Consider the following 56,045-nt stretch of genomic DNA (forward strand, 5'->3'; position numbering starts at 1 on the left):
CTGCGCGGCGTTCGGCAGCTTGCTCACCAGCGTTTTATCGTTCAGCGCACCGGTTTGCGGGTCGACGGTAAAGCGGTACAGCCCTTCGCCGTTGGGGTTGTAGGTGCCCACCCAGGCGTACTGGTTTTGAGCAATAGCAGAGGTAGCAAGTAAAGAGAGTGAAGCAACAAGCAGGGTACGGGTGTGCATGGTGGCTCCTTCGGGTGTGTGCGGTTTGTTTCCCCTCACCCTAACCCTCTCCCCAAAGGGGAGAGGGGACGATTACACCCTCTCCCCTTTGGGGAGAGGGCTGGGGTGAGGGGCAGGTTTTACTTCACCAGCTTCTTCGTTATCTCCAGCAGCGTGCGCACATCTTCTGGGCGCGTATCACCGCTGGCTTTATCGATAATCGAGCTGTAGATATGCGGGATGATTTTGCTCACGCCCGCGTCGAGGGCGATCTGCAAGATCGCCTCGAAGTTCTCCAGATCGATTCCCCCGGTCGGCTCCAGCCAGAAGTCGTGACGGGCGCAGGCTTCCGCCACCGCCTGGTATTCGTCACGGCATTTCAGGCCGCCCATCGGAAAGTACTTGATGGAGCTCCCGCCGAAATCTTTCAGCAGGGCGATGGCGGTTTCAACCGGCACAATGCCTTCCGGCGCGTTACTGCTTAGCGGGCCGGTGGAGATTTTCACCATCCCGACGGTACCGGTCGGAGAGACCAGACCGTTGACCACGGAGTCATTTTGCCCCAGCAGCGCGCGGCTGGTGGCCACGCCGGTAAAGACCTGGTTAACGTGCTGCGGCTGCACCTGGCGGGATATTTCACTCACCATCGCCGACTGGTTCGGATCGCCCGCGCCCAGGCCAACGGAGAGCGCGTTATCAATCAGCTTCGCGTACTCACGCATATCCGCGACCGCGCTCGCCACGTCCGGGTAATTTTTGGAGAGCACGCCCACCAGCACGTGGCCTTCCGCCGCCTCATAGATGGCGCTGGCGTTGGCCTTTGAGCCTGCCAGCACGTTCAGGCAGACGCGGTCACGGTAAAAGTTGGGGGTCAGTTTCATGCGTTTTTCTCCTGTCCTAATACTTCACTAATGCGGCGGTACACAATGTTCAGCTGGTCAGCGTTTACGCTGCGCACGTCCGCTTCGATAATCCCTTCGTTGGCTTTATAGCCACGGAAGTAAATGGCGTATTCGCCCTGCTTCAGCTTCGCCACCAGGTCACCCGTGCCGACGCCGGTGGTGGCTTCGTCGAACTTAATTTCGGTGCGGGCGATGTCGCGTCCGGCGCTGTCCCAGACCACGCGCGCAGTCACACCGTTAAGGGTGTTGAGCGCCTCGATAAACGGCGTCATTTTCGCCACCATCTCGGCGCCGCTCTCCTTGGTGGCCGTCAGGTAGTGTTCGATGGCGCAGGTCAGGCCAAGAATGCCCTCTTTGCCCACCTTCATCGCGCGGCCAATGCCCGCCGTCTGGCGCTTCACCCACTCAACGTACTGGGTTTTGCCAATCACCAGGCCGCTGGTTGGGCCTTCGATCGCCTTCGCGCCGCTGTAGATCACCAGATCGGCGCCGGATCGGTAATAGGTATGCAGATCTTCTTCCGCCGCGGCATCAACGATCAGCGGCAAGTCGTGTTTACGCGCGACAACCGCCGCCTGCTCGACGCTGAGCATGCTTTTCTGCACGCAGTGGTGCGATTTAATGTAGAGGATAGCCGCCGTGCGCGGGGTGATCGCCGCCGCCAGCTGATCGGCGGAACATTCGTTGGCGTAGCCCGCTTCCACCAGCTTGCCGCCGCCAAGCGCCACCATGGTGCCCACCGGCGCGCCAAAATTCACGTTGTGGCCTTTCGGCAGGACGATCTCGTTATTTTCAATCGGTGTGACGTGCAGGTTTTCCAGCAGCCAGTCGCTGTCTTTCACCAGCACAGCCGCCACGGACTGGGCAATGCCCGCCGACGCGCAGGAGACCACCGTCGCCCCTTCCACCTCCAGCAGCTTCGCGATGTATTCCCCGGTTTTATTGACCAGATCCTTCATCTCGAAATAGTGATTCATGCCGTCCATCGCCGCCTGCACCACTTCCGGGCGCGGCGTGGAGACACCCAGCGCCGTCATGCGGCCAGAGGTGTTGATAACCTGCTTTAAGTTGTACTTCTCATAAATCGAAGGCATGTTCCGTGCTCCCTTGTTCGGTCATGTAGCCCTTGCCCGCGCGGATCGCGGCAAGCGGCACCAGAATGTGTTCAGCCTGTAGGCTGTCGTTTTCGGCATCCGTCAGCACCGTCGGCTGGCGCTTGAGGGTAAACAGCGTCAGATCGGCGTCGAGGCCAGGCTGAATGCGACCCTTGCGCGTCAGGCGCAGGCCGTCGGCGGCGTTGGCGGTGACGCAGTCAATCACCTGCGGCAATGACATGCCGATGGCGAGGAATTTCGACATCACGCTTGCCAGCGAGCCGACCGGACCGTTGATGCGGTTGCGGCAGTAAATATCCGAGCTGATGGTGTGCGGCAGAATGCCCATCGCAATAGCGCGCTTCGCCACTTCAAAGCTGAAGCTCGCCGTACCGTGGCCAACGTCCAGACGCACGCCGCGCTTCAGGGCGGAGGTAATGGAGGCACGCAGCTCGCCGGAGGGCGTCAGGATGCGGTTTGGCTTGCCGTTGTAGCAGTGGGTCATGATGTCGCCGGAGCTCAGCAGCTCGGCGATTTCGTCGAGGTTCGGCGGGTTGTTGCCAATGTGCACCATCAGCGGCAGGTCGCCGTTCTCTTTCTGGATCGCTTTCGCGCGCGCCAGCGGGGTGATGCCGTTTTCACCGACCACGCTGCTGCTCATGCGCGCCTTCAGGCCGACGATAAAATCAGGATGCCGTTTCACCGCCTCTTTCACCGCGTCGGCGTCAATATTGGCCATATTGGCCAGCTCGTTCTGGGCGATCAGCCCCACGCGGGAGATGTTCAGCAGGGCAAACACCTCGGTGGAGGCTTTGCGGGTGATGGCGTAGAAATCGTCCACGTCGTCGGCCCCGGTGCTGCCCGCGTCCACCACGGTGGTGACGCCAGTGGCAATGCCCACGCTGTCCGGCTCGTCGTGGTAAATCGGGGAGTTCGGGTAGCAGTGGACGTGGGAGTCAATCCAGCCCGCGCTGACGAACACATCACCGTTAAGCTCAACCGTTTTGCGGGCGGGAGCGTTAATGTCGCCTGTCGCGGCGATCTTCCCGTCCTGAATGGCGATATCGGTCAGGGTATCGTCGGCGAGGCGCGCACGGCGCAGGAGTAGATCAAACATGGGGTTCTCCTGATAGGGCGGGCGCCGGAGCGCCCGCGGGTATTAAAGGGCGACCGGGAACAGCCAGCCCAAAATCATTGCGCCGAGGATGGCGCCACCGGTTATCGGCTTCTGCCAGATGTAGAACAGCAACGCGCCTACCAGGGAACCGACGCCGATTGGAATGGAGGCGGTCATGGCGCTGAGGATAATCAACGGCCCGAGGAAGCGGCCGGAGGCGTTACCCGCGCCCATCATCACGTCTGCGCCGTAGGTGGAGTTGCTCTGGTTGATGGTGAACTTACGCGCCAGGATGATGACGTAGCCAATCGCCAGACCAATCACCAGGCCGGTAATCAGCGAGGCAATGAAGTTGGTCACCGGGAACATGATCCCCGCGCCCAGCAGCAGCGCCGGTACGCCGAGGCCTACGCCGGTCTGGATCGCCCCGCCGATATCAAGAATACCTACCAGCGACCCTTCGATAATTCGGGCGAACAGGAAGCTCGCGCCAAATGCCGCCACTGCGCCGTAAACGCCGGTATCAATGCCCGCTTTCAGCATCGCCACGAAGGCCACTTCGTTAAACGCGCCGATGCCGTAGAGGTAGTACATGTGCGTCCCGGCAAAGACGCCGGAGGAGAGCAGGCCAACGAAGATCGGGAACGACCAGTCGGCATACCAAAAACCTTTATTCTGTTCCATTTAGAGGCTCCTGTTATTTACCGCTGAGCGAGTTGTGGATCATGTCGAGCCAGTTCGGCACGGTCAGATGGAAGGATTCGATCATCTTCATGTCGAAGCCGCGGAAGAAGCCGCTCAGCACGAAGAGCAGAACGATCGCCGCCATCATCACTTTGGTGACGTGGTTCCAGCCGCTCTCCTCCACGCCTTTACCGATCAGAATACCCAGTACCAGACCCGGTACGGCGTTGCCCATAATCAGCTGCGCCGCGCCGCCAAAGATGGTGGCCCAGAAGCCCGATTTTTTACCCGCGTCGATGGCCGCCAGCCAGAAGATCACCGGCATGACGGTGTTGACCAGCAGGTTAGCCGCCGGTACAAGCACCTTCACGGCGGTGACCTGAAGCGCAGCCGGAACGGAGGAGGCGGTCAGGTTCAGGAAGGTGACGACGAGCATGCCAATCACGCCGCAGGCAATCGCCATTTTGCGCGGGTCATGCAGCGTTTCACCGACGTTACGGTTTTTGATCATCAGTGCAGCAGCACCCCAGTTCGGGATGATGCGGTGGTCAACGTCCTGTGTGAAGGCACCTGCGGCCACGGAAGAGGCCCAGGCGTTAAAGAAGAAACCTAACCCAAAGGAGAAGTGGGACGCCGGATCCCCTTCGCAGGAGTTCAGTTCCCCCAACGTACGAAACGCGCCCATACCCTGAGTGGTAGGCGCATGAAACATGCGTGCAGCCCCGGCCCCGACACCGACGCCTACCAGGCCGCCGATGATGAGCGATTTTATTAATATAATTAAGAACATCAGTCTGCCCTTTTATGAATAATCAGCGTTGCGTGACGAAATCCACCTGGTCGAGATTGATGGCTGTCACGTTGACGGTCACATCCAGCTCCACGCTGTAGGTGCGTCTTTCCCGGCGCAGAAAGAAGAACAGAAACGCTTCTTTTCGCACCGCTTCTTGCGCCTGAACGACCTGCACATCCTGTGGCTCAATACGCAGTAAGATATGCGGTGAGGCTTTCATCACCGCGGCCTGAACGTGGTTGAGCGCGTCGGCAAAGGCGCGCGCTTTGGCGTCGCCCTTCCCCTTCACTCTCACCGTGGTTGTGAACTGTTCTTTCATGCTTACGCGCCGTATTTCTTCTGCCACGCCTGTACCAGACGCTCGCCCAGCTCTTCTTTATCCATAAAGCCAAAGCCCAGCACGTTGCAGCCTTCGTTGATGGCGGTCACACCCTCATCCACGGAGCGCATTCCGTATTTGGCCTTGTAGCCATATTTGGTCTGAGCGGTGATGGCGCCCGCGCCGCCGCTGCCGCAGAAGGAGATGCCGAAGGTGGCGTTTTCCGCTTTCATCACGTCACCGAGCTTCATATCCGCTGCCATGCCCGGTACGACAACCGCGCGTCCGCCGGCTTTTTCCACACCCGCAGCCACTTTCTGACCTTTACCCAGGCGATCGCCAATCACGACTGTAATCTGTTCCATGTGTTGCTCCTTAAAGGTTGTCTTTCGCGACTTCGAAGTGAACGGAGAGCAGCCAGGCCTCTTCATCAGGAAGGTTGCCGAACTGCGCTACCACTTCACGGGCAAGTTGCATTGAATCTGGTGAAATTTCGTCGAACAGCTCTGCTTCAACCTCCGGCAGCGGCTCGCCGGTCACGGACCGGTGCGCCATTGCGCGAACGTGGGAGGTCAGCATCTGCTCCTGTACCGCGTTGGGGATGATGTTGTGCCGGGCCAGCAGGGCGTAGACCTGCTGAAGCATGGTGTTCGCGAGCTGTTCTGTTTGCACCGCCTGTTCCCCAACGTCGTTCATTACCGCTCCGTTAATCACTCGTCTTACCCCGTTAATGGCTCTGGAATAAAACTAACGTTGGGGGGGAATTGTTTGTAGCGAGTTGTTTTCCACTTCGAAGTGGAAAGGCGAGCAGCGGCAGTGATCTGTGCCACATAAATGCGGTGAATCTGTATAAATCGCTGGATTTACGTGATGAATATCACGCTATTACGCGGTATTAGACTGAAAAGCGGAGTGGAAAAGATTACGAGCAGGCTCGTAGAAATGTGACGTGGATAAGGTTTTCTTATGGAGATTCGCTAGAGTGGCGGCGGGTGCTTGAGACTGACCGTCTCAGGCATGGGACGGAAAGTGGAAAGCCCCGCCTGATAAAAAATCAGGGCGGGGGCTCGAAACGACACGTCACACCGTGGAGTTCGCTACCTCGCCCGCTTTAAAGCAAGGAGGCATCCATGAAACGCAGAAACCCAAGTATCGGGGTTTTGATGATTATTTCTTTGACAATAATCATCTTAACGCTGGTGACGAGGAAAACACTGTGCGAGATCCGTTTTCGTAATGGCTCGCTTGAAGTGACAGCGCGGATGGATTGTCGCTCCGGCAAGTAGGGAGCAACGATGCGGGGGCGCATCATGCGCCTCCGCATACGGAGAGAGGACGTACAGCTCAGGCACCCAATTAACGATACTTTTTGTGATACGCGTTGCGGGTCGCCGCAAACTGATCGGCTGCCGCCTGGGCTTCCTTCACTTTGCCTTCGTTCGCCAGCTTCAGCGCGCCGTCGATCTGGCCGACCAGCACGTCAAAGCCGTGGCGGTAGTCTTTCATCTCGGCGCTGTCTGCCGCTTTGCTTTCCAGCTTCGGCGGCGTCGCTTTTTGCGCATCCAGCGCAGCTTCACGCATCTTCGTCAGTGCGTCTTTCATTTCCGCCGCATTGTCGGTTTTCTGCACCACCTTCAGATTTTGACTGAGGATGTCCATGTTGTCTTCGAGATCGGCAGCAAACGCAGATGAGCCAAGAACCAGCGTTGAAGCCGCGACGATCGCTAACAGGTGTTTACGCATTGCTCACTTCCTTTTTTATTATTAATCACGCTTTTACGGGGATTATTGCCCGGCGATTTTCATCTCAGGCAGTAATACAGAACCACACTGAATATTGCTGCGTGTTTCAATATCGTTACCGACCGTAACAATATTGCGCCACATGTCCTTGAGGTTGCCGGCGATGGTGATTTCGCTCACCGGATACTGAATTTCACCGTTTTCGACCCAGAAGCCCGCTGCACCGCGAGAGTAATCGCCGGTGATACCGCTCACGCCCTGCCCCATCAACTCGGTGACCACCAGGCCGGTGCCCATCTCTTTCAGCATCTGTTCAAAATTCAGGCCCTGTCCGGCAATGCGCCAGTTGTGGATGCCACCCGCGTGCCCGGTGCTTTTCAGCCCCAGCTTACGCGCAGAGTAGTTGGTCAGCAGCCACTGGGTCAGAATGCCGTCTTTCACGATATCCCGGCGTTCCGTGCGTACGCCTTCGCTGTCGAACGGCGTGGAGGCCAGCCCTTTCAGCAGGTGTGGGTGCTCTTCGATGGTCAGCCATTCCGGCAGGATCTGCTTGCCCAGCGAGTCGAGCAGGAAGGTCGATTTACGGTACACCGAACCGCCCGCGATAGCGCCCACCAGATGGCCAAACAGGCCGGTCGCCACTTCGTTGGCAAAAATCACCGGGGCTTTCATGGTGGAGAGTTTACGCGGCGACAGGCGAGACAGCGTGCGTTCGGCGCACGCTTTACCCACCCACTCCGGAGACTGCAAATCCCCCAGCGCGCGGCCAATGGTATACGCGTAGTCGCGCTCCATGTCGCCGTTTTCTTCGGCGATGACGCAACTGGAAAGCGAGTGGCGGGTTGAGCAGTACCCTTGCAACATGCCATGGGAGTTACCAAACACTTTGATGCCGTAGTGGCTGTTAAAGCTGCCGCCTTCGGTATTGGTGATGCGTTTGTCAGCCTGCAAAGAAGCCTGCTCGGCTCGCGCGGCCAGCTCAATGGCTTCGTCCGGCGTCACTTCCGCGGGATGGAACAGATCGAGATCCGGCGCGTCAAACGCCAGCAGCTCTTTATCGGCCACGCCAGCGTAAGGATCCGGGGAGGTGTAACGCGCGATATCCAGCGCCGCCTGCACCGTACGGGCGATGGCATCCGGGCTGAGATCGGTAGACGACGCGCTGCCTTTGCGATTCTGGTGATACACGGTGATCCCCAGCGCGCCATCGCTATTAAATTCTACATTCTCCACTTCGCCATAGCGGGTGCTCACGCTAATGCCGGTGGTTTTGCTGACCGCCACTTCGGCGCCATCTGATTTACCTGAAGCGAGCGTCAGCGCGGTGGAGACGGCTTCTTCCAGAATCTTACGCTGCGCTTCAACTTGTGAGGTTACTTTCATCGCAAATGCCATACTGTAAGAGAGAGTTAAGTGAAGTCTAACAGAGAACCGTTTTTCAGTGCGCGTCTTAACTGGTAACATTAGCCTCTTTTTTTAAGGAGCCTGACATGACTAAGCAGCCCGAAGACTGGCTCGACGACGTTCCCGGTGATGACATCGAAGACGAAGATGATGAGATCATCTGGGTCAGTAAAAGTGAAATTAAACGTGACGCCGAAGAGTTAAAACAGCTTGGCGCAGAAATGGTAGAACTGGGTAAAAACGCGCTGGATAAGATCCCGCTCGACCAGGATCTGCGTGATGCCATTGAACTGGCACAGAAAATCAAGAAAGAAGGGCGTCGCCGCCAGCTTCAGCTTATCGGGAAACTGCTGCGTCAGCGCGACGTGGAGCCGATCCGTCAGGCGCTGGATAAACTGAAGAACCGCCACAACCAGCAGGTTGCGCTGTTCCATAAGCTGGAGCAGATTCGCGATCGTTTGATCGAGCAAGGTGATGACGCGGTACCTGAAGTGCTGAACCTGTGGCCGAATGCCGACCGCCAGCAGCTGCGTTCTTTGATCCGTAACGCGAAGAAAGAGAAAGAAGGGAATAAGCCGCCGAAGTCAGCGCGTCTGATTTTCCAGTATCTGCGCGAGCTGTCTGAGAACGAAGAGTAAACCCCTCACCCCAGCCCTCTCTCCAAAGGGGAGAGGGAGAAGAGATAATGTAGGCCCGGTAAGCGCTAGCGCCACCGGGTCTTTTTTTACTCTGCGGCCGCGGCTTTCTTCGCCAGACCGTCCAGCAGCTTCTGATGGATCCCGCCAAACCCGCCGTTGCTCATCACCAGAATGTGATCGCCAGGCTGTGCGGCTTTCACCACCATATCCGCTAAGACATCCACGTCCGCACTCCAGTGCGCTGGCTGAATGCAGGCGTCGGCCACTTCGGCCACCTGCCACGGAATATGCTGCGGTTGCAGCAGGAAGACTTCGTCGGCACGCCCTAAGGACGGCGCGAGATCGTCTTTGCAGATGCCCATTTTCATGGTGTTCGAACGCGGTTCCAGTACGGCCAGAATGCGCGCGGTGCCGCCAACTTTGCCACGCAATGCGGCAAGCGTCGCCAGAATGGCCGTTGGGTGGTGCGCGAAATCGTCATACACCGTCACACCGTGGGCTTCGCCACGTAGCTCCAGACGGCGACGGGCGTTGATAAACGTGCCCAGCGCATTGGCGGCATCCGCAGGCAGTACGCCAACGTGACGCGCCGCGGCGATCGCCATCAGGCCGTTGTGCATGTTGTGCTCGCCCACCAGGCCCCACTTCACCTCGCCCACTTTCTCACCGTCGAGCAGCACTTCCCATTCGGAGGCATCCGCGTTGAGCTTTTTCGCCTGCCAGTGCCCCTGCTCGCCCACCAGCTCCTGCTCGCTCCAGCACCCCATTGCCAGGGTCTGCTTCAGGTTGATGTCGTTCTCCGGCAGGATAATGCGGCCCTGACCCGGAACAATGCGCACCAGATGGTGGAACTGTTTCTGAATCGCTTTCAGGTCGTCAAAGATATCCGCGTGATCGAACTCAAGGTTGTTGAGGATCAGCGTGCGTGGGCAGTAATGCACGAACTTGGAGCGCTTGTCGAAGAACGCGCAGTCGTATTCATCCGCTTCAATCACAAAGAACGGGCTGTCGCCCAGACGCGCGGAGACGTCGAAATTCCCCGGTACGCCGCCGATCACGAAGCCCGGCTTGTAGCCGCAGGCTTCGAGGATCCAGGTCGCCATACCGGCGGTGGTGGTTTTGCCGTGCGTCCCGGCAACGGCGACAACCCAGCGGTCGCGCAGGACAAAATCATGCAGCCACTGCGGGCCAGACATGTACGGGATATTGCGTTCCAGCACCGCTTCAACGCATGGATTCCCACGGGTCATGGCGTTACCCACGATCACCAGATCCGGCTGCGGCTCCAGCTGGCTGGCGTCGTATCCCTGAATCAGAGAAATTCCCTGCTTCTCGAGCAGCGTGCTCATCGGCGGATACACATTGGCGTCCGAACCTGTCACTTCATGGCCCAGCGAGCGCGCCAGCATTGCCAGTCCGCCCATGAAAGTGCCACAAATCCCCAATATATGAATGCGCATACGTCACTATCCTTCTTCAATGTGGCGCACATTTTACTCACATGTCAGCGGCTGTGAAACGCATTTCAGGTAAATCCGTATTTTGCTGGCGCGATTCACCTCTGCGCTAATATTTGAATGTTTGTTAAGATTGTTGGACATCAACCGCTTTACTCAACATAAGATGCAGGGAAAGTGTTATGAAAACGTTAGGTGAATTTATTGTCGAGAAGCAGCACGAGTTCTCTCATGCTACGGGTGAGCTCACTGCTTTGCTGTCGGCAATAAAGCTGGGCGCTAAGATCATCCACCGCGATATCAACAAGGCCGGTCTGGTCGATATCCTGGGTGCCAGCGGTGCCGAGAACGTTCAGGGTGAGGTTCAGCAGAAACTCGACCTGTTCGCCAATGAAAAACTGAAAGCAGCACTGCGCGCGCGCGACATCGTTGCGGGTATCGCCTCTGAAGAAGAAGATGAGATCGTCGTATTCGAAGGGTGTGAACACGCGAAATACGTTGTTCTGATGGATCCGCTGGACGGCTCCTCCAACATCGACGTTAACGTTTCTGTCGGTACCATTTTCTCCATCTACCGTCGCGTCACGCCGGTTGGCACGCCGGTGACGGAAGAAGACTTCCTGCAACCGGGCAGTAAACAGGTTGCTGCCGGTTATGTGGTGTATGGCTCGTCCACCATGCTGGTGTACACCACCGGCTGCGGCGTACACGCCTTTACCTACGATCCGTCCCTGGGCGTGTTCTGCCTGTGCCAGGAGCGTATGCGCTTCCCGGAGAAGGGCAACACCTACTCCATCAACGAAGGCAACTACATCAAATTCCCGAACGGCGTGAAGAAGTACATCAAATTCTGCCAGGAAGAGGATAAAGCCACCCAGCGCCCGTACACCTCACGCTATATCGGCTCGCTGGTGGCGGATTTCCACCGTAACCTGCTGAAGGGCGGTATTTACCTCTACCCAAGCACCGCCAGCCACCCGGACGGAAAACTGCGTCTGCTGTACGAGTGCAACCCAATGGCATTCCTGGCCGAACAGGCAGGCGGCAAGGCGAGCGACGGTAAAGAGCGTATTCTGGATATCGTGCCAGAAAGCCTGCACCAGCGCCGTTCGTTCTTCGTCGGCAACCGCCATATGGTGGATGACGTTGAACGCATGATCCGCGAATACCCGGACGCGTAACGCACGAAAAGGGGAGCCCGTCAGGCTCCCCTTTTTTTCGTCATGCCGTTTGCGTGGTCAATTTGAAGGAGGCCATCGCTTCCATCAGCTCGCGAGACTGCTCCTCCAGGGAACGTGTTGCCGCAGATGATTGCTGGACCAGCGCCGCATTTTGCTGCGCCGTTTCATCCATCTGATTGACGGCGATATTCACCTGCTCAATACCGCGGCTTTGCTCCTGAGAGGCCGTCGCAATTTCACGCATCAGTTTGGTCATACGCAGTACTTCGGTGGCGATCTCGTCCATCGTCTCACCGGCCTGCTGCGCCAGCTCGCTGCCCTCGTTCACGTGGGTTTGCGAATCACTGATAAGCGAGCGGATCTCTTTCGCCGCATCAGCACTGCGGCTGGCGAGATTACGCACCTCACCCGCCACGACCGCAAAACCTCGCCCCTGCTCACCCGCACGCGCCGCTTCAACGGAGGCATTCAGCGCCAGAATATTGGTCTGGAAGGCAATGCCGTCGATGACGCTCAGGATATCGGCGATGCGTGCCGAGCTGCCGGAGATGTCGCGCATCTTCTCAATGACATAGCAGACCATTTCGCTGCCGTGATCGGCGGTATCGGAGACCGACTTCGCCAGTTGGTGCGCCTGCTCGGCGTTATCGGCGTTAAGTTTCACCGTGGCGGTGATCTCTTCCATGCTGGCGGCCGTCTGCTCCAGCGAGGTGGCGGTGGATTCCGTGCGCTGAGCCAGGTTCATATTCCCGGCCGTCAGCTCGCGGCTGCCGGTATCAATCTGCGAGCTGGCGTCACGCACCCGCAGAACGGAGTCCATCAGCGACTGGCGCATCCCTTCGATCGCCGCGTTAAGGCGATTAAATTCCTGGCTCGCCGGCGCGTTCAGGGTATGGGTTAAATCCCCGGCCGCCACATGTTCCAGCTGGGCAATCGAGGCTGAAAGCGGCTCGAGCAGCATATGGCGCAGAACCAGCCAGGCCAGCACGATAATGCCAGCCGTCAGCAGCGCCGCGACGATAATCAGGATCAGCACGCGGGTTTTACTCGCCTGCACGGCGCTCACCTCCGCTTTGCCGCGCGCCTCGCTCCATGCCTGGAACGCCTGCATATCGTTATCAAACTGCTTCGCCACCGGGACCAGCTTGTTTTCCAGCAGATCGTAATAGCTGTCCGCGCTTTGCTCGTTCAGGGCTTTCAGCATCGGGCTGATACCCTGCTGGTTGTACACCGCCAGGCTCGCGGCGACGTTATCCAGCAGCTTTTGCCCCTGCTCATCCGCCACGCCGCTGCCGATCACGTCCTTCAGCGTTTTCTGTGCCAGCGCCACTTCCTGGTTAATGGTTTTGACCGCCCTGGCCGCATCGTCCAGCAGGCCGACCTCCATCATGCGGACGGCCTGCCCCGCTTCGTTACGCGCGCGCAGGATCAGCGTATAGCCGGCATTCAGCTGCACCATCTGTTCACCCTGAAGATGATTGATGCGCTGGAGAGAAGCGGAACTTTGTGTAAGGGCATAAATGCCGATGCCGCTGACAATCAGCAGCAGAAGGGTCATAACGGCCAGTAAAGAGAGCAAGCCGGTACGAATCGATAGCGTTTTAAGCATGATGTTATTTCCGGTAGCGAGATATTTCTGGGCATAAAAAAAGAGTATCGGCCGCTACCGGAAAATGTTTAGACTTTAAGCAATTTCAGCATGTTATCGCTCTGTTAAAGATGTATTCACCCGGGTAACAGGCGAGCTCTGGCGGTTCTCCCACAGCACCGTCAGGCCGCGCTGGAGCGCGATGAAAATAAACAACAGAATGCCGATGGCAATTTTGGTCCACCAGGAGCTGAGCGTGCCGTCGAAGTTGATATATGTCTGAATCAACCCCTGGATCGCCACGCCAAACAGCGTGCCGAGCACCGTCCCCACCCCGCCGCTGAGCAGCGTACCGCCAATCACCACCGAGGCAATGGCGTCCAGCTCAACGCCCACCCCCGCCAGGGCATAGCCTGCCTGGGTATAAACCGAGAATACAATCCCCGCGAGCGTGGCCAGCCCGGTCGAAAGCATGTAGATGCGGATAGTCGTGCTGCGCGTGGAAATTCCCATCAGGTTCGCGGACGTGGCGCTGCCGCCAATGGCATAAACCTGGTTACCAAACCGGGTACGGTGGGCGAGGAAGATCCCGATCACCACCACGCCCAGCATCAGCAGCCCCATTGCGCTCAGGCGCCCCCCGCCGGGGATTTTCCACGCCAGGCTGGAGAGCGTGTCGTAGATCGGGTGGTTTATCGGAATTGACTCCTCCGACACCAGATAGCTCACGCCGCGCAGGAAGAACATCCCGGCGAGGGTGATAATAAAGGCCGGGATTTTCAGCGCATCGATCAAAAGCCCCATAAAGGCGCCGAACGCGCAGCCCATGACCAGCACCAGCGGAAAAGCCAGCAGCGGCGAAATGCCCCAAAAGCCAATCGCCTTGGCAAGGAACACGCCGGTAAAGGCGATCACCGACCCAACGGAGAGATCGATCCCGCCGGAGAGGATCACAAACGTCATGCCGACGGCGATAATGCCTAAAAAGGCATTGTCGGTCAGGATGTTGCAAATCACCCGCGTGGAGGCGAAGCCCGGGAACTGGGTCAGGCAATAGAGGTACCCCAGCACGAACACGCCCAGCGTGATCATTAACGGCAAATTACGTTTTATCATGACCGCGGTTCCCCTTAATGAGAGTGATAAAGCGCGGCGACTGCACGATAAGCACGATAAGCACCACGACCGCTTTGACGACCTGATTCAGCTCCGGCTGGAACCCGGAGAGCAAAATACCGGTATTCATACCCTGAATAATCAACGCCCCCACCACCGAGAGCAGCAGATTAAAACGTCCGCCCATCAGCGATCCACCGCCGATAACCACCGCAAGGATCGCATCCAGCTCGAGCCAGAGTCCGGCGTTATTGGCATCCGCTCCGCGAATATCGGCGGCCACGATCACCCCGGCAATCGCAGCACAGACGCCACTCAGCACGTAAGTCAGCATCACCATCAGCCGCGTATTTACCCCGGCGTTTTTCGCGGCCCGAATGTTAATCCCCACCGCTTCGATGAACATCCCGAGCGCCGTTTTGCGGGTGAAAAGCCAGAACACCACCAGCGTCACCAACGCGACGATCACCGGCGTCGGGAAGAACAGAAAATTACCGCTGCCGATCCACGCCAGGCTCGGGGAGTTAAAGGTGACGATTTGACCGGAGGTGATAAGCTGCGCCACACCGCGCCCGGCCACCATCAAAATCAACGTCGCGACAAACGGCTGGATCTTGAGCACCGCGACCAGAATGCCGTTCCATAGCCCGGCTAGCACGCCGGAGCCCAGCGCGGCCAGCAGAACCACCGGCAGGCTGTGCCCGGCGACGGTCATCGAGGCGGCGGTGGCGCCCGCAATCGCCATTACCGCACCGACGGAGAGGTCGATCCCGCCAGTGGCAATGACCAGCGTCATACCAATCGCCAGCAGCGCCACGGGCGCGGCACGATTTAAGATGTCGATCGGGCTACCAAACAGCCGGCCATCCTGCACGACGATCTGGAAAAAATGCGGAGCCACCAGGCTATCCACTAGCAGCACCAGCAGCAGCGCCACGATTTGCGGCGTGCCGGTCGGCCAGCTGAAGCGGCGCTTCGCTTCGCCAGTTTGCGAAAGAGAACGGGACATCACATTTGACTCCTTACGCCGCGATGGCATTCATGATCGCCGGAACCGACAGTTTATCCAGCGGGATCTCTGCCACCTGCCTGCGATCGCGCATGATGATGACGCGATCGGCATAGCCGACCAGCTCCTCCAGCTCAGACGAGATCACCAGCAGCGCCAGACCGTCGGCGCAGAGCGTTTCGATAAGCCGGATGATTTCGGCGTGCGCGCCCACGTCGATACCGCGCGTGGGCTCGTCGAGGATCAGGAATTGCGGCTTGGTGAGCAGCCAGCGCGAGAGCAACACCTTCTGCTGATTACCGCCCGAGAGGAACTCGATGGGCTGTTCCGCGCTCGGGGTACGTATACCGAGCTGGCGGATGAAGCGCTCGGCAATCGCGTTCTGCTCGCGCTTAGGGATCGGACGCAGCCAGCCGCGCTGGGCCTGTAGCGCCAGAATGATGTTTTCCCGCACCGAGGCGGCGGCAATAATACCGTCCGTTTTCCTGTCCTCCGGGCAGAAGCCCACGCCGAGGCACGACGCCTGATGCGGTGAACGTAGCGTTTGTGGTTTGCCTTTGATCAGCGCCGTTCCGCTGTCGGCAGGTTTGATCCCGAAGATGACTTCGGCGGTTTCGGTGCGCCCGGAGCCTAACAGACCCGCCAGTCCCACAATTTCACCGGGGCGTACCTCGAGGTTAAACGGCGCGATGGTCCCTTTTCTGCCGTAATCGTGAAACGCGGCGATCGGTTTTTCGCTCAGCAGCGTACGGCCCGCGCGCTGAAGCGCGTTGGTCTCCAGCTCGCGGCCCAGCATCATTTTGACCAATTCTATCTGCGGCAGCTCGCGGGTTTCCCGGCAGCCGACAAAGCTGCCGTTGCGCAGCACCGTAATACGGTCGCTCACCTCGTAAACCTGATCGAGGAAATGCGTCACGAAAATCAGGCTAACGCCCTGATTACGCAGCTGGCGCATCAGGGTAAAAAGCATCTCCACTTCCTGGGTATCGAGGCTGGCGGTGGGTTCATCGAGGATCAGCACTTTCGCCGAGAGATCGATAGCGCGACAGATCGCCACGATCTGCTGCATCGCCACGGAGAAACGGTTCAGCGGTTCGCGCACGTCGAGAGAGAAGCCATACGATTCCATCAGCTTCGCGGCGCGCGCTTCCATCTCTTTGCGGCGCAGCAGGCCAAAACGTCTGGGCTCGCGGCCAATAAACAGGTTGTCCGCTACCGACATGTTTGGCAGCAGGTTCACTTCCTGGTAGACCGTGCCGATCCCCAGTTGCTGCGCATGCGCGGTGTTTTTGGGCGAAATGGCGTTACCTTCCAGCCAGATAGCGCCGCGATCGGCGTGATAGACCCCGGTCAGGGTTTTAATCAGCGTCGACTTCCCCGCCCCGTTTTCGCCGAGCAACGCCATGATCTCCCCCCGCCGCAGGCTGAAATCAACGTTATCCAGCGCCTTAACGCCAGGGAAAAATTTACTCAGGCCCTCTGTGCGAAGGATTTCCTGGTGTTGTTCGGTGGTCATGGTTTTCCCCTCACCCTGACCCTCTCCCCGGAGGGGAGAGGGGACTATGTCGTGCCCATCTTTAATTTTCTGCCCAACCCGCCCTTTTCCCTCTCCCCTCCGGGGAGAGGGCTAGGGTGAGGGGGCGAGGGCTTAGTAGCCCATATTTTTCTTCTTCTCTAACTCTTCTTTCGCCGTGTCCGGCAGGTAGAGCGTGGATTTGGTGATGGTCAACTTCTCAGGCTGGGTGCCGTCTTTCTTGAATTTCTCCAGCGCATCGAATGCCGGGCCCGCCATATTTGGCGTCAGCTCCACGCTGGCGTTCGCTTCGCCGTCAATCATTGCTTTGTAGATGTCCGGTACGCCGTCGATCGAGCCGGTGAGGATATCTTTGCCCGGCTTCAGGCCCGCTTCTTTGATGGCCTGGATGGCGCCGATCACCATGTCGTCGTTGTGGGCGTAAACCATGCAAATATTTTTGCCGTTATTTTCTGCCTTGATGAAGCTTTCCATGACCTCTTTACCCTTGCTGCGGGTGAAGTCGCCGGACTGAGAACGGATGATTTTGATGTTTGGTGCTTTGGCGATGGCCTCCGCGAAACCTTTCTTACGGTCGATAGCCACGCTCGCTCCGACGGTGCCCTGCAACTCAACCACGTTACACGGCTTGCCATCCACCTGCTTCACCAGCCAGTCACCAATCAGTTTGCCTTCCAGCACGTTATCGGCGGTGACGGTGGTCATATAGAGAGATTTGTCTTTTACGTCGATGGAACGGTCGAGCAGGAAGACCGGAATTTCAGCATCTTTGGCTTCCTTCAGCACCGGCTCCCAGCCCGTGGCGACAACCGGGGCAATAAAGATGGCATCCACGCCCTGAGCGATAAACGAGCGCACCGCTTTAATCTGGTTCTCTTGCTTTTGCTGACCATCGGCGATTTTCAGCGTAATACCGCGCTTTTCGGCCTCACTTTTCGCCACATTCGTTTCAGCGGCGCGCCAGCCGGATTCAGATCCGACCTGCGAAAATCCCACGGTTAAAGGTGCGGCCATCGCCATAGACGACATGGCTGCCGAAACTGCTGTAACAAGAAGTAAGCGCTTCCACATATGAACGTCCTCGTAGGGTAGGTTATTGTTGGTTAAAAGATGTTCCGCGGATGAACTATAGCCAATGGAATATGTTACGGATTGCGTTACATCACACTTCAGAAAAGTGAATAAAACATTAATCACAAGTTTGTAATCGCTTTCATTTCAACATTTAAAATGCGGCTGAGTTTATGGATTATCCTGTCATGGAAACGGTCTGAAAAGTGAAGGCGCGAGGGAGAGAAGTCGAAAACAGGCGGAGACTTTCAGCGCCAGTTGGCTATAATACCTGCCACTTGTTTACCATCCATTTTAAAGGACACCGACATGAGCTTACTCAACGTCCCTGCGGGTAAAGAACTGCCAGAAGACATCTACGTTGTGATCGAAATCCCGGCCAACGCAGATCCAATCAAATACGAAATCGACAAAGACACCGGTGCGCTGTTCGTTGACCGTTTCATGTCTACCGCCATGTTCTATCCGTGCAACTACGGCTACATCAACCACACTCTGTCTCTGGACGGTGACCCGGTTGACGTACTGGTCCCGACGCCGTACCCATTGCAGCCAGGCTCCGTCATTCGCTGCCGTCCTGTTGGCGTGCTGAAAATGACTGACGAAGCGGGTGAAGATGCGAAACTGGTTGCCGTACCGCACACCAAGCTGAGCAAAGAGTACGATCACATTAAAGATGTGAACGACCTGCCAGAGCTGCTGAAAGCGCAGATCGCCCACTTCTTCGAGCACTACAAAGATCTCGAAAAAGGCAAATGGGTTAAAGTTGAAGGCTGGGATAACGCAGAAGCGGCGAAAGCAGAAATCATCGCCTCTTTCGAGCGTGCTGCTAAGAAGTAATTCTTACTGCTGATACTAAGCCCCGCGCGTCGGGGCTTTTTTGTGCCTTTCGATCCCGGTAACCCGTGCGAATGGGCGCAAAAAAACAACGCCACCTTACGGTGGCGTTGTCGTTTTTCAGAACTGGTCTCTGTCTAACCAGTTACCGCTTTCAATCAGCGTTAACCCGTCGACCGAACGTTGGTACACGTACATCCATGCACTGCCGTAAGGTGTCTGGATCAACTGGCGAGCGTATTCACCGCCCCTGGTGCGCAAGGCATCAAGTTCGGCCAGCGTGGCATTATCAATACGATAAACCTCACCCTGTACCGTTCCGTTCCCCGGAACTGCGCCTGGATAGTGGCCCAGACTGTACAACTGGTAGTTTTCGATTGTGTAATTTCCCAGCAACTGGGCGTTGGTCATCCAGTGGCTGTTGCCTTGCCTGGTTCGTAAACTGCCGTAAACAAATATTCGCATTGCTAAAACTCAAACTGATAGAGCAGATCAAGTGCCTGGTCTACGCCGGACACTGCTTCCAGATATAGCTTAGGCATCAGGCGATAACGTAACGTGAGTGTAGCCAGTGAGTCAAAGATCCCCACGCCATATTTTACCTGTAGACCCGGCAGTACATAGCCGCTGACCACTACCTGCGAAGAGTCACCCACGCCCTGAGTGTCCAGCGCCAGATTGCTTACGCCAAACGTCTCGCCGATTTTACCCACAACCTGACCACTTTGTGCAACCCCCAGACCGACTAACATTGATGTCATTGCCGCACCATCGCCCTGTTGGCTATCCAGACCCTGGCCGCGCAGCAGGTAAGAGAGCGCTTCCTGTTGCGACATGGCTGGGTCAGAGAAGATCTCTGCCTTAGGTTCATCGGCGGAGCCCGTCACGCGCACGCCCGCAATCACATCATCTTCGGTGGCTTCCGGGTTACGTATCGCTTCGATATTGAGTACCGGCTGATCCGGTGGACCGGAGAACAGCAGCTCGCCTTTACGCACAATCAAATCCTGACCGTAGGCATGGAAGCGCCCTTCAGGAATATTGATTTGTCCATTGAGGCCAAGCCCCTGTTGATCCTGCGCCACTTTCAGGTCACCCGTGAGTCTCGCCTTCAGCCCAAACGCGTCCAAACGCACGTTATTCCCCACGTGCACGATAAGATTACTATTGATCGGTATGCCAGCGCTCTTCTGTTCAACAGGTTTCAGATTTTCATTGAGCATAACTTCATCACTGGAGACGCCAACCGCGCTTTCCGGCACTTCGTGAACCACGATGCGCGCCCACGGTACGTCAACACGGCCGTCCAGGGTGAAGAGACTCGGCGTTGCCTCAAAGACCACGTCTGGCGACACGTCCAGGCGCACCATCGGCGGTACCGTGATACGCACCCTGCTGCCCTTGGCCGCAATACGGGCGCGCCAGTTGTCGAGCTGGCTCCAGTCTGCGTCACCGCTCAGGTTGATTTGTCCCTGCTGCGTCAGCACTGAGCCACTGAGGGTTGAGCTTTGGCCGTTAAAGTTCATCGTCAGCTGGCTTGGCTGCATATCGAACGGCATAAAGTTACCGTCAATGTCCACGCCGTTTAACCGCATCTGGCCAAACAGCTGCGGGCTTTGCGCATCCCCCGCCAGACGCAGGTTGGCGCTGAGCATCCCCGCCGCCTTTTCTCCCCGCGAGAAGATCGGATTCACCATCGCCAGGTTGAAGTTGCGAATATTGACGTTGCCGCCGAGATTGCGCCGCCCTTGCGGATCGGTAATTTGCACCTGTCCATCAAACTGACCGTTGTTGGTCAGGCGGATCAGCCATCCCAGTTCAGCACGATTGTTACGCAGGTCAGCGTTCACATTCAGGGTGTCGAACGCTACCGGCAGCGGCGCGTCATTGACCTCCTGCGTCACCTTCACGTTACGCCCGGAGAGCGTAACGCTGCCCTGCGGCAGCCCCTCTTTGGTGGTGTCCCACGCGACGTCCGCTTTACCGCTGAAGACCCCGCTGGCCTGGGTGGTTTCCGGCATAAACGGTTTCAGCATCGCCAGGTCGAAACGGTTGAGGTTGATCTGCGCGCGTCCTTCCGCGCCCGCATCAATGGTCTGCGGCACGCACAGCTCAGCATTCGGGTTGGTCCAGCAGTGTGGCCCAATGCTTAACTTTTGCTCCGCATTGCGGTAGTCCAGCGCGATGGATCGGGACAGCATCAGCGGGCCGACCGGCGTGCTGAAGCGGGTGTTATCCAGTACGCCCTTCCAGCGCGTTGCCTGGCGATCAAAACTGCCCGTCAGGTGCAGCTGCCCGGAGACCGGCTCGCCCTGCACGCGCAGCTGGAGATCGTGCTGCTTTTCGTTACCTTTTGCCGCCAGCGTGACCAGACTGATGTTCACGTCCGGCTGGGAGATACGCTCCACGCGCAGGTCCAGGTTTCCGCCGATCTGATCGGTGGATTTCACGTCCCCTTCGACGCGCACGCGGGCAATGGAAAGTTCCTGCCAGCGCAGGTTATTAGCGGTGATGTCCGCCAGCAGCTGCGGCGCCTCCACCGTACCGCGAACCTTCACTAACCCCTTCGCCGTGCCGCCAAGACCCGGCAGGGCGTTATCGAGATTTGGCGCGTCGATGGTGGCATCCAGATCGAGATCTTTCACCCCCAGCTCGCCTTTGATATCTGCCGTGTTGCGGCCCAGCGCCACGTGCAGGCCCGGGATCACCCACTGGAGATAGCTGTTGCCCTTAAGCGAGCCCTCTACGTTGACTTTGTTCTGCTTCACGTTGCCGGTGAGCTTGAGTTCCGGCACGTCCATCTGCCAGGTGCCACCGTACAGGCTACCGCGGGTTTTGATCAGGCCATCCAGTTTTGACGGCCAGTCCGGGACCTCTTTAGCGGTGTTGATCCCGGTCAGCTTCAGCTCGCCGCGCCAGCTGATCGCCTGCTGCCAGTCGAGCAGCGCGGTCAGCTCTGTTTTTCCTTCCAGCGCCGCCACGGTCAGCTTGTCGAGGTTAACCTGCAACTCGTTACCCTTCGCATCCAGGGTGATATCGGCGGGCGGTACCCCCTGCCCCTTCACTGCCGTGCGGAACGACAGCGTGTAGTCGGTCATTTTGCCACTCAGCTTCAGCTTCAGATCGTCAGCCTGGAACTGTTTTTCGCCGGTGAACGGCCAGTAAAGCTGCTTGCTGACAACCTCAAGGTTGAGCGGTAAACCGGCCTCTGCCAGCTGGGTTTGCCCGCGCAGCACCATATCCACCGGTCCGGAAAGGTTCACGCCGAACTCCAGCTTCTCACGCAGCGCGCCGCCGACCTTCACCTTCACCTTTTCGCCCTTCAGCGGATCGATGTTCAGGGCGCTGTTCAGCGTAATATCCACCGGCCAGTTGTCGCGCAGCAGCGCATTGCCTGAGGCGTTCACCGAGCCCTGACTGGAGTCGATATCCAGCGCGTCGAGCTTCATGTTGCCGTCGATGCTGCTGACTTTAAGCAGCATGTTGAAGACTGTCAGATCGGTATCACCCGTCAGACGCAGCTGCTCGCCCTTAAACTCTTCGATATTGAGGTTCAGCGGCAGATGCACGTCGGTCATCTCCGGCAGAACCGGTTTCGAGAAGAGATCTTTCAGCGTTTCGCCCAGCGGTTTTTCTTCCGGCTGCGGGTTCTGGATCTTCGGCTCGACGATCTCTTCCTGCGCCACGTCGGCCACCTTCGGCAGCGCAATCAGCAGCCCTTGCAGGGAGGTTGGGGTCAGGGTGAGGTTTTTCTCCTGCCAGCGCAGACCGGAGGTGAAATCCATCACGGATACCGTCGTATCGTCGATTTTGATATTGACGTTATCCAGCGCAACCCGGTAGAGCGCAATCGGGTACGGCGTGGAGAGATTAAGCGGGCCGCTGTCCTCTTCTTCAACAGGCTCAGACTTCGGCATTTTTTTGGAATCTATCGCCACGTTAACGTCTTTTAGCGACAGATCGTTTACGCACAGCTGGCTGTCACGCAGGCAGCCGAGCTTGACCGCCAGATGAAACTCGCCCGCGTTCACCGCCACGCCGGGCTGTTCGTAACGGATATTTTTCAGGCGCAGATCGCGCCAGCCGCCCGTCACCTGGCCGATTTCCAGCCCCGGCACCCAGCGGTTCGCGGCGTTAAACAGCAGATGCAGGCCCGTGGTGGTGCCCACCAGAAACGCCACCGTACCGAGCAGTAATACGATAAAAATCAGCACCCCGAGGCTTATCTTCTTCCATAAACTCATAATTCAGGCCCCAGACCGATGTAAAACTGTAAACCGTGTTCGTCTTTGTCGCCCACCGGAACGGCGAAATCGAGCTTGATGGGCCCGACCGGTGACTGCCAGCGCACGCCTACGCCCGCGCCGGTTTTGAAATCGCTGCGGCGGATATCGTTCACCGCTTCACCGCCGTCAACGAACATCGCCCCCCACCACTTGCCGCTGACGTTGTACTGGTACTCCAGCGAGCCGGTCGCCAGTTTTGACGCCCCGGTCAACTGGCCTTTGTCGTTTTCAGGTGAGATCGATTTGTACTTATACCCGCGAATGCTGCGGTCGCCCCCGGCGAAGAAGCGCAGATCCGGCGGGACGCGTTCGAAATCACCGGTTTCGATCCAGCCGAGATTACCGCGCATCACAAAGCGGTGTTTGTCGTACAGCGTGCGGATCCAGACGTTTTGCGCCTGAAAGACGGAGAAGTCTACGTCGGAGCCCCAGGCAGTGTTGGAGTAATCGATGGAGTAGCGCTGAGAGTCGCCCCAGGTCGGCATCAGGCCACCGCGCGAGCGGGTACGGCTGATCATCACGCCCGGATAAAGCAGCATGGTGGTGTTGGTGACGTTTGCCTGGGTAAAGTGGTCGAGGCTCCAGCGCAGGTTAATGGCGCGCTGCCAGCCGCTGGAGAGATCCCAGAAGCGTGATACCGCAAGCGTCGTCGAGTCCTGCTCGGTATCGTTCAAATCGGTACGCTTAAAGCCGCCCTGCACGAGGTAGTATTGCTCAAGCGGATTTTTCAGCAGCGGCATTTTATAGCTGAAGTCCAGCTGCTGTTCAGGCGCAGACAGGCTCACGCTGGTGGTCAGGCTGTGGCCGTAGGAGTTCATCCACGGTTTTTTCCACGAGGCTTTCACGCGCGGGCCGACGTCCGTGGAGTAGCCGACACCGGTCTCAATGGTGTTTTCGGTGCGCGGAGAGACCACGCCATGCAGCGGTAACACTTTCGTTTTACGGGATTTATCAAATTCCGGCGCCACCACCACGGAGTTAAACCAGCCCGTCGCGGACAAACGACGGTTCAGCTCGCCCAGGTCGCTGGACTGGTAGTAGTCGCCCTTTTTAAACGGCACCAGGTTTTGCAGATACTCATCACGGATTTGCGATCCTTCGAAGGTCACATCGCCAAACCGGTAGCGCTCGCCGCTGTCGTAATCGATATCCCAGAATGCCTGACGTCGCTCAAGCGCAACGCCTAGCTGGCTTTTGTTGAACTGGCTGTCGAAGTAGCCTTTGCGCAGCGAAACGCTGGTTAATGATTTTTTAAAACGATCGTAATCCCCGTGATTGAGCACAGTGCCCACTTTCGGACGGGTGCTGAGCAGATCCAGGTAGTCACGATCCGTGCGCGCGCCGCCGCGCAGCACCACGTTCGTGCCGCCAATCAGGACGGGTTCGCCCGGCGAGACGCGGGCAATCAACACCTGACGTCCTTTTGCCGGCGGCGGGCGTAAATCGAAATCGATGGTGGGTTCGTAGTACCCCAACGCCTTTAAGCCTTCGCGAATGGCGTCATCCACGCGCGCGCGAAAACGCCGATCCGGCGTGACCTCATCGCTCTGGATAGTAGAAAGCTGCGCACGCACGTTTTTTTCCAGCGCCCCGGATAACCCCTCAACCTGCAAACGGACATTCGCCGCGCTGGCAATCCCGCTGGTCAGCAGTAAGCTGACTAAACATAACTGGCGGATCTTTGTCACGTTTTCTCCTGAATATCCCTGTTTCCACCCTGGAAGCAAATGCAGTGCCGCTCCGCGGCAAAATACGGCCTGAAAGCCAAAAACCCAAATTACGGGTTGAAAAAGGGTGTAACACCCAAATATTTCTTATGATTAAATCTAGACTCATTCATCGCATTTATTGTGTTCAATTAAACGCTTCGTGACAACCTTAACCGAAACAACGCTACCCCGGAGGCCCCACCGTGAGTTTATTTGATAAAAAGCATCTGGTATCACAAGCCGATGCGTTACCGGGACGCAACACCCCTATGCCAGTGGCGACATTACACGCCGTAAACAACCATTCAATGACAAACGTTCCTGATGGAATGGAGATCGCCCTGTTTGCCATGGGCTGCTTCTGGGGCGTAGAACGCCTGTTCTGGCAACTGCCGGGCGTGTACAGCACCGCTGCGGGCTACACCGGAGGATATACGCCTAACCCAACCTACCGCGAAGTCTGTTCCGGTGAGACCGGTCATGCTGAAGCGGTGCGTGTGGTGTATGACCCGAGCGTCATTAGCTATGAACAGCTGCTCCAGGTGTTCTGGGAAAACCATGACCCGGCGCAGGGCATGCGTCAGGGTAACGATCACGGCACCCAATACCGTTCGGCCATCTACCCGCTCACCCCAGAGCAGGAGGCCGCGGCCCACGCCAGCCTGACGCGTTTCCAGGAAGCGATGCAGGCGGCCGGTGATAAACGTCAGGTCACGACGGAAATCGCTACCGCGAAACCGTTCTACTATGCCGAAGACGACCACCAGCAGTACCTGCATAAAAATCCGTACGGCTACTGCGGCATTGGCGGCATCGGCGTCTGTCTGCCTCCACAACAGGACTGATTACGGCTTCAGCGCCACGCGAGCCGCGTGGCGCACAGCCTCTCCCTCCGGCCACTTTTTGCCGAAAACGTGACCTCTGGCAGGTTTACACGTCTTTACGCTATACTACCGCTGAAATAATCGGCTCAACGCTACGAGCTGACTTCAATGTGTCTTCACACGAATGGTATCAACTCCCCTTCTGAGGATCTGGCGAGAAGCCGGATAAACTATGTTAAACAGTATTTTAGTAATACTTTGTCTTATTGCCGTCAGTGCATTTTTCTCGATATCGGAGATCTCGCTGGCTGCCTCCCGTAAAATCAAACTGAAGCTGCTTGCCGACGAGGGCAACATCAACGCATCACGCATTCTGAAAATGCAGGAAAACCCCGGCATGTTCTTTACCGTGGTGCAGATTGGCCTGAACGCGGTCGCCATTCTTGGCGGTATCGTGGGTGATGCAGCGTTTTCTCCGGCGTTTTATGGCCTCTTTGTTAAGTACATGTCCGTAGAGCTGGCCGAGCAGTTGAGCTTCATCCTCTCCTTCTCCCTGGTGACCGGCTTGTTCATTTTATTCGCGGACCTGACCCCGAAACGCATCGGTATGATTGCGCCAGAAGCTGTGGCTTTGCGTATCATCAACCCGATGCGCTTCTGCCTTTATGTCTTCCGTCCGCTGGTGTGGTTCTTTAACGGCCTGGCGAACGTCATTTTCCGCATCTTCAAGCTGCCGATGGTGCGTAAAGACGACATCACCTCCGATGATATTTATGCCGTGGTGGAAGCCGGGGCGCTGGCAGGCGTGCTGCGCAAGCAGGAGCACGAGCTGATTGAGAACGTTTTCGAACTGGAATCCCGTACCGTGCCGTCCTCCATGACCGGCCGTGAAAACATCATCTGGTTCGATCTGCATGAAGACGAGCAGAGCCTGAAGACCAAAGTGGCGCAGCATCCGCACTCCAAGTTCCTGGTCTGTAACGAAGATATCGACCATATCATCGGCTATGTGGACTCCAAAGACCTGCTGAACCGCGTGCTGGCAAACCAGAGCCTGGCGCTGAACAGCGGCGTGCAGATCCGCAACACCCTGATTGTGCCGGACACCCTGACGCTCTCCGAAGCGCTGGAAAGTTTCAAAACCGCCGGGGAAGACTTCGCGGTGATCATGAACGAATACGCGCTGGTGGTGGGCATTATCACCCTCAACGACGTTATGACGACCCTGATGGGCGACCTGGTCGGCCAGGGGCTGGAAGAGCAGATTGTTCAGCGTGACGAAAATTCATGGCTCATCGATGGCGGTACGCCGATTGAAGACGTCATGCGCGTGCTCGACATCGACGAGTTCCCGCAGTCCGGAAACTACGAGACCATCGGCGGCTTTATGATGTTTATGCTGCGTAAAATCCCGAAACGTACCGACTCAGTGAAGTTCTCCGGCTTCAAGTTTGAAGTGGTGGATATTGATAACTACCGCATCGATCAGCTGCTGGTAACGCGTATTGATAGCAAACCGACCGTGCTGGTGCCGAAACTGCCGGATGCGGAAGAGAAGGTGTCGGCGTAATTTATGAAGGGCAGCGTTGAGCTGCCCTTTTTGTTTTAAAACGGAAGCTGCCGTTTATGTAATTTAAATAATTTTTTAAGTCCTTAGAAGGGGGACGAATTGAGATAAATAAAGGCAGAGCCTACGATATTATTAAATTTAAAAATATCCCCGCTTACTTTAAGAAAAATCGTTCTGTCTTCAATGCTAACTTTCACGCCAGGATCGGTGGTGACAAGGAAAGGTTCATAACCATTTTTAATGTCTTCTAAAAAAACTTCATCGGTCTTTTGTGCCGTGTAAAGATAATATTTATATACGAAAGAAGTCGTCGCACCCGCGCTGCTTTCCGTGATATACAACATAGACTTATCAACTACGGCATGCCGATAAACTATAGTCTGTTCAAGGTAAAAAAAGTCACCAAGCATGCGCCAAATCCCATATCCTATGGTAGCTAACATAAATAACACAAATATATTCTTATTTTTAAAAACCAGATCTCGATGCATAATTATTCCATTTATTTTCCATGCGTAACGGCTTCCCTTCTCAGCCAACAGTTAAAGCTGACCTTTTTACAACTCGCTTATAAAAAGTATAGGGGTATTGTTTATGCCATGGATAATAAGTCCAATAGTGATCCAAGTTTTTAATGTTTTATATCAATTTTTAGCACTGAAAAAGATTTTAAGAAAAACTTCATCAATTCATGGTTATGCCCGTTAATACAAATAACGCCAAGTCAAAACTATCTGCTTCAGGGTATGTCTCTGGACTGGCCCTACAAACATCAACGGCTCCCATTGGGAGCCGTCTTTTTAACAACTACTGCATAGCACGTTGGTTAAGCCATCTCAGTTTGCAGACGCATAACCTGACGGTTGACTTCGGACATCACAGACAAGTGCTGTTTGTCCTTCACTTTCGGGATAAGGATTTTGCCCTTATCGAACTCAAAAGCGCCAACATCCTTGATGTACAACCGTCCACGGAACAGGATCTTCACGTACTTCGCCACCTGAAGCGGGTTGTAGCGTTGGAAAATTTTCATTCTTGTATCTCCTGCGAATCATACGCTCTTGCGGTGCCACAATCGGCCCGACTGTCCTGAGCGCAAATTTTGATGCCCAATGACTATAGACCAGAACCTCGTACTTACCCAGTGTGCATAAGTTTATTTACCGTTTGATTACAATTATTCAGAATAATCTTTGCAAAGCGTGATACAGCGCAGTATATGCCGTCGTTTTTGCATAGATATGTGCGTTCGCCCGCAAACTGGCATCGGGATTGCGGGAAAAGCCTATTGATCGCACTTATGATTAAAAGCGCATGACCAAGTGGTCGGATCACCTGCTAACAATAAGGAAACACCATGACCCTACGTAACCTCCTGGCAGCAGCTTGCCTGTTGCTGCCGCTGATGGCTTCCGCACACAACATTGAAAAAGGACAACGTGTCCCGCCGGTCGGGATTGCTGACCGGGGAGAATTGATTCTCGACAATGATAAGTTTAGCTATAAAGCCTGGAATAGCGCGCAGCTTGCGGGCAAAGTGAGAGTTGTACAACATATTGCCGGACGTACATCCGCTAAAGAGAAAAACGCTACCCTCGTGGAGGCGATCAAGGCCGCAAAACTCCCGCACGATCGCTACCAGACCACCACCATCGTGAACACCGACGACGCCATTCCCGGCTCCGGCATGTTTGTGCGCTCAAGCCTTGAGAGCAATAAGAAGCTCTATCCCTGGTCGCAGTTTATTGTCGACAGCAACGGCGTGACGCGTAAGGCGTGGCAGCTGGAAGAGGAGAGTTCAGCGATTGTCGTGCTGGACAAAAACGGTCGCGTAGAGTGGGTTAAAGACGGCGCGCTGACGCAGGATGAGGTGCAGCAGGTGGTTGCCCTGCTGCATAAGCTGCTGACTCAGTAAAGTGACACCCGGAAGCCCGGATTCAGGAATGACTCGCGCGGGGTGTAGTCCAGTGGCTTACCCTGCCAGTCATGCACATGCGCGCCAGCGGCCGCCGCCACCGCATGCCCTGCCGCCGTATCCCAGACGTTCGTCGGCCCGAAACGTGGGTACAGCTGCGCCTGCCCTTCCGCCACCAGACAGAACTTCAGCGACGAGCCAATCGACGTCGTCTGGTGTTCACCCAGCTGTTGCAGATACTCCTCCAGCTCGCTGTCACTGTGCGAGCGGCTGATCACCACCAGCGGAGGACGGGCATCACGCACCTGGATCTGCTTACGCACGCCGCACTCTTCCTTCCAGGCTTTACCTTCCGCCGCGCTGTACATCACCTTCATCACCGGGGCATAAACCACGCCCAGTACCGCTTTCCCGTTTTCAATCAGAGCGATGTTGACGGTGAATTCACCGTTACGCTTGATAAACTCTTTCGTGCCGTCCAGCGGGTCGACAAGCCAGTAACGCTGCCAGTGCTGACGTTCATCCCAGCTCTGGGGCGCTTCTTCAGAAAGGACCGGAATATCCGGCGTCAGGGCCTGCAAACCTTTCAGGATCACCGCATGCGCCGCGATATCCGCCGCCGTCACCGGGGAGTCATCCGCTTTGCTGACAACATCCATCGGTTTCGCACCGTCGTACACCTGCATAATGGCATCACCCGCATCCCGTGCGAGCTGACAAATTTTATCTAACATTCTCCACCTCTTCGTTAACGCAGTGGGCATAACTTATTGTTTTAGTTATATCGTAATGTGAACAATTCCGCTATCTGTGAAGCAATTCTGGTTTCAGCGCCCTTTTTTCTGGCAGCATTCACACTTCTGTAAGCAACAAATACTACATACATATTCTTTTGTGGCTTGGATCGAAAAAAGGACTCCTCAGATGATTAAGTTTAGCGCAACGCTCCTGGCAACGCTGATTGCGGCAAGCGTTCAGGCAGCGACGGTGGATCTCCGTATTCTGGAAACCACCGATCTGCACAGCAATATGATGGACTTCGATTACTACAAAGATACCCCTACGGAAAAATTCGGACTGGTACGCACGGCAAGTTTGATCAACGCCGCCCGCGGTGAAGTGAAAAACAGCGTGCTGGTCGATAACGGGGACTTAATTCAGGGCAGCCCGCTCGGCGACTACATGGCGGCGAAGGGGCTGAAAAAAGGCGAGATCCACCCTGTCTATAAAGCGATGAACACCCTGGATTATGCGGTTGGCAACCTGGGCAACCACGAATTTAACTACGGTCTGAAATACCTGCACGACGCGCTGGCAGGGGCAAAATTCCCGTACGTTAACGCCAATATCATCGACGTTAAGACGAAGAAGCCGCGCTTCACCCCTTATCTGATTAAAGAGACCGAGGTTGTCGACCAGGACGGTAAAAAACAGACGCTGAAAATCGGCTATATCGGTTTTGTACCGCCGCAGATCATGACGTGGGATAAAGCCAACCTCGACGGGAAAGTAACCGTCAACGACATTACCGAAACCGCGCGCAAATACGTGCCGGAGATGCGGGCGAAAGGGGCGGATGTGGTGGTCGTCGTGGCCCACTCCGGCCTCTCGGCCGACCCGTATCAGGTGATGGCTGAGAACTCCGTGTACTATCTCAGCCAGGTGCCGGGCGTGGATGCGATCCTGTTTGGTCACGCCCATGCCGTCTTCCCGGGCAAAGATTTCGCTGATATCAAAGGCGCGGACATCGAAAAAGGGACGCTCAACGGTGTGCCATCGGTGATGCCGGGCATGTGGGGTGACCACCTTGGCGTGGTGGATCTGGTGCTGAATAACGACAGCGGAAGCTGGAAAGTCACGCAGTCGAAAGCGGAAGCGCGTCCGATCTACGACGCAGCGGCCAAAAAATCTCTGGCAGGGGAAGATAAAAAGCTGGTCGACGTCCTGAAGCATGACCACGACGCGACGCGTGAATTTGTCAGCAAGCCGATCGGTAAATCGGCTGATAACATGTACAGCTTCCTCGCGCTGGTACAGGATGACCCGACCGTGCAGGTAGTCAACATGGCGCAGAAAGCCTATGCGGAGCACTATATTCAGGGCGATCCGGATCTGGCAAATCTGCCGGTACTGTCTGCCGCGGCGCCATTCAAAGTGGGCGGACGTAAGAACGATCCGGCCAGCTACGTTGAGGTGGAAAAAGGCCAGCTGACCTTCCGTAATGCCGCCGATCTCTACCTCTATCCCAACACACTCGTGGTGGTGAAAGCCACCGGGAAAGAGGTGAAGGAGTGGCTGGAGTGCTCTGCCGGACAGTTCAACCAGATCGATCCGCACAGCAGCAAACCGCAGTCGCTGATTAACTGGGACGGTTTCCGCACCTACAACTTCGACGTGATCGACGGCGTGGATTATCAGATTGACGTTACCCAGCCCGCGAAATATGACGGCGAATGTCAGGCCATTAATCCGCAGGCAGAACGCATCAAAAACCTGACCTTCAACGGCAAAGCGATTGATCCTAATGCCACTTTCCTGGTGGTGACCAACAACTACCGCGCCTATGGCGGTAAGTTTGCCGGTACGGGTGACAGCCATATCGCCTTTGCCTCACCGGATGAGAACCGTTCGGTGCTGGCGGCGTGGATCAGCGCGGAGTCGAAAAAGGCGGGTGAAATTCATCCGGCGGTGGATAACAACTGGCGACTTGCGCCGATCCACAGCGACACTAAGCTGGATATTCGCTTTGAGACATCTCCGTCCGATAAAGCAGCCGCGTTTATCAAGGATAAGGCGCAGTATCCGATGAAAAAGGTCGCGACGGATGATATTGGGTTCGCGATTTATCAGGTGGATTTGAGCAGGTAAAAGCAAAACGGCAACGCTCGTTGCCATTTTTGGTGTTTGTTCCCTCTCCCCGTGGGCTGAGGGTTCCCCAGTAATTTGAAAGCAAAAGCGATAACGTTGCCTCAGAATAACTGAGGGCTTTCAGCGATGCCTCGGTCCGGCTGTAAATCGCTGAGGCGTTTCCTGTAGGCCGGGTCGCCAGGGTGGTGGCGACTGAGCCACCCTGGCACGTTCACCGCTCATGTCGTGACAGAGTAGCAAGGAACATAAAGTGAACGGAATAACCACCAGAGCCGTATGTCCCCCTCACCCCAGCCCTCTCCCTCAAGGGAGAGGGGGCCGTCTGTGCAGGCATTATTTTGTGGGGAACCCTCAGCCCCGTGGGAGAGGGTCAGGGTGAGGGCATCAGGCCGCACATACCCGGCGTTTACGCCGCACGCTCGTCCCTATTCGCCAGCACCTGCGGCGTATTGACCTCAATCCAGTCGGCCAGCGCGGCCACCTTCTCGCTCACCTCCAGCCCCAGCGGCGTCAGGCTATACTCCACATGCGGCGGTACGACCGGATACGACACGCGATCGACAAACCCATCATGCTCCAGCGCCTGTAAAGACTGGGCCAGCATCTTCTCGCTGACGCCGCCCATCTTGCGGCGCAGATCGCTGAAGCGATGCGTCCCCTGACGTAACGCCACCAGGATCAGCACGCCCCAGCGGCTGGTTACGTGTTTGAGCACCTCCCGTGACGGGCACTGTTCCGCAAAGAGGTTGCCATCGCGCATTTGCTCGCTGAGCGTTGGTATTGTTGTTTTCATACTTACCTTTTTGTACGTACTTACTAAAAGTTAGTTATGGTGATAGTGTGCCACAACACCAGACAAACACGAAGGAGATTCATCATGATCGCGATTACCGGCGCAACCGGCCAGCTTGGCCAACACGTTATTGAAGAACTGCTGAAAACCGTTCCGGCCAGCCAGATCGTGGCTATTGTGCGTAACCTGGCGAAAGCCGAAGCGTTGCGTCAGCAAGGGGTCGTTGTGCGTCAGGCGGATTACACCGATGAAGCCGCATTTACCACCGCGCTGAACGGCGTGGATAAACTACTGCTCATCTCCTCCAGCGAAGTGGGCCAGCGCGCCGTACAGCACCAGAACGTGATAAACGCCGCCAAAGCCGCCGGGGTGAAATTCATCGCCTATACCAGCCTGCTGCATGCTGACAAATCCCCGCTGGGTCTGCACGTTGAGCACGTCGAAACCGAAAATGCCCTGGCGGCCTCCGGCGTGCCTTACGCCCTGCTGCGCAACGGCTGGTACACCGAAAACTACCTGGCAAGCGCGCCGCCAGCGCTGGAACACGGCGTGTTTATGGGGGCCGCAGGCGAAGGCAAAATTGCCTCTGCGACCCGTGCGGATTACGCGGCGGCGGCAGCGAAAGTGATTTCTGAAGAGGGTCATGCCGGCAAGGTGTATGAACTGGCGGGTGATAATGCCTGGACGCTGAGCGAACTGGCTGCGGAACTGAGCAAGCAGAGCGGTAAGCCGGTAACGTATCAGAACCTCAGCGAAGCCGATTTCGCCGCTGCGCTGAAGGGCGTTGGTCTGCCTGCCGGGCTGGCGGAAATGCTGGCGGACTCCGACACCGGCGCGTCCAAAGGCGGCCTGTTCGACGACAACCATACCCTGAGCAAGCTCATTGGCCGCCCAACCACACCGCTGGCGGAAAGCGTCAAAGCCATCCTGTAGTTGTTAAAAATTGGTTATTTTTTGTGGCATCCCCTCGGGTCATCTCTGATAATGAAGCGATGACCCACAAGGAGGCTCACCGTGCAAGGCGTACCGGAACAGTTCACTGATGAGAGAGACAGCGCGCGCTTTCGCCATCTGGCGCAGCTGCCGGGCCTGGAGCTTTATCACGCCCATATCTCTGACTACGCCTTCGAGCCGCACACTCATGAAGCCTTCGGTATCGGCACCATCGAAACCGGTGCCGAACGCTTCCGCTATCGCGGTACCCAGCATCTTGCCGCGGAAAAATCCGTCGTGACCATGAACCCGGACGAGATCCACACCGGGGAATCCGCCACTGAAGGCGGCTGGCGCTACCGGATGGTCTACATCGAACCCGACCTGCTGGAAGAGGTCACTGGCCTGCGTCACTGGTGGTTTAGCGACGTCACGCGTCACGATCCGCTGCGCTCGCAACAGATAGGCCAGTTGATTTATGGCCTGTGGCACACGGACGATCCGCTGGCGCAGAAGGGGCTGCTACTGGATTTGATTCAGACTTTTCAGCCGCTGGCCCACCATGCGCCGGTGGTGCAGGAGGCCACGCACCGCTTCGAACGCGTTCGCGACTACCTGCACGACAACTATATGCGCTCGCTGACCCTGGACGAGCTGGCTAACGTTGTCTCGCTCAGCCCGTACCATTTTCAGCGCCAGTTCAAAGCCCATTTCCACGTTACGCCCCACCAGATGCTGATGGCCATCCGGCTGTGGCGCGCCAAAGCATTCCTCACCCATGGCATGCCTGCCGCCGAGGTGGCCGCCGCGACCGGGCTGACCGATCAGTCGCACCTGACCCGCGCCTTCACCCGTCGCTACGGCATCACACCCGTGCGCTACCAGAAACAGGTTATGCCGCGCTAATGCGCAACCTCATACAATACGCGCCCGTTTTGCCCTCCTACACTGAGCGCAAAGTGAATCAAGATGGATGGAAAAATGATTAGCGGCGTGTTGTATGCCCTGCTTGCGGGTTTGATGTGGGGGCTGATTTTTGTCGGCCCGCTGATTGTGCCGGAGTACCCGGCAATATTGCAGTCGACCGGACGTTACCTGGCGCTGGGGCTGATTGCCGTGCCGCTGGCGTGGCTGGGGCGCACGCGTCTGCGTCAGCTGGGCCGCCAGGACTGGCTCACCGCGCTGGGGCTGACCATGATGGGTAATCTGATCTACTACGTCTGTCTGGCGAGCGCCATTCAGCGCACCGGTGCGCCGGTGTCGACCATGATTATCGGCACGCTGCCGGTGGTCATCCCGGTTTTCGCGAACCTGCTTTACAGCCAGCGTGACGGCAAACTGGCGTGGTCAAAAATGGCGCCGGCGCTGGTCTGCATTGCCGTGGGGCTGGTGTGCGTGAATATTGCCGAGCTTCGCCATGGTCTGGAAAATTTCAGCGTGTGGCGTTACGGTTCAGGGATCTTTCTGGCGTTTATTTCGGTTGTCTGTTGGGCCTGGTATGCCCTGCGCAACGCACGCTGGCTGCGGGAAAACCCGGATAAACATCCGATGATGTGGGCGACGGCGCAGGCGCTGGTCACCCTCCCTGTCTCGTTGCTGGGCTATGTGGGCGCGTGTGTCTGGCTGGGTAGCCAGCAACCGGCATTTACCCTGCCCCTCGGACCGCGCCCGTGGGTATTCGTCGGGCTAATGGTCGCCATTGCCGTGCTCTGTTCGTGGGTGGGCGCGCTGTGCTGGAACATTGCCAGCCAGAAGCTGCCGACGGTGATACTGGGGCCGCTGATTGTCTTTGAGACGCTGGCCGGGCTGCTCTATACCTTCCTGATGCGTCAGAGCGTGCCGCCGCTGCTAACGGCCTGCGGGATCGCGCTGCTGGTCGTTGGGGTGGTGATTGCGGTGAGAGCGAAGCCGGAAAAACCGATGGTCGTTCCGGCGTCGGAGGGGTGATTTCTGCCGGGTGGCGCTGACGCTTACCCGGCCTACAAAATAACGCCTCGTAGGCCCGGTAAGGCGTAGCCGCCACCGGGCAAGCCTTTAGAACGTCTCCCAGTTCGCTTCAGACGCCGTTGCTACGGGCTGCGCCTTAGGCGCGTAAGCCTTCACGGGCGCGGCTTTCACCGCCTGGTTGCGGGTGATCTTAAACACCGCCACCGCGTCGTTCAGGCGTGCTGCCTGATCTTCCAGCGCCGCCGCTGCCGCCGCAGACTCTTCCACCAGCGAGGCGTTCTGCTGGGTGACGCGATCCATCTCCGCCACCGCCTGACCCACCTGGTCGATACCGCGGCTCTGTTCGTCGGAGGCCGACGCAATCTCACCCATGATGTCCGTTACGCGCGTAACCGCATTGACGATCTCCGCCATCGTCGCGCCCGCTTCATTTACCAGCTGAGAACCCGCGTTGACGCGTTCGCCGGAATCATCGATCAGCGCTTTGATCTCTTTCGCCGCCTGCGCGCTGCGCTGCGCAAGGGTACGCACCTCGCCCGCGACAACCGCGAAGCCACGTCCCTGCTCGCCCGCGCGCGCCGCTTCTACCGCCGCGTTCAGCGCCAGAATATTGGTCTGGAAAGCAATGCCGTCGATCACGTTAGTAATTTGCGCGATTTTGCTGGAACTGGTGGCGATTTCATCCATGGTGCGCACAACGCCCTCGACCACGTTACCGCCCTTCTTCGCGGTGGAAGAGGCGTCCAGCGCCAGACGCGACGCCTGACGCGCGTTATCGGCGTTTTGCTTCACGGTGGCGGTTAACTGTTCCATGCTGGCTGCCGTCTCTTCCAGAGAAGCGGCCTGTTGCTCGGTACGGGAGGAGAGATCGTTGCTGCCCGCCGAGATTTCACCCGCGCCGGTGTAGATGGTATCAGCGCCTTCACGCACCACGCCCACCGTGTTGGCCAGCGCAGTCTGCATCTCCTGAACGTTGCGCGCCAGGATCGCCATTTCATTTTTACCCTCAGCCTGAATCGGCTGGGTTAAATCCCCTGCGGCAATGGCGCGGATATGGTTGATCACCTCTTCCAGCGGCAGCAGCAGCACGCGGCGCATCGCAATCCAGCTGGAAATAATCACCGCGATCACCAGCAGCATCACCGCAGAAAGGATCCACAGAATGCGTTTGTAGTCGCTTTCATTGTCCTGGATACCTTTGGCGGTCAGCGCGGCCTGCGCCTCACGCCACTCGCGATAAACCTTTTGCATCGCGGTCTGCTTCTGTTCGGCATTTTGTTTGAACATATCTTCCAGATTGCCCTGCCCCAGCAGAACGTTCATTTGCGTCAGCGTGGCGGAGTAGACGCGGTACTGCTCTTCCAGGCGATCGGCCAGGTGCTCGTCCATACCCGGCGTTTCCGGCAGCGCATAGTATTTATCGTAATGGGTCTGGGCATCGGCCAGCAGGTTTTTCGCGGTATTGACCAGCTCGTTCAGCTGCCCGCCGTTAATCTGCGACGCCATGCTGCTTTGCAGGCGCAGCATGCCGCGGTTGAGGGTGACGCGCGCCTGGTTCAGGCTGATCCAGGCGTCGGTAAACTCAGCGACGTTCTGGCTGGAAAGCTGAGAAACGGTGAAGTTCTCTTTATCGTTATTGAGTGCATTAATGAAAATGCCAGCGGAGATCAGCTGCATGATGCCGAGCACAAGCAGCACCGAAATCAAAAGAGTAATGACTTTTATACGTTTAAACATGCGTTGCCTTTTTTATATACAGGTATTGTCTGACCTGTATCTATCGGCACGCGCGGCGGGTTGTTTACTGTTTCTCCACCTTTAAAAACTTTCGAAAGCCCTTTTCTGCATTCAATCAGCAAGTTAAAAGCATGCTTTTTTTGTGATCCCTTTCTCGTTTTCACCCTTGCCTCTAAAGGGTTATAGTATCCACTTAAAGATGCATTTAAAATGCATCTTATATTTCTGATGATGAGGTAACTGCTATGGCCTTCCGCGACCAACCCTTAGGCGAGCTGGCGCTCTCCATCCCTCGCGCTTCTGCGCTGTTCCGTAAATATGATATGGATTACTGCTGCGGTGGTAAGCAAACGCTGGCGCGCGCAGCGTCGCGTAAAGAGCTGGATGTAGAGGCTATCGAAGCGGAGCTGGCTCAGCTGGCTGAACAGCCCGTCGACAAAGACTGGCGCACTGCGCCGCTGGCTGAAATCATCGACCATATCATTGTGCGTTACCACGATCGTCACCGCGAGCAGCTGCCGGAGCTGATTTTACAGGCGACCAAAGTTGAACGCGTTCATGCCGATAAACCTTCCGTACCGCGCGGCCTGGCGAAATACCTGACCATGCTGCACGAAGAACTTTCCAGCCACATGATGAAAGAGGAGCAGATCCTCTTCCCGATGATCAAACAGGGCATGGGCAGCCAGGCCATGGGGCCCATCAGCGTGATGGAAAGCGAACATGATGACGCCGGCGAACTGCTGGAAGTGATTAAACACACCACCGACAACGTCACACCGCCGCCAGAGGCGTGCACCACCTGGAAAGCCATGTACAACGGCATTAACGAGATGATCGACGATCTGATGGAACACATCAGTCTTGAGAATAACGTTCTGTTCCCGCGTGCATTAGCGGGGGAATAAAAAAGCCCGGCGGCGCTAGCGCTTACCGGGCCTACAACGTCCGCGAACGTAGGCCGGGTAAGCGTCAGCGCCACCCGGCAACATGCTTAACGCATGCTCGCCATACGTTTCTTACCGATAAACAGCCAGCCCAGCCCCAGCGCAATAAACCACAGCGGCGTGACGATCAGCGCCTGGCGGGTATCTTCTTCCAGCGTCAGCAGCACCAGCACGAAGACGAAGAACGCCATGCACACCCAGCACATCAGCTTGCCCAGCGGCATCTTGTAGATCGACTTCTCATGCAGGTGTGGACGCTGTTTGCGGTACACCAGGTATGAGCAGAGGATAATGGTCCAGACGAACATGAACAGGATCGCCGACACCGTAGTGATCATGGTGAACGCGCCGATTACGCTCGGGTTGACGTAGAGCATCACCACACCGCCCAGCAGACAGATGCAGGAGAAGGTCAGCCCTTTCGCCGGTACCGCGCGTTTAGACAGTTTGGCAAACGCGCTCGGAGCAACGCCCTCCTGCGCCAGACCGAACAGCATACGGCTGGTGGAGAAGACGCCGCTGTTCGCGGAAGAGGCCGCAGAGGTCAGCACCACGAAGTTAATCAGGCTCGCGGCAGCAGGCAGTCCCACCAGCACGAACAGCTCGACGAACGGGCTCTTGGTTGGCACCACCGAACTCCATGGCGTCACGGACATAATGACGATCAGCGCGAACACGTAGAACATGATGATACGCAGCGGAATGGAGTTGATCGCGCGCGGCAGGGATTTCTCCGGATCTTTGGTTTCCGCCGCCGTGGTACCGACCAGCTCAATCCCGACAAACGCGAACACCGCAATCTGGAAGCCGGCAAAGAAGCCGCTGATCCCTTTCGGGAACCAGCCGCCGTCATTCCACAGATGGGCAAACGACGCCTGTACGCCGGTTGGCGACTGGAAGTGCGTCAGCACCATCACCAGCCCGACGACAATCAGCGCGATGATGGCGACGATTTTGATCATCGCGAACCAGAACTCCATCTCACCGAACATTTTAACGGTGGCGAGGTTCAGGCTCAGCAGCAGGACAATCACCGCCAGCGAAGCCACCCAGTCCGATAGCCCTGGGAACCAGAATTGCGCGTACGCCGTGATGGCCACAACGTCAGCCATGCCGGTGACCACCCAGCAGAACCAGTAGGTCCAGCCGGTAAAATAGCCCGCCCACGGGCCGAGCAGGTCTGACGCGAAGTCGCTGAAGGATTTGTATTCAAGATTCGAGAGCAGCAATTCACCCATTGCACGCATCACGAAAAAGAGCATAAAACCGATGATCATATAAACGAAGATGATCGACGGGCCGGCAAGACTGATGGTTTTGCCCGAGCCCATAAACAGCCCTGTGCCGATGGCTCCGCCAATGGCAATAAGCTGAATGTGACGGTTCGTGAGATTTCGCCGTAGCGACTGTTCAGACGTCGCCTCTTCTGCGGCGGCGACTTTGACCTGATCTACCATGTGATATTTTCCTGTTTATGCCTGTCTGTGTTGTTAAGGCTCTTCTGGCCTTTATTTACGCCAAATAAATGACGGCCCCTGTGTAAGGACTAATCGATAGTAGGTAAGAATCGGCGGGATGAATACTATGATTTGAATATTATGTTAATAATATGTTGAAAGTGAGTGTCATATCACTCATACAGCGCGAAACAGCTCACAAAAATACACGTAACAGTTTCGTTTGCAATACAAAATGTTGATTCCGTCGTAACTCCGGGTTTTATCGCTATTTTCCTCTCCCCGATCGGAGAGAGGAAAATAAGAAAAACCGATTACAGGATTTCCAGCAGCTCGACTTCAAACACCAGGGTGCTGAATGGCGGAATGGACGCGCCAGCGCCACGCTCGCCGTAAGCCAGGTTGTGCGGGATAGTCAGTTCCCATTTGGAACCTACTGGCATCAGGGTCAGGGCTTCGATCCAGCCTGCGATAACGCCGTTGACCGGGAACTCAGCCGGTTCGCCACGCGCGACGGAGCTGTCGAACACGGTACCGTCGATCAGCTTACCGGTGTAGTGTACGCGAACGTGGTCGGTACGCGCCGGGATTGCGCCATCACCCTGATTGATTACGCGGAACTGCAAGCCGGACTCGGTGCTGTTCACGCCTTCACGCTCACGGTTCTCTTCCAGATATTTCACGCCTTCTGCCGCCATCTCTTCGAAACGCGCGCGACGTACGGCGTCAGCACGTTCGTGGATTTCACGCAGCGCACGGTGCACAACGTCAACCGGCACAGCGGGCTGCTTGCCTTCCAGCGCGTCAGCGATACCCGCCACCAGCGCTTCCGGTAACAGACCTTCCAGGCCGGATTCGCTCAGCTGCTGTCCTACCTGCAAGCCGATGCCGTAGCTTGCCTGCGCTTCGATAGTGTCAAAAGTCGGGGTGGTCATGGGTTTTCCTTCCATCACATTTAAAGTAGCGGGCAGCATATCAGCCATGCCCTTATGGGTAAAACTTTGTCTTAAGTAAAGGTGACAAACTGCGACGAAACGGAAACAATAGTAGCCGTCAGGATTTTCCCTAATATATGTCACGAAAGCTGGCTTTGTTACGCCCATCAGGCAGTTAGCAAACTACACTTCTCAGGACAGGATAAAAAGACGCGGAGCAGGAGGAGAGCCATGCCCGGGCGATTTGAACTGAAACCTACCCTGGCGAAAATCTGGCATGCGCCGGATAACTTTCGCATCATGGACCCGCTGCCGCCTTTGCATCGCAGAGGCATTATCATCGGCGCGTTGCTGATCGTCATCGGCTTCCTGCTTCCTTCCGGCAGTGACAACGTTGATACCGCGCCGGTCAGCCGGAATGCTGAGCTGGATATCCAGTCGCAAAGCCAGCCGCAGCCTGGTTCACAGCCGATGCAGACGCAGCTGGTCACACCGTCTAACGATCCGGGCCAGGTTGCGCCGGTTGAACCTGAACCTGTTCAGGAAGATCAGGAGCAGGCCGCCGCCCCTTCAGAGCCACAGGCGCAACAGCCCACCGGCATTGAGCAGCAGTGGCGTTCGTATCGCGTAGAGCCTGGGAAAACTCTTGCCCAGCTGTTCCGCGACCACAATTTGCCAGCAACGGATGTGTATGCCATGGCGCAAGTCGAGGGGGCAGGCAAGCCGCTCAGCAACCTGCAAAATGGTCAGATGGTGCAGATCCGTCAGAACGCCAGCGGCGTGGTGACCGGGTTAACGATCGATACCGGAAACGGGCAGCAGGTACTGTTTACCCGCCAGCCGGACGGCAGTTTCATCAGAGCACGTTAATGGCCCAGGCCGGGTAAGGCGATGCCGCCACCCGGCACTTTTGTTCTCAGGCACGCCGTTTATTCACCCACCAGATCCCCGAGCAGACCAGCACCAGCGCAATCGCGTATTTGATGTCCAGAATGTTTTCGCCGAGGAAGATGGCGGAGAGCACCGTCCCTGCTACAGGTATGACAAAGTTGAACGGGGCAATCATACTCACGCGGTTTACTTTCAGCAGCGCGCTCCACAGGGCGAACGCCACGGATGAGAGCAGCGTCAGATACCCCAGCACGGCGACGGCTTTCATGCTGTGCACCTCCAGCGTCCCGCCCGTGGCATAGCCTCCCGCAACCAGTGCCGCCCCGCCTATCCCCAGCTGCCATCCCGTCATCACCGTCGGGTCAACGGTCTGGGAAATGCGTTTCCCGTAAAGCGTGGCCGCAGAGAGAATAAAGGCGGCCAGCACCACAAATCCGTCACCTTTCCACACAAACTGGAACTCACTTAACCCGCTGTGGAAGTTCACCAGCATCACCCCGGCAAAGCCCAGAACACACCCCAGCGTTTTGTTATAGCTGAGTTTGTCGTTGTGGTAGATAAAGTGCGCCAGCAGCACGCTGAAGAAGGTCCCGGTGGCATTCATGATGGAGCCGTTCACCCCGGTCGTGTAGGCCAGGCCGATATAAAAGAAGGTGTACTGGAGGGAGGTCTGGGTCAGTCCGAGGATCGTGAGCTGGCCAAACTGCGTGGGCGTGAGCCTGCCAATCGGTTTTCGCTGGGCCAGGGCAAAAAGCAGCAGCAACGCGCCGGCAAACAGAAAACGGTATCCGGCAAAGACGACTTTGGAGGGGATATCATCGGTCGCGATCTGAAAGAGTTCGTAGCCACTTTTAATGGCCGGGTACGAGCTTCCCCAAAGCAGACAGCAGAGCGTGGCGCAGGCATAGGCCACATTTCGACGGGCAAAGACGGGCGTGGGCAGAGCAGTATCCATGACAAATCTCATAAATAAAATTGCGTTTCAATTTATTATTAGAGAATGCGTCAGGAATAGCGACCTTACAAGAGCAAAAGATGACGTAGGGTCATGCTAAAAAGCAAAACGCCGGCACAAGGCCGGCGCTTCGACGCGAGCAGAGTAAAAAATTACTCTGCTACTACGTTAACAACCAGTTTAGCGAATACTTCGCTGTGAACCTGGAAGTCAACTTCGTGCTCACCAGTGGTACGCAGAACGCCGTTCGGCAGACGAACTTCGCTCTTAGCCACTTTAACGCCTGCCGCAGTAACTGCATCAGCGATATCGCGGGTACCGATGGAACCGAACAGTTTACCTTCGTCGCCAGCTTTGGACGCGATGGTAACGGTGCCCAGTGCGTTGATTGCTTCAGCGCGAGCGTTAGCAGCCGCCAGAACGTCAGCCAGTTTGGCTTCCAGTTCAGCACGACGTGCTTCGAAAAACTCTACGTTTTTCTTAGTAGCTGGAACAGCTTTACCCTGTGGAACCAGGAAGTTACGAGCGTAACCCGCTTTAACGTTTACCTGATCACCCAGGCTGCCCAGGTTTGCTACTTTATCAAGCAGAATAACTTGCATTACCTTATCCTCTTAAAGTCGTATTAATGGACCGTGCCCGATTACTGATGACGATCAGTGTACGGCAGCAGAGACAGGTAGCGAGCGCGTTTGATAGCGCGAGCCAGCTGACGCTGATATTTTGCACGAGTACCGGTGATACGGCTTGGGACAATCTTACCGCTTTCGGTGATGTAGTTTTTCAGCGTTGCGATATCTTTATAGTCGATCTCTTGAACGCCTTCCGCGGTGAAACGGCAGAACTTGCGACGACGGAAATAACGTGCCATATGGCTAGTCTCCAGAATCTATCAAATCAATCTGCTCGGCATGCAGAACCATTTTGCTCAGGCCGTTCTTTGCCTTGTGGCAAGAAATGAACCCCTGAACGATTACTGCGCTACCGACCGTTAAACTGTGAGTAATGGCCTGGTTTTCGTGTCCGCTAATAATTACGGGCATTTGGCACCACGCCTGCCGGTGAAACCCGGCTTCCTCTTGCACAGAACGATGCTCAAGCACGAACTGGCAATGCGGAATTCCTGATGGGCTGACCTTTCGAAGGGGGGTCCTGCACACGGTGCCGGACAACACCAGACGGTTGGTCATCAGAAATTACTCTTCAGAATCCCCAGCATCAGAATCATCTGCGGTTTCGTTTGCGAAATCATCGCGACGCTCACGGCGCTCGTCTTTCGCTTTAACCATCGGAGATGCTTCGGTCACTGCGTGTTTGGTACGCATAACCATGCTGCGGATAACGGCATCGTTGAAGCGGAAGGTAGTTTCCAGCTCATCGATCACTTCCTGCGGAGCTTCAACGTTCATCAGAACGTAGTGTGCTTTGTGCAGTTTGTTGATCGGGTAAGCCAGCTGACGGCGGCCCCAGTCTTCCAGACGGTGGATCGTGCCTTCTGCACCAGTGATGGCAGCAGAGTAACGCTCGATCATGCCCGGAACCTGTTCGCTCTGGTCAGGGTGGACCATAAAAACGATTTCGTAATGACGCATCGAATTGCTCCTTACGGATTATTCAGCCTCCTGTCTGGGTCAGCCGAGGCCCGGGGAGGCAAGGAACGTGTTAAAGGTCGGCTGAAAAATTGACGCGTCATAATACTTGCGCTCCCCAGGAAACTCAAGCTGATTGCACAAATAATTCGCACAAAGGGTAAAGCTGTTCTAAGTGGGTGATTTAAAATCGCACTCATCAGAAGCGCTGTTTTTTTGAACAACATCATCAGAAATGGTCACCCATCCCAACCCGGGTAGCGATTACACTTTAATCAGAAACCCTGAACAGAGAAGGAGAGCATTCCCCCGTATCACAGCACGCAGTCGTGGAGCGCATATCATGAAAAGAATCGCAATCGCCATTTTGGCTGCGCTTTTGCTCAGTGCAAACGCGATGGCAGCCATCAGAATAGACAGCCAACAGGCCAGAAACATGGATGATGTGCAGAGCTTAGGCGTTATTTACATCAATCATAACTTCGCCACTGAAAGTGAAGCAGATCAGGCGCTTAATGAAGAAACCGATGCGCAGGGCGCAAAATACTATCACGTCATGCTGACACGTGAGCCCGGCAGCAACGGTAATATGCACGCCAGTGCAGATATTTACCAGTAACGCTTTATCGCTAGCACCAGGAAAGCCAAAGAAAATCAAAGCCATATATAATTTGCCCCCTGCCCGGGGGCTTTTTTATGAATGGCTCCGGAATACCACCGGTTACAACTGTTTCGGTATTCCAGAGCACTTATTCACTTCTGCCCGTAATAAGCATTCGGGCCGTGCTTACGCATGAAATGCTTGTTCATCAGATAATCATCAATGCCCTGAAGCTGTGGGTTAATGCCGCGCGCAATCCACGCCATTCTGGCCACCTCTTCCATCACCACCGCGTTATGCACGGCGTCATGCGCATCTTTACCCCAGGAGAATGGACCATGCTGGTACACCACAATACCCGGCGTATGCAGTGGTTCCGTCTCACCCAGCGTTTCGATAATGACCCTGCCGGTGTTAAGTTCGTACTCGCCTTCGACCTCAGTCTGCGTTAACGCCCGCGTGCAGGGAATATCACCGAAGAAGTAGTCCGCGTGCGTTGTACCCAAAGCAGGGATCGCCAGCCCGGCCTGTGCCCAGGCGGTGGCGTGCGTGGAATGGGTATGTACTATCCCCCCCAAGGACGGGTAACGCTGGTACAGCGCCAGATGGGTTGCCGTATCAGAAGAAGGACGCCATTTGCCTTCAACGACCTGTCCTTCCAGGTCAACCACCACCATATCGTCCGCTTTCATGGCGTCATAGGCCACGCCGCTCGGCTTAATCACCACCAGCCCCTGCTCGCGATCGATGGCGCTTACGTTGCCCCACGTAAACGTCACCAGTCCATAGCGCGGGAGATCCATATTGGCTTCAAAGACCTGCTGTTTCAGCTTAAGCATGTTCCGCCTCCATCAGTCCTGCCCGCGCCATGCGCTCGCACACCCAGTCCCGGGCTTTCGCCACTTCTGCCGCCGGATCGTCCGCGGTTTCGCTCCACATCTCAATCAGGTAAGGCCCGCAATAACCTGTCTGTTTGAGCGTCTGGAAGCACCGTTCGAAATCCACCACCCCGGTGCCGAACGGTACGTTTTTAAACACGCCGGGACGGGTATCTTTAACGTGCACCGCCACGATATGCCCGATGCCCGCCTGAAGCTCCATCTGTACGTCGTTATCCCATGCCGACAGGTTGCCGATATCCGGATAAAGCTGGAACCACGGGTTATTCAGATAGTGCGCGTAGCCCAGCGCCTTGCTGATGGAGTTCATCAACGGATAATCCATGATCTCCATCGCCAGCGTCACCTGCGCACGGCTTGCCATCTCAACGCTCTCTTTCAGGCCGTCACGGAAACGACGGCGCGTTTCATCATTGGCTTCCTGATAGTAAACATCATAACCCGCCAGTTGGATCACGCGGATGCCGACATCCTGTGCGAAGCGAATAGCTTTACGCATGATCTCCAGCCCTTCGGCGCGTACGGCATCATCTTCGCTGCCAAGCGGAAAACGACGATGAGCGCTCAGGCACATGGATGGCACGCGCACGCCGGTTTCGGCAATGGCGCTCACCAGCGCCAGACGCTGGTCGCGGCTCCAGTCCAGGCGAGCAAGACGCTCGTCCGTCTCATCCAGCGACATTTCGACAAAATCGAAACCCAGCTGCTTCGCCAGCTGTAACCGCTCCAGCCAGCACTCCCCCGCAGGGAGTGCCTTTTCATAGATGCCAAGCGGGACCTGTTTTGACAACATACCCGCTCCTTAACCCCAAAGCTGAGCGATTGAGCGTTTAAACTGACGCGCCGCTTCCACCGGAGATTCCGCATCGCGAATGCTACGACCGGCAATAAAGACGTGAATTGGAATCCCCTTGAACAGCGGCAGATCTTCCAGCGCCAGGCCACCGGTTACGGTCACTTTGAAGCCCATATCGGCCAGACGTTTGATCGCGCTGATATCGGCTTCACCCCACGCCACGCCTGCGGCCTGCGCATCACGGCTGCGGTGATAAACCACCTGCTGGATACCTGCTTCGCGCCACTCCTGCGCCTGCTCCCAGGTCCAGAAACCGGTCAGTTCAATCTGCACGTCGCCATTGAACTCCTTCGCCACGTCCAGCGCGCCTTTCGCAGTGTTGATATCCGCACAGCAGATCACGGTGACCCAGTCGGCGTTGGCTTCAAAGCACATGCGAGAGAGAATTTTGCCCGCATCGGCGATTTTGGCATCCGCCAGCACGATTTTATGCGGATAGAGCGCCTTCAGGTCACGAACCGCACGAACGCCTTCGCCCACGCACAGAATGGTGCCGACTTCGATGATGTCCACTTCTTCCGCAATCAGACGGGTGGTTTCGTAAGCGTGAGACAGAGTCTGGTTATCCAGCGCGACCTGCAACATTGGTAATGACATTTTAAATTCCTCTTAAACGGCCGCCGCAGTGGCGTTATCAATTAAATCCAGCACGTCCTGCGCGGTACGGCAGGCGCGTAAACGGTCAAAATTAGCTTCATCATCAAACAGATTGACGATCTGCATGATGCCCACCTCCTGGTGGGTATTGGCATCGACAGCCGCCATAGTGATAAGGATGTCGACCGGGTCGTTATCTTCGTGGTTAAACACCAGCGGCGTTTTCAACGTCACCAGCGCGAAGCCGGTTTTCTTGACGCCCTCTTCCGGGCGGCCATGCGGCATCGCCAGGCCTGGCGCAATCACAAAGTAAGGGCCATGCTGCGCCACGCCATCCAGAATCGCCTGGTAGTAACGCGGCTCGACAACGTCAGCCTTAACCAGCAGATCCACGCTCAGCTTCACCGCTTCCTGCCAGGTGCTGGCTTCGGCCTGTAAAAGGATGGAGTTATTCTCTGCCAGCGAATCACGTAGTTTCATGTGGCATCCTTACTTCACGTCTTGTGGGAAGTGTTCTTTGATCACTTCCAGCAGCTTTGGTCCGAAATCCGCAGGCGACAGCATGTTGCGTACGCCTACCACGTATTTGTTGCCCGACACGCTAATCTCGCCGGCAATGTGCGTTGAGGCGATGATGATGTCCGCGCCGTTCAGTTCACTTTTGTATTCACCCACTGCGCAGCTGTTCACCGTGTGGTCAATGTTTGACTGGGTTAAAAACTGGTCCACTTTCATCTTCATGATCATGGAGCTACCTTGCCCATTGCCACACACAGCCAGGATACGTACGGTCATAATCGAAACTCCTTAATGAGCAGACACTTCTGCTGTTTGTTTTTCTGCATCTTCTTCAGCCCGCAGCGAACGGCCAGCGAAGAACATATAAGCCAGGGCAATCAGGATGATGACGGCCATAAAGACCAGCCCGACGGACGCAAAGCCCTGCATCATCGGCGGCGCCAGAATTGACCAGTCCGCCATGCCCATCCAGGCGCTCATGCCGGTGAGCTTGACCGCCCACACGCACCCGAAGATTTCAACCATGCCCATCACCAGGCAGATCTTGAGCGCTGCGCGCCATCCGCCGAAGTGGTTAGCAAACACGCCGATAGTGGCGTTGGAGAAGAACATCGGGATAAAGCCAGGAATAATCAGGATTGAGGAGCCACAGCCCACCAGAATGCCGACCGCAATCAGCTGGCCGATGGTGCCCCACATAAAGCCCCAGACAACGGCGTTTGGCGCAAAGCTATAGATAGCCGCACAGTCAATCGCCAGCACCGCGCCAGGGATCAGGCGCTGGGAGATGCCATTAAACGCTTCCGACAGTTCGGCGACGAACATACGCACGCCCTGGGTGATGATGAAAATAGCAACAGCGAAGGAGAAACCGGTTTGCAGGATATAGACCGTCCAGTGGGTTTTACCCGCCATCGCCTGCACCACGTCAATGCCAAAGGAGAGCAGGATAGCGCCGAAGAAGATGGTCATCACAATTGCCGTGGAGACGATGTTGTCGTGGAAGATATTCAGCCAGCCAGGCAATTTGAGATCTTCAACACTCTCCTCTTTTTTGCCCAGGTACGGCGCGACTTTGTAAGCAATCCAGGAGGCGAACTGCTGCTGGTGACCGATGGAGAAACCGCAGCCGTCCGTAACGTCCTGCGTTGGCTTATACATCATGTTGGAGGTGATGCCCCAGTAAAGTGAGACCAGCACTGCCGTGCAGATGACCGTGGTCCACATTGGGTAGCCGAAGATATAGAGAGAAACGGCAATCAGACCCGCCTGCTGGAACATGATGTGCCCGGTGAGCATGATGGTGCGAATACCGGTGATACGGCGCAGGAGCACGTAAATGATGTTCAGCGCCAGCGCGAGCAGTACCGCATACCCAACCCAGCTGTATGCATCTCCCATGCGATCGATGGTGGCCATCATGGACGCGTAAGTGTCAGAGATGGCGCCGTTAATGCCGTACACCTCTGACATTTTGGCAACAACCGGCTTAAACGTGCTGGTCAGAATGCCAGACCCCGCCTGCAACAGCATAAAACCAATGATGGTTTTGATGGTGCCTTTGATAATCACGCTGACGCTTTTGCGCAGCAGGATGTACCCCAGGCACGTCACGATACCCAGCAACAGCGGGGCGTTGGTCATTACCTGATTAAAGAAAACGGTAAAGACGTTGTAGAGGATCTCCATAACTCTCTCCAGAAAATGAGAACACGAGGGGCAATCCCTGTGTGGTTGGTGTCATCACTCTATTAATCACAAATAATCATCACAAGATTGCATTTGATTATTTGTGACGGATCACGCAATTTATTTCCATGGCGTTAGTAATGATTTTCACTACCGAACCAATCCAATAAATAAATTCTTAATTTTCAGTATATTAATCATTTATAGCGGTTATCTTATCAACGTCATGATGTTTTTTCTGTGATGTGACGAGGGGAATTTTCCGTAAATAAGCCATTGCAAATCGGTTTAAACAGTGCCAGCATTAATCACAACAAGTCACAGTATGATTACTTTTGATTAAAACCAGGAGTCAAACGATGAGTAAAGTGAAAACCATCACCCGTGAATCATGGATTCTGAGTACCTTTCCGGAGTGGGGTAGCTGGCTGAACGAAGAGATCGAGCAGGAACAGGTTGCTCCTGGCACATTTGCGATGTGGTGGCTGGGCTGCACCGGAATCTGGCTGAAATCAGAAGGCGGCGCCAACATTTGTGTTGATTTCTGGTGCGGCACCGGCAAACAGAGCCACGGCAATCCACTGATGAAAAAAGGCCACCAGATGCAGCGTATGGCCGGCGTTGAAAAGCTCCAGCCGAACCTGCGCACCACGCCTTTTGTGCTTGATCCTTTTGCCATTCGCCAGATCGACGCCGTTCTCTCTACCCACGATCACAACGATCATATCGACGTGAACGTGGCGGCAGCGGTAATGCAAAACTGCGCGGACGACGTACCGTTTATCGGGCCGCAGACCTGCGTGGATTTGTGGATTGGCTGGGGCGTGCCAAAAGAGCGCTGCATCGTGATGAAGCCGGGCGACGTGGTGAAAATCAAAGACATTGAGATTCACGCGCTGGATGCCTTTGACCGCACCGCGCTGATCACCCTGCCTGCCGATCAGAAAGCCGCAGGCGTACTGCCAGACGGGATGGACGAGCGCGCAGTGAACTATCTGTTCAAAACGCCTGGCGGTTCCCTGTATCACAGCGGTGACTCCCACTACTCCAACTACTACGCGAAGCACGGTAACGAGCACCAGATTGACGTGGCGCTTGGCTCTTACGGTGAAAACCCGCGCGGGATCACCGACAAAATGACCAGCGCGGATATGCTGCGTATGGCCGAAGCGCTGAAAACCAAAGTGGTGATCCCGTTCCACCATGATATCTGGTCAAACTTCCAGGCCGATCCGCAAGAGATCCGCGTCCTGTGGGAGATGAAAAAAGACCGCCTCAAGTATGGCTTCAAGCCGTTCATCTGGCAGGTTGGCGGCAAGTTCACCTGGCCGCTGGATAAAGACAATCTTGAGTATCACTACCCGCGTGGTTTCGATGATTGCTTTACGATTGAACCCGATCTGCCGTTCAAGTCCTTCCTCTGATACCGAGGCCCAATCGCCAGACCCTGCGTCTGGCGATGTCATTTTTAATTTAGTAATTTCACGCTATTTCAAATATCATCTTTTCAAATCAATTCTTATCGGAATAGCTCATGACGGAAGCGCAACGGCATCAAATTTTACTGGAACTCCTGGCGCAAACAGGGTTTATCACCGTCGAGAAAGTGATCGAACGTTTAGGGATCTCCCCCGCTACCGCGCGACGGGATATCAACAAGCTGGATGAGAGCGGCAAGCTGAAAAAAGTCCGCAATGGCGCAGAGGCCATCAGCCAGCAGCGTCCACGCTGGACGCCGATGAACATCCACCAGGCGCAGAATCACGATGAAAAGGTGCGGATTGCCAGAGCGGCGTCACAGCTGGTGAATCCCGGGGAGAGCGTGGTGATCAACTGCGGTTCGACGGCGTTTCTGCTGGGCCGTGAAATGTGCGGCAAGCCGGTGCAAATCATTACCAACTATCTGCCGCTGGCCAATTATCTCATTGACCAGGAACATGAAAGCGTGGTGATCATGGGCGGCCAGTATAACAAGAGCCAGTCCATCACCCTGAGCCCGCAGGACAGTGAAAACAGCCTCTACGCCGGGCACTGGATGTTTACCAGCGGCAAAGGCCTGACGGCGGATGGACTGTATAAAACCGATATGCTCACCGCAATGGCAGAGCAGAACATGCTTAACGTGGTGGGCAAGCTGGTGGTGCTGGTCGACAGCAGCAAGGTCGGTGAACGTGCCGGCATGCTTTTCAGCCGCGCCGAGCAAATCAGCATGGTGATCACCGGCAAAAACGCCAACCCCGAGATCCTCAGCAAGCTGGAGGATCAGGGTGTCACGGTGCTGCGCGTTTAAAGGTGCTGGCGGAAGAATTCCACGGTTGCTTCCAGCGCCTCCGGGGTAATACGGTGCCGGACACCCGCTCCCCACAGGCAGGTCAGATTGCTGTCCAGCCCTTCGCGCTGTAGCGCCTGTTGCAGGCGGAACGTTTCACCGGGCGGTACGACGTCGTCGGCATCCCCATGCCACAGCAGCAGCGGACGATCGGCCAGCTGCGAAAGCGCATGGCTGACGTCCCATTCAGACAACAGGGTCTCAATCTCCTGAGGGGCCTGCGGCGGGAACAGCGTCTTTGCCAGCGACGTAAAGTAGCCCGATCCCATCAGGCAAGCCACGGACGTCACCTCCGGATGCCTGGCCATGATCCCCAGCGCCGTCATTCCGCCCATTGATGCGCCTGCGACCGCCAGCCGTTTCCCCTCCACCAGCCCGGCCTGCAAGAGCGCGTCACGCAGCCCGGCGAACTCGGTCAGATTGCCGTGCAGCGTTTGCCAGAACAGCCCCAGCCGCGCCTGCTCATCGCCCGTAAAGCGTGCCCCATGATTCGGCGCATCAGGCATGACCACCCGGAAACCGGCCTGCGCCAGCGCGACGGCAAAATAGCTGTAGACCAGCTTCGAGGAGAGAAAGCCATGATAGAAAACTACCGTCGGCAGCGGCTGTTCACCTTTACCAGCCGGAAAAGCATGGATGATTTCATGCTCACTCAGCTGGCGAGTTTCAATTTCAATCATTGTCGATCCTGTGCTGATGAATGATTCATAATGTTGAGAGCTGGATTACGGTTTCACGATATTTTCATTCGAAATCTACGTCCCAGATAACACTTCGGGAACATTCCCCCAAAACTAAATTCGCAGACAACTACACTATGGCTATCAGGAAAAGAGACAGGTTTATGCGCAGGCTTACCGCTTTATTGCTGGTCTCGCTGCTCAGCGGATGTTCCGTATTGCAGGGTACGCCAGAACCGGCGCCGCCGGTTACCGATCATCCTCAGGAAATTCGTCGTAATCAGACGGAAGGATTACAACGCCTGGGTACCGTATCCGCGATGGTTCGTGGTTCCCCGGATGATGCAGAAGACGCAATTGAAGCGCAGGCCGTTGCCGCAAAAGCAGATTATTACGTCATCACGATGATTGATGAAACCATTATTACGGGACAGTGGTACGCCCAGGGCATTTTGTACCGTAAGTAAGCATCATCATTTGAACGACTTTTACACTGCTTTGCGTCCGTAGACATTTTCCTGTCCACAATAAACTCCATGCCAGCAACAATGGAAATGAGTTTATTCGCGAAGGATTGCCCGGCGGATACCGGAGACACGTGAAAAGGAGCTGACGATGAAACGAACCCTTGCTTTAACGACGCTATTGCTTTCAGCGGGCCTGCTGAGCACCACGGCGCAGTCGGCCGAATTTGCCAGCGCGGATTGCGTCACGGGCCTGAACGAGATTGGTCAGATCTCCGTCAATAATATCACGGGGAGTCCGCAAGACGTTGAACGTGTCGTCGCTCTGAAGGCCGATGAACAGGGCGCATCCTGGTATCGCATCGTCCAGATGCAGGAAGATCACCATGTTAATCACTGGCGCGTGCAGGCCATTCTTTATGCCTAATCCCTTCCGATAAAAGCCACTTAATTTTAGTGGCTTTTCACTTTTGCAAATTTTTTATCTTTCCCAAAACCTAACGAAAACAAACATGTAACATTAGGTTACATTAAAAAGGTAAACGTTATCTCTGCTCTGCCGTTGAACAGCCATCACTTTTCAATAATGAGCAATTTATGATCACCTTTTTCCGCCGGGCAGGTCTGGGCACGAAGCTATCGCTGCTAACAGGTGCCAGTGTCGCCACGCTTTTTTTGCTGTTCACTTTTCTGTTGAGCCACAACGCCAGCCAGCAGCTTGAAGATCTTGCGGTTGAAGACCTGCATAACCAGTCTACCGGCATGGTGGATATGGTAGAGATGTTCAACACCAGCCTGAGCGAAGAGGTCGAGAGCTATACCCGCCTGTTCACCACCTTTTTGCCACAGCCATTGAACAGCGACAGCAGCCAGAGCCGCACCATTAACGGCCTTACCGTTCCTCTGCTGAAGGGCGGTGAAACGGAGTTGCATGAAAACAATACGCTTTCTGATGACTTCCTGAGCCGAACGGGGGCCATCTCGACGCTGTTTGTCCGCAGCGGTAACGATTTTATCCGCGTGGCCACGTCGCTGCGCAAAGAGAATGGCGACCGCGCCATCGGAACCGTTCTTGATAGCACCAGCCCGGCATTTGCGGCTGTCACCAAAGGGGAGGTCTATCGCGGCCTCGCGCTGCTGTTCGGCAAGCGCTATATCACGCAGTACCAGCCTGTTAAAAATGCGGAAGGCCAGGTTATCGGGATTATCTTTGTTGGCGTCGACATCACCCATTCCTGGAACGTCATGCGCGAGAAAATCCTTAACCGTCGTCTGGGCAAGAGCGGTCACTTCTTTGTACTGGATCGCAGCAGCGGTAAAACGCGCGGACAGTATCTGTTCCATGCCAGCGAAGAGGGCAAACTGCCCAACTGGGGCACGGCGACACAGCAGCAGCTTCTGAGTGATAAAGCCGGCACGCTGGAACGCGTGAGCGCGGATGGCCGTACGCTCAAAGTCGCCTACACGCCGCTGCCGGGCTGGAACTGGACCATCGTGGGTGAAGTGGATAAAGCCGTACTGCTTTCAAGCGTCACCACGCTGCGCGATCGCTTCCTGATGGCGGGCGTGGTGCTATCCGCGCTCTTCGCGGGCCTGTTCGTTATCCTCATTCGCCGGATGCTAACCCGCCCACTGCGCGCAGTGATCGCGCTTGCCCGGCAGTATGCCGCAGGCGATCTTCGCGCCAGCCTGCCGGTAACCCGCCAGGATGAAGTCGGCCAGCTGATTGATGCCATCAACGGGATCGGGGGCGGCCTGCAAAAAATTGTGTTGCAGGTCCGCGAGGCCGCAAGCGAAATCCATCTGGGGACTAACGCGCTGGCTTCAGATACCGGCGAGATCTCTGAACAAATCAACAAACAGGCCAGCAGCGTTGAGGAGACCTCCGCCAGCATGGAGCAATTAGCCGCCACCGTGCAGCAAAATGCCGCCAACATGGAGCAAACTCAGCAGCTGGTGGGGGAAACCTCGCGCGCGGTGCATCAGGGTGGAGAGACGGTGACCCACGCAGTTTCCACCATGGATGATATTCGTGATGCATCGAAACGCATTGAAGACATCACCCGCGTGATTGAGTCCATCGCTTTCCAGACCAATATCCTGGCGCTCAATGCGGCGGTTGAAGCGGCGCGGGCGGGCGAGCACGGGAAAGGTTTCGCAGTGGTGGCGCAAGAGGTGCGCGCCCTGGCCGCACGCAGCGCCAACGCGGTAAAAGAGATTGAGCAGCTGATTGGCGACACGCTGAACAAGGTGAGCGAAGGCCATGCGCTTTCTGAGCAGACGCGTCTGGCGATGGATGCCATCATTGTTCATATCGATAACATCAGCCAGCTTGTTACCGAGATCAACCACGCCTCCCGCGAGCAGTCTGCGGGGATTGGTCAGGTGAATCTGGCGATGACGCACATCGGTGAGGCATCGCACATCAATGCCGATCGTATCTCACGCAGCGAGCAGACGGCGCAGACGCTGCGCGAGAAGGGTTCACATCTCACCCGGCTGGTGAGCCTGTTCCAGCTTAAAGCTTAACCGACCCGGCCCGTGGCGCGCAGCAGCAGGTCGTTTTGCACCTGTTCGCTCATCAGCGTGCCGCCCCGGGTATCCAGCATCATGCGGCACCACGCCTGCGCCACGGGCGGCGTTGCGTGCCGCAGCATCTGGCTTCCGGCCCCGAGTAAAAAGAGCTGCCGCGCGATCTCCCTGCCCTGCGCTTCCTGCGGTTTACGCAGCTTCTGCTGTAGCTGCCGCCAGCTGCGATCGAAGTGCCTGTCCTGGCCTTTTACCTGCGCGAAATCATCGGCGAGCAGGTCGAGAATGCCCGACTGCTTCGCCAGTACGCGCAGTACATCCAGGCACATAATATTGCCAGAGCCTTCCCAGATGCTGTTGACGGGCATTTCACGGTACAACCGCGGAAGCTCACTCTCTTCGCAATAGCCTGCGCCGCCCAGCACCTCCATTGCCTCTGCCACAAACGGTATGCCCGCTTTGCAGACGCTGTATTTTGCCGCCGGAGTGAATAGCCGCGCCCATGCGGCTTCCTGCGGGTCGGTGCGGTTATCCCACGCCCGGGCGAGTCGGAACAGCAGTGCCGTGTGTCCCTCCAGCACCAGCGCCATACGGCTTAGCACGTCGCGCATTAACGGCTGGTCGATAAGATTTTTGCCGAAGGTCTGCCGCTGATGGGCATGATAAAGCGCCACCGAGAGCGCACGGCGCATCAGTCCGTGGCTACCAAGCGCGCAGTCAAAGCGCGTCAGCCCGCCCATCTTCAGAATTTGCCGGACACCTTCACCCTCTTCGCCCAGCAGCCAGCCGTAAGCATCAAGGAACTCAGCCTCACTGCTGGCATTTGAACGGTTACCGAGCTTGTCCTTTAGACGCTCAAGGCGCACGGCAT

59 protein-coding genes (2 of these 59 cut by a window edge) are annotated in these 56,045 nt (G+C 56.3%); 19 read left to right on the forward strand and 40 right to left on the reverse strand.

Features of this window, described 5'->3' with window-relative positions; translation table 11 throughout:
- From DD597_RS12825 to DD597_RS12865, 9 genes are all read right to left on the reverse strand, one after another.
- Positions 1-189: the 5' portion of a lactonase family protein gene (locus tag DD597_RS12825; RefSeq protein WP_023324063.1), read on the reverse strand. Its footprint begins 948 nt before the window's first position; 189 of the gene's 1,137 nt are visible here — the first part of the coding sequence; it begins with the start codon at positions 187-189; the stop codon falls past the left edge of the window.
- 119 nt (positions 190-308) lie between these two features.
- On the reverse strand, positions 309-1,049 hold the full coding sequence (locus DD597_RS12830; RefSeq protein ID WP_129256269.1) for a KDGP aldolase family protein: 741 nt from the start codon (positions 1,047-1,049) through the stop codon (positions 309-311).
- On the reverse strand, positions 1,046-2,164 hold the full coding sequence (locus DD597_RS12835) for a DgaE family pyridoxal phosphate-dependent ammonia lyase (RefSeq protein ID WP_045336786.1): 1,119 nt from the start codon (positions 2,162-2,164) through the stop codon (positions 1,046-1,048). Before DD597_RS12835 ends, DD597_RS12830 begins: the two co-directional genes overlap by 4 nt.
- Positions 2,148-3,281: an amidohydrolase/deacetylase family metallohydrolase gene (locus tag DD597_RS12840; RefSeq protein WP_129256270.1), complete on the reverse strand. Its 1,134-nt coding sequence runs from the start codon at positions 3,279-3,281 to the stop codon at positions 2,148-2,150. The genes DD597_RS12835 and DD597_RS12840 overlap by 17 nt, the downstream gene beginning before the upstream one ends.
- Before the next feature lie 42 nt (positions 3,282-3,323).
- Positions 3,324-3,965, reverse strand: coding sequence for a DUF4310 family protein (locus DD597_RS12845; RefSeq protein WP_003856081.1), 642 nt, complete (start codon positions 3,963-3,965; stop codon positions 3,324-3,326).
- Positions 3,966-3,978: 13 nt separating this feature from the next.
- Complete coding sequence (locus DD597_RS12850; protein ID WP_023310182.1) at positions 3,979-4,755, reverse strand: DUF4311 domain-containing protein; 777 nt, start codon at positions 4,753-4,755, stop codon at positions 3,979-3,981.
- 22 nt (positions 4,756-4,777) lie between these two features.
- Positions 4,778-5,077, reverse strand: coding sequence for a DUF4312 family protein (locus DD597_RS12855; protein WP_006810338.1), 300 nt, complete (start codon positions 5,075-5,077; stop codon positions 4,778-4,780).
- A gap of 2 nt (positions 5,078-5,079) precedes the next feature.
- A complete protein-coding gene (locus tag DD597_RS12860; protein ID WP_006810339.1) occupies positions 5,080-5,442 on the reverse strand; it encodes an SFCGS family glycine-rich protein in 363 nt (120 codons plus the stop codon).
- 10 nt (positions 5,443-5,452) lie between these two features.
- Positions 5,453-5,791, reverse strand: coding sequence for a PRD domain-containing protein (locus DD597_RS12865; protein WP_026080657.1), 339 nt, complete (start codon positions 5,789-5,791; stop codon positions 5,453-5,455).
- Positions 5,792-6,207: 416 nt separating this feature from the next.
- Here DD597_RS12865 and DD597_RS12870 point away from each other — a divergent pair, with 416 nt between their 5' ends.
- Positions 6,208-6,363, forward strand: a complete 156-nt coding sequence (locus tag DD597_RS12870; protein ID WP_017383916.1) for a Hok/Gef family protein — start codon at positions 6,208-6,210, stop codon at positions 6,361-6,363.
- Between the two features lie 70 nt (positions 6,364-6,433).
- Here DD597_RS12870 and cybC read toward each other — a convergent pair whose 3' ends face one another.
- The gene (gene cybC, locus DD597_RS12875) at positions 6,434-6,820 is read right to left on the reverse strand and encodes a cytochrome b562 (RefSeq protein ID WP_022650280.1); all 387 of its coding nucleotides are present in this window, start codon (positions 6,818-6,820) and stop codon (positions 6,434-6,436) included.
- Positions 6,821-6,862: 42 nt separating this feature from the next.
- Positions 6,863-8,215, reverse strand: coding sequence for a metalloprotease PmbA (gene pmbA / locus DD597_RS12880; RefSeq protein WP_015572506.1), 1,353 nt, complete (start codon positions 8,213-8,215; stop codon positions 6,863-6,865).
- Between the two features lie 95 nt (positions 8,216-8,310).
- On the opposite strand from pmbA, the gene yjgA reads away from it, so the two are divergent.
- Entirely contained in the window at positions 8,311-8,862 is a 552-nt protein-coding gene (gene yjgA, locus DD597_RS12885) for a ribosome biogenesis factor YjgA (protein ID WP_003856072.1), read from the forward strand.
- Between the two features lie 86 nt (positions 8,863-8,948).
- On the opposite strand, the gene mpl is transcribed toward yjgA, so the two are convergent.
- Positions 8,949-10,322 carry a UDP-N-acetylmuramate:L-alanyl-gamma-D-glutamyl-meso-diaminopimelate ligase gene (gene mpl / locus DD597_RS12890; protein WP_023315280.1) on the reverse strand — a complete coding sequence of 458 codons (1,374 nt, stop codon included), beginning with the start codon at positions 10,320-10,322 and terminating at the stop codon, positions 8,949-8,951.
- Between the two features lie 179 nt (positions 10,323-10,501).
- On the opposite strand from mpl, the gene fbp reads away from it, so the two are divergent.
- Positions 10,502-11,500: a class 1 fructose-bisphosphatase gene (gene fbp / locus DD597_RS12895; protein WP_060579847.1), complete on the forward strand. Its 999-nt coding sequence runs from the start codon at positions 10,502-10,504 to the stop codon at positions 11,498-11,500.
- Between the two features lie 40 nt (positions 11,501-11,540).
- Here the strand turns inward: fbp and DD597_RS12900 are convergent, their stop codons facing one another.
- From DD597_RS12900 to ytfQ, 5 genes are all read right to left on the reverse strand, one after another.
- Entirely contained in the window at positions 11,541-13,109 is a 1,569-nt protein-coding gene (locus DD597_RS12900; protein WP_023315279.1) for a methyl-accepting chemotaxis protein, read from the reverse strand.
- Positions 13,110-13,202: 93 nt separating this feature from the next.
- A complete protein-coding gene (gene yjfF / locus DD597_RS12905) occupies positions 13,203-14,204 on the reverse strand; it encodes a galactofuranose ABC transporter, permease protein YjfF (RefSeq protein ID WP_017383921.1) in 1,002 nt (333 codons plus the stop codon).
- Positions 14,191-15,216 carry a galactofuranose ABC transporter, ATP-binding protein YtfT gene (gene ytfT / locus DD597_RS12910; RefSeq protein WP_160863346.1) on the reverse strand — a complete coding sequence of 342 codons (1,026 nt, stop codon included), beginning with the start codon at positions 15,214-15,216 and terminating at the stop codon, positions 14,191-14,193. The genes yjfF and ytfT overlap by 14 nt, the downstream gene beginning before the upstream one ends.
- A 10-nt stretch (positions 15,217-15,226) precedes the next feature.
- Entirely contained in the window at positions 15,227-16,729 is a 1,503-nt protein-coding gene (gene ytfR, locus DD597_RS12915; protein WP_017383923.1) for a galactofuranose ABC transporter, ATP-binding protein YtfR, read from the reverse strand.
- Positions 16,730-16,861: 132 nt separating this feature from the next.
- Complete coding sequence (gene ytfQ, locus DD597_RS12920) at positions 16,862-17,818, reverse strand: galactofuranose ABC transporter substrate-binding protein YtfQ (RefSeq protein ID WP_017383924.1); 957 nt, start codon at positions 17,816-17,818, stop codon at positions 16,862-16,864.
- A gap of 309 nt (positions 17,819-18,127) precedes the next feature.
- On the opposite strand from ytfQ, the gene ppa reads away from it, so the two are divergent.
- A complete protein-coding gene (gene ppa, locus DD597_RS12925; RefSeq protein WP_006810347.1) occupies positions 18,128-18,658 on the forward strand; it encodes an inorganic diphosphatase in 531 nt (176 codons plus the stop codon).
- A 117-nt stretch (positions 18,659-18,775) separates the two neighbouring features.
- Here the strand turns inward: ppa and DD597_RS12930 are convergent, their stop codons facing one another.
- The 3 genes from DD597_RS12930 to tamA are packed head-to-tail and all read right to left on the reverse strand — an operon-like array spanning position 18,776 to position 24,629.
- The gene (locus DD597_RS12930; protein WP_017383925.1) at positions 18,776-19,120 is read right to left on the reverse strand and encodes a gamma-glutamylcyclotransferase; all 345 of its coding nucleotides are present in this window, start codon (positions 19,118-19,120) and stop codon (positions 18,776-18,778) included.
- A gap of 2 nt (positions 19,121-19,122) precedes the next feature.
- Complete coding sequence (gene tamB, locus DD597_RS12935; protein ID WP_048210728.1) at positions 19,123-22,899, reverse strand: autotransporter assembly complex protein TamB; 3,777 nt, start codon at positions 22,897-22,899, stop codon at positions 19,123-19,125.
- Positions 22,896-24,629 (reverse strand): autotransporter assembly complex protein TamA, encoded by a 1,734-nt coding sequence (gene tamA, locus DD597_RS12940; protein WP_022650273.1) that lies wholly within the window; start codon positions 24,627-24,629, stop codon positions 22,896-22,898. Before tamA ends, tamB begins: the two co-directional genes overlap by 4 nt.
- A gap of 224 nt (positions 24,630-24,853) precedes the next feature.
- Between tamA and msrA the strand changes: the two genes are divergently transcribed.
- The gene (msrA, locus tag DD597_RS12945; RefSeq protein WP_003856057.1) at positions 24,854-25,495 is read left to right on the forward strand and encodes a peptide-methionine (S)-S-oxide reductase MsrA; all 642 of its coding nucleotides are present in this window, start codon (positions 24,854-24,856) and stop codon (positions 25,493-25,495) included.
- Between the two features lie 211 nt (positions 25,496-25,706).
- Positions 25,707-27,044, forward strand: a complete 1,338-nt coding sequence (locus DD597_RS12950; RefSeq protein WP_022650272.1) for a hemolysin family protein — start codon at positions 25,707-25,709, stop codon at positions 27,042-27,044.
- Between the two features lie 83 nt (positions 27,045-27,127).
- Here the strand turns inward: DD597_RS12950 and DD597_RS12955 are convergent, their stop codons facing one another.
- Complete coding sequence (locus DD597_RS12955; protein ID WP_032608366.1) at positions 27,128-27,535, reverse strand: hypothetical protein; 408 nt, start codon at positions 27,533-27,535, stop codon at positions 27,128-27,130.
- 335 nt (positions 27,536-27,870) lie between these two features.
- The gene (locus tag DD597_RS12960; RefSeq protein WP_003856054.1) at positions 27,871-28,077 is read right to left on the reverse strand and encodes a DUF1107 domain-containing protein; all 207 of its coding nucleotides are present in this window, start codon (positions 28,075-28,077) and stop codon (positions 27,871-27,873) included.
- Between the two features lie 324 nt (positions 28,078-28,401).
- Here DD597_RS12960 and DD597_RS12965 point away from each other — a divergent pair, with 324 nt between their 5' ends.
- Positions 28,402-28,959, forward strand: coding sequence for a YtfJ family protein (locus DD597_RS12965; RefSeq protein WP_022650270.1), 558 nt, complete (start codon positions 28,402-28,404; stop codon positions 28,957-28,959).
- On the opposite strand, the gene cysQ is transcribed toward DD597_RS12965, so the two are convergent.
- On the reverse strand, positions 28,953-29,693 hold the full coding sequence (gene cysQ, locus DD597_RS12970; protein ID WP_003856050.1) for a 3'(2'),5'-bisphosphate nucleotidase CysQ: 741 nt from the start codon (positions 29,691-29,693) through the stop codon (positions 28,953-28,955). The genes DD597_RS12965 and cysQ overlap by 7 nt on opposite strands.
- A 190-nt stretch (positions 29,694-29,883) precedes the next feature.
- Here cysQ and DD597_RS12975 point away from each other — a divergent pair, with 190 nt between their 5' ends.
- Positions 29,884-31,827, forward strand: a complete 1,944-nt coding sequence (locus DD597_RS12975) for a 2',3'-cyclic-nucleotide 2'-phosphodiesterase (protein ID WP_129256271.1) — start codon at positions 29,884-29,886, stop codon at positions 31,825-31,827.
- Between the two features lie 406 nt (positions 31,828-32,233).
- Here DD597_RS12975 and DD597_RS12980 read toward each other — a convergent pair whose 3' ends face one another.
- On the reverse strand, positions 32,234-32,620 hold the full coding sequence (locus DD597_RS12980; RefSeq protein WP_058648488.1) for a helix-turn-helix domain-containing protein: 387 nt from the start codon (positions 32,618-32,620) through the stop codon (positions 32,234-32,236).
- A gap of 84 nt (positions 32,621-32,704) precedes the next feature.
- Here DD597_RS12980 and DD597_RS12985 point away from each other — a divergent pair, with 84 nt between their 5' ends.
- From DD597_RS12985 to DD597_RS12995, 3 genes are all read left to right on the forward strand, one after another.
- Positions 32,705-33,553: an SDR family oxidoreductase gene (locus tag DD597_RS12985; RefSeq protein WP_045350662.1), complete on the forward strand. Its 849-nt coding sequence runs from the start codon at positions 32,705-32,707 to the stop codon at positions 33,551-33,553.
- 81 nt (positions 33,554-33,634) lie between these two features.
- The gene (locus DD597_RS12990; protein WP_023315272.1) at positions 33,635-34,459 is read left to right on the forward strand and encodes an AraC family transcriptional regulator; all 825 of its coding nucleotides are present in this window, start codon (positions 33,635-33,637) and stop codon (positions 34,457-34,459) included.
- Positions 34,460-34,534: 75 nt separating this feature from the next.
- Positions 34,535-35,500, forward strand: a complete 966-nt coding sequence (locus tag DD597_RS12995; protein WP_045350661.1) for a DMT family transporter — start codon at positions 34,535-34,537, stop codon at positions 35,498-35,500.
- A gap of 87 nt (positions 35,501-35,587) precedes the next feature.
- Here DD597_RS12995 and DD597_RS13000 read toward each other — a convergent pair whose 3' ends face one another.
- Positions 35,588-37,237: a methyl-accepting chemotaxis protein gene (locus tag DD597_RS13000; RefSeq protein ID WP_023315271.1), complete on the reverse strand. Its 1,650-nt coding sequence runs from the start codon at positions 37,235-37,237 to the stop codon at positions 35,588-35,590.
- 245 nt (positions 37,238-37,482) lie between these two features.
- Between DD597_RS13000 and ytfE the strand changes: the two genes are divergently transcribed.
- A complete protein-coding gene (gene ytfE / locus DD597_RS13005) occupies positions 37,483-38,145 on the forward strand; it encodes an iron-sulfur cluster repair protein YtfE (RefSeq protein WP_003856046.1) in 663 nt (220 codons plus the stop codon).
- Positions 38,146-38,231: 86 nt separating this feature from the next.
- On the opposite strand, the gene cycA is transcribed toward ytfE, so the two are convergent.
- Together cycA and fklB are read right to left on the reverse strand one after the other, a co-directional pair.
- Complete coding sequence (gene cycA, locus DD597_RS13010; protein ID WP_003856045.1) at positions 38,232-39,641, reverse strand: D-serine/D-alanine/glycine transporter; 1,410 nt, start codon at positions 39,639-39,641, stop codon at positions 38,232-38,234.
- A 314-nt stretch (positions 39,642-39,955) separates the two neighbouring features.
- The gene (gene fklB / locus DD597_RS13020; RefSeq protein ID WP_008502892.1) at positions 39,956-40,576 is read right to left on the reverse strand and encodes an FKBP-type peptidyl-prolyl cis-trans isomerase; all 621 of its coding nucleotides are present in this window, start codon (positions 40,574-40,576) and stop codon (positions 39,956-39,958) included.
- Positions 40,577-40,807: 231 nt separating this feature from the next.
- Here fklB and DD597_RS13025 point away from each other — a divergent pair, with 231 nt between their 5' ends.
- Complete coding sequence (locus DD597_RS13025) at positions 40,808-41,446, forward strand: OapA family protein (RefSeq protein ID WP_045330822.1); 639 nt, start codon at positions 40,808-40,810, stop codon at positions 41,444-41,446.
- Positions 41,447-41,492: 46 nt separating this feature from the next.
- Here DD597_RS13025 and DD597_RS13030 read toward each other — a convergent pair whose 3' ends face one another.
- The 5 genes from DD597_RS13030 to rpsF form a co-directional block, all read right to left on the reverse strand.
- Positions 41,493-42,422: a DMT family transporter gene (locus DD597_RS13030; RefSeq protein WP_017383942.1), complete on the reverse strand. Its 930-nt coding sequence runs from the start codon at positions 42,420-42,422 to the stop codon at positions 41,493-41,495.
- Between the two features lie 152 nt (positions 42,423-42,574).
- On the reverse strand, positions 42,575-43,024 hold the full coding sequence (gene rplI, locus DD597_RS13035; protein ID WP_003856039.1) for a 50S ribosomal protein L9: 450 nt from the start codon (positions 43,022-43,024) through the stop codon (positions 42,575-42,577).
- Positions 43,025-43,065: 41 nt separating this feature from the next.
- Positions 43,066-43,293 carry a 30S ribosomal protein S18 gene (gene rpsR, locus DD597_RS13040; protein WP_000135199.1) on the reverse strand — a complete coding sequence of 76 codons (228 nt, stop codon included), beginning with the start codon at positions 43,291-43,293 and terminating at the stop codon, positions 43,066-43,068.
- A gap of 4 nt (positions 43,294-43,297) precedes the next feature.
- On the reverse strand, positions 43,298-43,612 hold the full coding sequence (gene priB / locus DD597_RS13045; protein WP_003856035.1) for a primosomal replication protein N: 315 nt from the start codon (positions 43,610-43,612) through the stop codon (positions 43,298-43,300).
- 6 nt (positions 43,613-43,618) lie between these two features.
- Positions 43,619-44,014, reverse strand: a complete 396-nt coding sequence (gene rpsF, locus DD597_RS13050) for a 30S ribosomal protein S6 (protein WP_003856034.1) — start codon at positions 44,012-44,014, stop codon at positions 43,619-43,621.
- Between the two features lie 340 nt (positions 44,015-44,354).
- Here rpsF and yjfY point away from each other — a divergent pair, with 340 nt between their 5' ends.
- Positions 44,355-44,630, forward strand: a complete 276-nt coding sequence (gene yjfY / locus DD597_RS13055; RefSeq protein WP_017383944.1) for a DUF1471 family protein YjfY — start codon at positions 44,355-44,357, stop codon at positions 44,628-44,630.
- Positions 44,631-44,764: 134 nt separating this feature from the next.
- Here yjfY and DD597_RS13060 read toward each other — a convergent pair whose 3' ends face one another.
- From DD597_RS13060 to ulaA, 6 genes are read right to left on the reverse strand one after another with little or no spacing between them, the layout of a single operon-like run.
- Entirely contained in the window at positions 44,765-45,451 is a 687-nt protein-coding gene (locus tag DD597_RS13060) for an L-ribulose-5-phosphate 4-epimerase (RefSeq protein ID WP_023324047.1), read from the reverse strand.
- The gene (locus DD597_RS13065; protein WP_003856027.1) at positions 45,444-46,304 is read right to left on the reverse strand and encodes an L-ribulose-5-phosphate 3-epimerase; all 861 of its coding nucleotides are present in this window, start codon (positions 46,302-46,304) and stop codon (positions 45,444-45,446) included. The genes DD597_RS13060 and DD597_RS13065 overlap by 8 nt, the downstream gene beginning before the upstream one ends.
- A gap of 9 nt (positions 46,305-46,313) precedes the next feature.
- A complete protein-coding gene (ulaD, locus tag DD597_RS13070) occupies positions 46,314-46,964 on the reverse strand; it encodes a 3-keto-L-gulonate-6-phosphate decarboxylase UlaD (RefSeq protein ID WP_003856025.1) in 651 nt (216 codons plus the stop codon).
- A 12-nt stretch (positions 46,965-46,976) separates the two neighbouring features.
- Positions 46,977-47,444, reverse strand: a complete 468-nt coding sequence (ulaC, locus tag DD597_RS13075) for a PTS ascorbate transporter subunit IIA (RefSeq protein ID WP_003856024.1) — start codon at positions 47,442-47,444, stop codon at positions 46,977-46,979.
- A gap of 9 nt (positions 47,445-47,453) precedes the next feature.
- Complete coding sequence (ulaB, locus tag DD597_RS13080) at positions 47,454-47,759, reverse strand: PTS ascorbate transporter subunit IIB (RefSeq protein WP_003856022.1); 306 nt, start codon at positions 47,757-47,759, stop codon at positions 47,454-47,456.
- Between the two features lie 12 nt (positions 47,760-47,771).
- Positions 47,772-49,172 carry a PTS ascorbate transporter subunit IIC gene (gene ulaA / locus DD597_RS13085; RefSeq protein ID WP_003856019.1) on the reverse strand — a complete coding sequence of 467 codons (1,401 nt, stop codon included), beginning with the start codon at positions 49,170-49,172 and terminating at the stop codon, positions 47,772-47,774.
- Positions 49,173-49,531: 359 nt separating this feature from the next.
- On the opposite strand from ulaA, the gene ulaG reads away from it, so the two are divergent.
- Together ulaG and ulaR are read left to right on the forward strand one after the other, a co-directional pair.
- Positions 49,532-50,596: an L-ascorbate 6-phosphate lactonase gene (ulaG, locus tag DD597_RS13090; protein ID WP_023315266.1), complete on the forward strand. Its 1,065-nt coding sequence runs from the start codon at positions 49,532-49,534 to the stop codon at positions 50,594-50,596.
- Between the two features lie 110 nt (positions 50,597-50,706).
- The gene (gene ulaR, locus DD597_RS13095) at positions 50,707-51,462 is read left to right on the forward strand and encodes an HTH-type transcriptional regulator UlaR (RefSeq protein WP_003856014.1); all 756 of its coding nucleotides are present in this window, start codon (positions 50,707-50,709) and stop codon (positions 51,460-51,462) included.
- Here ulaR and yjfP read toward each other — a convergent pair.
- Positions 51,459-52,181, reverse strand: a complete 723-nt coding sequence (yjfP, locus tag DD597_RS13100) for an esterase (protein ID WP_045336766.1) — start codon at positions 52,179-52,181, stop codon at positions 51,459-51,461. The two genes, ulaR and yjfP, sit on opposite strands and share 4 nt — an antisense overlap.
- Before the next feature lie 137 nt (positions 52,182-52,318).
- Between yjfP and bsmA the strand changes: the two genes are divergently transcribed.
- The 3 genes from bsmA to DD597_RS13115 all read left to right on the forward strand — a co-directional run bounded on the left by bsmA (position 52,319) and on the right by DD597_RS13115 (position 55,174).
- Positions 52,319-52,648: a biofilm peroxide resistance protein BsmA gene (bsmA, locus tag DD597_RS13105; RefSeq protein ID WP_003856011.1), complete on the forward strand. Its 330-nt coding sequence runs from the start codon at positions 52,319-52,321 to the stop codon at positions 52,646-52,648.
- Between the two features lie 148 nt (positions 52,649-52,796).
- On the forward strand, positions 52,797-53,072 hold the full coding sequence (gene yjfN, locus DD597_RS13110; RefSeq protein WP_003856009.1) for a DUF1471 family protease activator YjfN: 276 nt from the start codon (positions 52,797-52,799) through the stop codon (positions 53,070-53,072).
- Between the two features lie 170 nt (positions 53,073-53,242).
- On the forward strand, positions 53,243-55,174 hold the full coding sequence (locus DD597_RS13115; protein WP_129256272.1) for a methyl-accepting chemotaxis protein: 1,932 nt from the start codon (positions 53,243-53,245) through the stop codon (positions 55,172-55,174).
- Here the strand turns inward: DD597_RS13115 and DD597_RS13120 are convergent.
- On the reverse strand, positions 55,171-56,045 hold the 3' portion of the coding sequence (locus DD597_RS13120) for an isovaleryl-CoA dehydrogenase (protein ID WP_023324044.1). 748 nt of this gene lie beyond the right edge of the window; only the last 875 of its 1,623 coding nucleotides appear in the window; the start codon falls outside the window, past its right edge — the gene reads right to left on this strand; it ends in the stop codon at positions 55,171-55,173. The genes DD597_RS13115 and DD597_RS13120 overlap by 4 nt on opposite strands.

Origin of the sequence: Enterobacter cloacae complex sp. 677-3DZ2D5B, assembly GCF_004136695.1 — a bacterium.
GTDB classification, from domain to species: domain Bacteria; phylum Pseudomonadota; class Gammaproteobacteria; order Enterobacterales; family Enterobacteriaceae; genus Enterobacter; species Enterobacter hormaechei_C.

Coding starts and splice junctions, on each gene's coding strand:
- DD597_RS12830 (WP_129256269.1), bottom strand. CDS start 1,049: ATGAAACTGACCCCCAACTTTTACCGTGACCGCGTCTGCCTGAACGTG.
- DD597_RS12835 (WP_045336786.1), bottom strand. CDS start 2,164: ATGCCTTCGATTTATGAGAAGTACAACTTAAAGCAGGTTATCAACACC.
- DD597_RS12840 (WP_129256270.1), bottom strand. CDS start 3,281: ATGTTTGATCTACTCCTGCGCCGTGCGCGCCTCGCCGACGATACCCTG.
- DD597_RS12845 (WP_003856081.1), bottom strand. CDS start 3,965: ATGGAACAGAATAAAGGTTTTTGGTATGCCGACTGGTCGTTCCCGATC.
- DD597_RS12850 (WP_023310182.1), bottom strand. CDS start 4,755: ATGTTCTTAATTATATTAATAAAATCGCTCATCATCGGCGGCCTGGTA.
- DD597_RS12855 (WP_006810338.1), bottom strand. CDS start 5,077: ATGAAAGAACAGTTCACAACCACGGTGAGAGTGAAGGGGAAGGGCGAC.
- DD597_RS12860 (WP_006810339.1), bottom strand. CDS start 5,442: ATGGAACAGATTACAGTCGTGATTGGCGATCGCCTGGGTAAAGGTCAG.
- DD597_RS12870 (WP_017383916.1), top strand. CDS start 6,208: ATGAAACGCAGAAACCCAAGTATCGGGGTTTTGATGATTATTTCTTTG.
- cybC (WP_022650280.1), bottom strand. CDS start 6,820: ATGCGTAAACACCTGTTAGCGATCGTCGCGGCTTCAACGCTGGTTCTT.
- pmbA (WP_015572506.1), bottom strand. CDS start 8,215: ATGGCATTTGCGATGAAAGTAACCTCACAAGTTGAAGCGCAGCGTAAG.
- yjgA (WP_003856072.1), top strand. CDS start 8,311: ATGACTAAGCAGCCCGAAGACTGGCTCGACGACGTTCCCGGTGATGAC.
- mpl (WP_023315280.1), bottom strand. CDS start 10,322: ATGCGCATTCATATATTGGGGATTTGTGGCACTTTCATGGGCGGACTG.
- fbp (WP_060579847.1), top strand. CDS start 10,502: ATGAAAACGTTAGGTGAATTTATTGTCGAGAAGCAGCACGAGTTCTCT.
- DD597_RS12900 (WP_023315279.1), bottom strand. CDS start 13,109: ATGCTTAAAACGCTATCGATTCGTACCGGCTTGCTCTCTTTACTGGCC.
- yjfF (WP_017383921.1), bottom strand. CDS start 14,204: ATGATAAAACGTAATTTGCCGTTAATGATCACGCTGGGCGTGTTCGTG.
- ytfR (WP_017383923.1), bottom strand. CDS start 16,729: ATGACCACCGAACAACACCAGGAAATCCTTCGCACAGAGGGCCTGAGT.
- ytfQ (WP_017383924.1), bottom strand. CDS start 17,818: ATGTGGAAGCGCTTACTTCTTGTTACAGCAGTTTCGGCAGCCATGTCG.
- ppa (WP_006810347.1), top strand. CDS start 18,128: ATGAGCTTACTCAACGTCCCTGCGGGTAAAGAACTGCCAGAAGACATC.
- DD597_RS12930 (WP_017383925.1), bottom strand. CDS start 19,120: ATGCGAATATTTGTTTACGGCAGTTTACGAACCAGGCAAGGCAACAGC.
- tamB (WP_048210728.1), bottom strand. CDS start 22,899: ATGAGTTTATGGAAGAAGATAAGCCTCGGGGTGCTGATTTTTATCGTA.
- DD597_RS12950 (WP_022650272.1), top strand. CDS start 25,707: ATGTTAAACAGTATTTTAGTAATACTTTGTCTTATTGCCGTCAGTGCA.
- DD597_RS12955 (WP_032608366.1), bottom strand. CDS start 27,535: ATGCATCGAGATCTGGTTTTTAAAAATAAGAATATATTTGTGTTATTT.
- DD597_RS12960 (WP_003856054.1), bottom strand. CDS start 28,077: ATGAAAATTTTCCAACGCTACAACCCGCTTCAGGTGGCGAAGTACGTG.
- DD597_RS12965 (WP_022650270.1), top strand. CDS start 28,402: ATGACCCTACGTAACCTCCTGGCAGCAGCTTGCCTGTTGCTGCCGCTG.
- cysQ (WP_003856050.1), bottom strand. CDS start 29,693: ATGTTAGATAAAATTTGTCAGCTCGCACGGGATGCGGGTGATGCCATT.
- DD597_RS12975 (WP_129256271.1), top strand. CDS start 29,884: ATGATTAAGTTTAGCGCAACGCTCCTGGCAACGCTGATTGCGGCAAGC.
- DD597_RS12980 (WP_058648488.1), bottom strand. CDS start 32,620: ATGAAAACAACAATACCAACGCTCAGCGAGCAAATGCGCGATGGCAAC.
- DD597_RS12985 (WP_045350662.1), top strand. CDS start 32,705: ATGATCGCGATTACCGGCGCAACCGGCCAGCTTGGCCAACACGTTATT.
- DD597_RS12995 (WP_045350661.1), top strand. CDS start 34,535: ATGATTAGCGGCGTGTTGTATGCCCTGCTTGCGGGTTTGATGTGGGGG.
- DD597_RS13000 (WP_023315271.1), bottom strand. CDS start 37,237: ATGTTTAAACGTATAAAAGTCATTACTCTTTTGATTTCGGTGCTGCTT.
- ytfE (WP_003856046.1), top strand. CDS start 37,483: ATGGCCTTCCGCGACCAACCCTTAGGCGAGCTGGCGCTCTCCATCCCT.
- cycA (WP_003856045.1), bottom strand. CDS start 39,641: ATGGTAGATCAGGTCAAAGTCGCCGCCGCAGAAGAGGCGACGTCTGAA.
- fklB (WP_008502892.1), bottom strand. CDS start 40,576: ATGACCACCCCGACTTTTGACACTATCGAAGCGCAGGCAAGCTACGGC.
- DD597_RS13025 (WP_045330822.1), top strand. CDS start 40,808: ATGCCCGGGCGATTTGAACTGAAACCTACCCTGGCGAAAATCTGGCAT.
- DD597_RS13030 (WP_017383942.1), bottom strand. CDS start 42,422: ATGGATACTGCTCTGCCCACGCCCGTCTTTGCCCGTCGAAATGTGGCC.
- rplI (WP_003856039.1), bottom strand. CDS start 43,024: ATGCAAGTTATTCTGCTTGATAAAGTAGCAAACCTGGGCAGCCTGGGT.
- rpsR (WP_000135199.1), bottom strand. CDS start 43,293: ATGGCACGTTATTTCCGTCGTCGCAAGTTCTGCCGTTTCACCGCGGAA.
- priB (WP_003856035.1), bottom strand. CDS start 43,612: ATGACCAACCGTCTGGTGTTGTCCGGCACCGTGTGCAGGACCCCCCTT.
- rpsF (WP_003856034.1), bottom strand. CDS start 44,014: ATGCGTCATTACGAAATCGTTTTTATGGTCCACCCTGACCAGAGCGAA.
- yjfY (WP_017383944.1), top strand. CDS start 44,355: ATGAAAAGAATCGCAATCGCCATTTTGGCTGCGCTTTTGCTCAGTGCA.
- DD597_RS13060 (WP_023324047.1), bottom strand. CDS start 45,451: ATGCTTAAGCTGAAACAGCAGGTCTTTGAAGCCAATATGGATCTCCCG.
- DD597_RS13065 (WP_003856027.1), bottom strand. CDS start 46,304: ATGTTGTCAAAACAGGTCCCGCTTGGCATCTATGAAAAGGCACTCCCT.
- ulaD (WP_003856025.1), bottom strand. CDS start 46,964: ATGTCATTACCAATGTTGCAGGTCGCGCTGGATAACCAGACTCTGTCT.
- ulaC (WP_003856024.1), bottom strand. CDS start 47,444: ATGAAACTACGTGATTCGCTGGCAGAGAATAACTCCATCCTTTTACAG.
- ulaB (WP_003856022.1), bottom strand. CDS start 47,759: ATGACCGTACGTATCCTGGCTGTGTGTGGCAATGGGCAAGGTAGCTCC.
- ulaA (WP_003856019.1), bottom strand. CDS start 49,172: ATGGAGATCCTCTACAACGTCTTTACCGTTTTCTTTAATCAGGTAATG.
- ulaG (WP_023315266.1), top strand. CDS start 49,532: ATGAGTAAAGTGAAAACCATCACCCGTGAATCATGGATTCTGAGTACC.
- ulaR (WP_003856014.1), top strand. CDS start 50,707: ATGACGGAAGCGCAACGGCATCAAATTTTACTGGAACTCCTGGCGCAA.
- yjfP (WP_045336766.1), bottom strand. CDS start 52,181: ATGATTGAAATTGAAACTCGCCAGCTGAGTGAGCATGAAATCATCCAT.
- bsmA (WP_003856011.1), top strand. CDS start 52,319: ATGGCTATCAGGAAAAGAGACAGGTTTATGCGCAGGCTTACCGCTTTA.
- yjfN (WP_003856009.1), top strand. CDS start 52,797: ATGAAACGAACCCTTGCTTTAACGACGCTATTGCTTTCAGCGGGCCTG.
- DD597_RS13115 (WP_129256272.1), top strand. CDS start 53,243: ATGATCACCTTTTTCCGCCGGGCAGGTCTGGGCACGAAGCTATCGCTG.